At 67.0% G+C, this 56733-nt stretch carries 56 protein-coding genes and 2 pseudogenes (2 of these 58 only partly in view); 26 read left to right on the forward strand and 32 right to left on the reverse strand.

Features of this window, described 5'->3' with window-relative positions; all coding sequences use genetic code 11:
* The 4 genes in view from AB0876_RS12600 to AB0876_RS12615 are tightly spaced (at most 10 nt apart) and all read right to left on the reverse strand, a layout consistent with a single transcriptional unit that may run on beyond the window.
* Positions 1-842, reverse strand: the 5' portion of a protein-coding gene (locus AB0876_RS12600) for an ABC transporter permease (RefSeq protein WP_491839009.1). 19 nt of this gene lie to the left of the window's left edge; the window shows 842 of its 861 coding nt (coding positions 1-842); its start codon is at positions 840-842; its stop codon lies off the left edge, out of view.
* The gene (locus AB0876_RS12605) at positions 839-2269 is read right to left on the reverse strand and encodes an ABC transporter substrate-binding protein (protein WP_526042123.1); all 1431 of its coding nucleotides are present in this window, start codon (positions 2267-2269) and stop codon (positions 839-841) included. The genes AB0876_RS12600 and AB0876_RS12605 overlap by 4 nt, the downstream gene beginning before the upstream one ends.
* A 10-nt stretch (positions 2270-2279) precedes the next feature.
* Positions 2280-2507 carry a 4Fe-4S dicluster domain-containing protein gene (locus tag AB0876_RS12610; protein ID WP_003880761.1) on the reverse strand — a complete coding sequence of 76 codons (228 nt, stop codon included), beginning with the start codon at positions 2505-2507 and terminating at the stop codon, positions 2280-2282.
* Positions 2504-3262, reverse strand: coding sequence for a GntR family transcriptional regulator (locus AB0876_RS12615; RefSeq protein WP_526042124.1), 759 nt, complete (start codon positions 3260-3262; stop codon positions 2504-2506). Before AB0876_RS12615 ends, AB0876_RS12610 begins: the two co-directional genes overlap by 4 nt.
* A gap of 277 nt (positions 3263-3539) precedes the next feature.
* On the opposite strand from AB0876_RS12615, the gene AB0876_RS12620 reads away from it, so the two are divergent.
* A complete protein-coding gene (locus AB0876_RS12620) occupies positions 3540-5015 on the forward strand; it encodes an HNH endonuclease signature motif containing protein (RefSeq protein WP_526042125.1) in 1476 nt (491 codons plus the stop codon).
* On the opposite strand, the gene AB0876_RS12625 is transcribed toward AB0876_RS12620, so the two are convergent.
* The 4 genes from AB0876_RS12625 to AB0876_RS12640 all read right to left on the reverse strand — a co-directional run bounded on the left by AB0876_RS12625 (position 5012) and on the right by AB0876_RS12640 (position 9522).
* A complete protein-coding gene (locus AB0876_RS12625; RefSeq protein WP_526042126.1) occupies positions 5012-7267 on the reverse strand; it encodes a molybdopterin-dependent oxidoreductase in 2256 nt (751 codons plus the stop codon). The two genes, AB0876_RS12620 and AB0876_RS12625, sit on opposite strands and share 4 nt — an antisense overlap.
* A 90-nt stretch (positions 7268-7357) precedes the next feature.
* On the reverse strand, positions 7358-7846 hold the full coding sequence (gene nusB, locus AB0876_RS12630) for a transcription antitermination factor NusB (RefSeq protein ID WP_491839005.1): 489 nt from the start codon (positions 7844-7846) through the stop codon (positions 7358-7360).
* Between the two features lie 2 nt (positions 7847-7848).
* The gene (gene efp, locus AB0876_RS12635) at positions 7849-8412 is read right to left on the reverse strand and encodes an elongation factor P (RefSeq protein ID WP_029107488.1); all 564 of its coding nucleotides are present in this window, start codon (positions 8410-8412) and stop codon (positions 7849-7851) included.
* Positions 8413-8436: 24 nt separating this feature from the next.
* On the reverse strand, positions 8437-9522 hold the full coding sequence (locus tag AB0876_RS12640; protein ID WP_526042127.1) for a M24 family metallopeptidase: 1086 nt from the start codon (positions 9520-9522) through the stop codon (positions 8437-8439).
* A gap of 33 nt (positions 9523-9555) precedes the next feature.
* Between AB0876_RS12640 and AB0876_RS12645 the strand changes: the two genes are divergently transcribed.
* Positions 9556-10125: a B-4DMT family transporter gene (locus tag AB0876_RS12645; protein WP_491839003.1), complete on the forward strand. Its 570-nt coding sequence runs from the start codon at positions 9556-9558 to the stop codon at positions 10123-10125.
* 56 nt (positions 10126-10181) lie between these two features.
* Here the strand turns inward: AB0876_RS12645 and aroB are convergent, their stop codons facing one another.
* The 10 genes and pseudogenes from aroB to AB0876_RS12695 all read right to left on the reverse strand — a co-directional run bounded on the left by aroB (position 10182) and on the right by AB0876_RS12695 (position 19872).
* Positions 10182-11261: a 3-dehydroquinate synthase gene (gene aroB, locus AB0876_RS12650; RefSeq protein ID WP_491839002.1), complete on the reverse strand. Its 1080-nt coding sequence runs from the start codon at positions 11259-11261 to the stop codon at positions 10182-10184.
* Between the two features lie 217 nt (positions 11262-11478).
* Positions 11479-11985: pseudogene (locus tag AB0876_RS12655) on the reverse strand (shikimate kinase); the annotation flags it as partial.
* On the reverse strand, positions 11985-13184 hold the full coding sequence (aroC, locus tag AB0876_RS12660) for a chorismate synthase (RefSeq protein ID WP_491839354.1): 1200 nt from the start codon (positions 13182-13184) through the stop codon (positions 11985-11987). The gene aroC and the pseudogene AB0876_RS12655, both read right to left, overlap by 1 nt.
* Before the next feature lie 61 nt (positions 13185-13245).
* A complete protein-coding gene (locus tag AB0876_RS12665) occupies positions 13246-13608 on the reverse strand; it encodes a hypothetical protein (protein ID WP_491839000.1) in 363 nt (120 codons plus the stop codon).
* Between the two features lie 81 nt (positions 13609-13689).
* Positions 13690-14115 carry a prepilin peptidase gene (locus AB0876_RS12670; protein ID WP_491838999.1) on the reverse strand — a complete coding sequence of 142 codons (426 nt, stop codon included), beginning with the start codon at positions 14113-14115 and terminating at the stop codon, positions 13690-13692.
* Positions 14116-14124: 9 nt separating this feature from the next.
* Positions 14125-14934, reverse strand: a complete 810-nt coding sequence (locus AB0876_RS12675) for a shikimate dehydrogenase (protein WP_491838998.1) — start codon at positions 14932-14934, stop codon at positions 14125-14127.
* Complete coding sequence (locus AB0876_RS12680) at positions 14924-16168, reverse strand: endolytic transglycosylase MltG (protein ID WP_526042128.1); 1245 nt, start codon at positions 16166-16168, stop codon at positions 14924-14926. Before AB0876_RS12680 ends, AB0876_RS12675 begins: the two co-directional genes overlap by 11 nt.
* Positions 16161-16679, reverse strand: coding sequence for a Holliday junction resolvase RuvX (gene ruvX, locus AB0876_RS12685; RefSeq protein WP_491838996.1), 519 nt, complete (start codon positions 16677-16679; stop codon positions 16161-16163). Before ruvX ends, AB0876_RS12680 begins: the two co-directional genes overlap by 8 nt.
* Before the next feature lie 4 nt (positions 16680-16683).
* Positions 16684-19374, reverse strand: a complete 2691-nt coding sequence (alaS, locus tag AB0876_RS12690; protein WP_526042129.1) for an alanine--tRNA ligase — start codon at positions 19372-19374, stop codon at positions 16684-16686.
* A gap of 108 nt (positions 19375-19482) precedes the next feature.
* Positions 19483-19872, reverse strand: coding sequence for a secondary thiamine-phosphate synthase enzyme YjbQ (locus AB0876_RS12695; RefSeq protein WP_526042342.1), 390 nt, complete (start codon positions 19870-19872; stop codon positions 19483-19485).
* Between the two features lie 127 nt (positions 19873-19999).
* Here AB0876_RS12695 and AB0876_RS12700 point away from each other — a divergent pair, with 127 nt between their 5' ends.
* Complete coding sequence (locus AB0876_RS12700; RefSeq protein ID WP_491838993.1) at positions 20000-20620, forward strand: antibiotic biosynthesis monooxygenase; 621 nt, start codon at positions 20000-20002, stop codon at positions 20618-20620.
* Between the two features lie 89 nt (positions 20621-20709).
* Positions 20710-21018, forward strand: coding sequence for a GlsB/YeaQ/YmgE family stress response membrane protein (locus tag AB0876_RS12705; protein ID WP_491838992.1), 309 nt, complete (start codon positions 20710-20712; stop codon positions 21016-21018).
* A gap of 71 nt (positions 21019-21089) precedes the next feature.
* Here the strand turns inward: AB0876_RS12705 and AB0876_RS12710 are convergent, their stop codons facing one another.
* The gene (locus AB0876_RS12710; RefSeq protein ID WP_491838991.1) at positions 21090-22421 is read right to left on the reverse strand and encodes a replication-associated recombination protein A; all 1332 of its coding nucleotides are present in this window, start codon (positions 22419-22421) and stop codon (positions 21090-21092) included.
* A 30-nt stretch (positions 22422-22451) separates the two neighbouring features.
* Positions 22452-23285 (reverse strand): DUF3097 family protein, encoded by an 834-nt coding sequence (locus AB0876_RS12715; protein ID WP_526042130.1) that lies wholly within the window; start codon positions 23283-23285, stop codon positions 22452-22454.
* A 57-nt stretch (positions 23286-23342) separates the two neighbouring features.
* Here AB0876_RS12715 and AB0876_RS12720 point away from each other — a divergent pair, with 57 nt between their 5' ends.
* On the forward strand, positions 23343-24659 hold the full coding sequence (locus AB0876_RS12720) for a serine hydrolase domain-containing protein (protein WP_526042131.1): 1317 nt from the start codon (positions 23343-23345) through the stop codon (positions 24657-24659).
* On the opposite strand, the gene AB0876_RS12725 is transcribed toward AB0876_RS12720, so the two are convergent.
* From AB0876_RS12725 to AB0876_RS12735, 3 genes are read right to left on the reverse strand one after another with little or no spacing between them, the layout of a single operon-like run.
* Entirely contained in the window at positions 24646-25671 is a 1026-nt protein-coding gene (locus AB0876_RS12725; protein ID WP_491838988.1) for a zinc-binding metallopeptidase family protein, read from the reverse strand. The genes AB0876_RS12720 and AB0876_RS12725 overlap by 14 nt on opposite strands.
* Positions 25664-26593, reverse strand: coding sequence for a transglutaminase family protein (locus tag AB0876_RS12730; protein WP_491838987.1), 930 nt, complete (start codon positions 26591-26593; stop codon positions 25664-25666). Before AB0876_RS12730 ends, AB0876_RS12725 begins: the two co-directional genes overlap by 8 nt.
* Complete coding sequence (locus AB0876_RS12735) at positions 26590-29301, reverse strand: circularly permuted type 2 ATP-grasp protein (RefSeq protein ID WP_526042132.1); 2712 nt, start codon at positions 29299-29301, stop codon at positions 26590-26592. The genes AB0876_RS12730 and AB0876_RS12735 overlap by 4 nt, the downstream gene beginning before the upstream one ends.
* 136 nt (positions 29302-29437) lie before the next feature.
* On the opposite strand from AB0876_RS12735, the gene AB0876_RS12740 reads away from it, so the two are divergent.
* On the forward strand, positions 29438-30142 hold the full coding sequence (locus AB0876_RS12740) for a GAP family protein (RefSeq protein WP_491838985.1): 705 nt from the start codon (positions 29438-29440) through the stop codon (positions 30140-30142).
* A gap of 13 nt (positions 30143-30155) precedes the next feature.
* Here AB0876_RS12740 and AB0876_RS12745 read toward each other — a convergent pair whose 3' ends face one another.
* From AB0876_RS12745 to AB0876_RS12755, 3 genes are read right to left on the reverse strand one after another with little or no spacing between them, the layout of a single operon-like run.
* Positions 30156-31067 carry a DUF389 domain-containing protein gene (locus AB0876_RS12745; RefSeq protein ID WP_491838984.1) on the reverse strand — a complete coding sequence of 304 codons (912 nt, stop codon included), beginning with the start codon at positions 31065-31067 and terminating at the stop codon, positions 30156-30158.
* 18 nt (positions 31068-31085) lie between these two features.
* Positions 31086-32441, reverse strand: a complete 1356-nt coding sequence (locus AB0876_RS12750; RefSeq protein ID WP_526042133.1) for a DUF4253 domain-containing protein — start codon at positions 32439-32441, stop codon at positions 31086-31088.
* The gene (locus tag AB0876_RS12755; protein ID WP_276029082.1) at positions 32438-32926 is read right to left on the reverse strand and encodes a winged helix-turn-helix transcriptional regulator; all 489 of its coding nucleotides are present in this window, start codon (positions 32924-32926) and stop codon (positions 32438-32440) included. Before AB0876_RS12755 ends, AB0876_RS12750 begins: the two co-directional genes overlap by 4 nt.
* 81 nt (positions 32927-33007) lie before the next feature.
* Between AB0876_RS12755 and AB0876_RS12760 the strand changes: the two genes are divergently transcribed.
* The gene (locus AB0876_RS12760; protein WP_526042343.1) at positions 33008-34207 is read left to right on the forward strand and encodes a thiolase family protein; all 1200 of its coding nucleotides are present in this window, start codon (positions 33008-33010) and stop codon (positions 34205-34207) included.
* A gap of 65 nt (positions 34208-34272) precedes the next feature.
* Here AB0876_RS12760 and AB0876_RS12765 read toward each other — a convergent pair whose 3' ends face one another.
* Positions 34273-34734 carry a nitroreductase family deazaflavin-dependent oxidoreductase gene (locus AB0876_RS12765; protein WP_526042134.1) on the reverse strand — a complete coding sequence of 154 codons (462 nt, stop codon included), beginning with the start codon at positions 34732-34734 and terminating at the stop codon, positions 34273-34275.
* The gene (gene aspS, locus AB0876_RS12770) at positions 34731-36506 is read right to left on the reverse strand and encodes an aspartate--tRNA ligase (protein ID WP_491838980.1); all 1776 of its coding nucleotides are present in this window, start codon (positions 36504-36506) and stop codon (positions 34731-34733) included. The genes AB0876_RS12765 and aspS overlap by 4 nt, the downstream gene beginning before the upstream one ends.
* A gap of 85 nt (positions 36507-36591) precedes the next feature.
* Here aspS and AB0876_RS12775 point away from each other — a divergent pair, with 85 nt between their 5' ends.
* Positions 36592-37488, forward strand: coding sequence for an oxidoreductase (locus AB0876_RS12775; protein WP_526042135.1), 897 nt, complete (start codon positions 36592-36594; stop codon positions 37486-37488).
* A gap of 36 nt (positions 37489-37524) precedes the next feature.
* Complete coding sequence (locus AB0876_RS12780) at positions 37525-38028, forward strand: SRPBCC family protein (protein ID WP_491838978.1); 504 nt, start codon at positions 37525-37527, stop codon at positions 38026-38028.
* Positions 38029-38032: 4 nt separating this feature from the next.
* Here AB0876_RS12780 and AB0876_RS12785 read toward each other — a convergent pair whose 3' ends face one another.
* A complete protein-coding gene (locus AB0876_RS12785) occupies positions 38033-39508 on the reverse strand; it encodes a carboxylesterase/lipase family protein (RefSeq protein WP_491838977.1) in 1476 nt (491 codons plus the stop codon).
* A gap of 74 nt (positions 39509-39582) precedes the next feature.
* Here AB0876_RS12785 and ypfJ point away from each other — a divergent pair, with 74 nt between their 5' ends.
* The 8 genes from ypfJ (at position 39583) to AB0876_RS12825 (ending at position 47089) form a co-directional block, all read left to right on the forward strand.
* Positions 39583-40476 carry a KPN_02809 family neutral zinc metallopeptidase gene (ypfJ, locus tag AB0876_RS12790; protein ID WP_491838976.1) on the forward strand — a complete coding sequence of 298 codons (894 nt, stop codon included), beginning with the start codon at positions 39583-39585 and terminating at the stop codon, positions 40474-40476.
* Entirely contained in the window at positions 40469-42103 is a 1635-nt protein-coding gene (locus AB0876_RS12795) for a DUF885 domain-containing protein (RefSeq protein WP_491838975.1), read from the forward strand. Before ypfJ ends, AB0876_RS12795 begins: the two co-directional genes overlap by 8 nt.
* A gap of 20 nt (positions 42104-42123) precedes the next feature.
* A complete protein-coding gene (locus AB0876_RS12800) occupies positions 42124-42648 on the forward strand; it encodes a DinB family protein (RefSeq protein WP_526042136.1) in 525 nt (174 codons plus the stop codon).
* An 83-nt stretch (positions 42649-42731) separates the two neighbouring features.
* On the forward strand, positions 42732-43613 hold the full coding sequence (locus tag AB0876_RS12805; RefSeq protein WP_491839352.1) for an RNA polymerase sigma-70 factor: 882 nt from the start codon (positions 42732-42734) through the stop codon (positions 43611-43613).
* A complete protein-coding gene (locus AB0876_RS12810; RefSeq protein ID WP_526042137.1) occupies positions 43613-44059 on the forward strand; it encodes an SRPBCC family protein in 447 nt (148 codons plus the stop codon). Before AB0876_RS12805 ends, AB0876_RS12810 begins: the two co-directional genes overlap by 1 nt.
* A 32-nt stretch (positions 44060-44091) precedes the next feature.
* Positions 44092-44682, forward strand: coding sequence for a TetR/AcrR family transcriptional regulator (locus AB0876_RS12815; RefSeq protein ID WP_526042138.1), 591 nt, complete (start codon positions 44092-44094; stop codon positions 44680-44682).
* Positions 44679-46238: a flavin-containing monooxygenase gene (locus AB0876_RS12820; RefSeq protein ID WP_526042139.1), complete on the forward strand. Its 1560-nt coding sequence runs from the start codon at positions 44679-44681 to the stop codon at positions 46236-46238. The genes AB0876_RS12815 and AB0876_RS12820 overlap by 4 nt, the downstream gene beginning before the upstream one ends.
* Positions 46235-47089 carry a mycofactocin-coupled SDR family oxidoreductase gene (locus AB0876_RS12825; protein WP_526042140.1) on the forward strand — a complete coding sequence of 285 codons (855 nt, stop codon included), beginning with the start codon at positions 46235-46237 and terminating at the stop codon, positions 47087-47089. Before AB0876_RS12820 ends, AB0876_RS12825 begins: the two co-directional genes overlap by 4 nt.
* A gap of 15 nt (positions 47090-47104) precedes the next feature.
* On the opposite strand, the gene AB0876_RS12830 is transcribed toward AB0876_RS12825, so the two are convergent.
* Together AB0876_RS12830 and AB0876_RS12835 are read right to left on the reverse strand one after the other, a co-directional pair.
* On the reverse strand, positions 47105-48004 hold the full coding sequence (locus tag AB0876_RS12830; RefSeq protein WP_526042141.1) for an acyl-CoA thioesterase: 900 nt from the start codon (positions 48002-48004) through the stop codon (positions 47105-47107).
* A 13-nt stretch (positions 48005-48017) separates the two neighbouring features.
* On the reverse strand, positions 48018-48851 hold the full coding sequence (locus AB0876_RS12835; protein WP_526042142.1) for an LLM class flavin-dependent oxidoreductase: 834 nt from the start codon (positions 48849-48851) through the stop codon (positions 48018-48020).
* Positions 48852-48927: 76 nt separating this feature from the next.
* On the opposite strand from AB0876_RS12835, the gene AB0876_RS12840 reads away from it, so the two are divergent.
* The 7 genes and pseudogenes from AB0876_RS12840 to AB0876_RS12870 all read left to right on the forward strand — a co-directional run bounded on the left by AB0876_RS12840 (position 48928) and on the right by AB0876_RS12870 (position 54205).
* Entirely contained in the window at positions 48928-49566 is a 639-nt protein-coding gene (locus AB0876_RS12840) for a TetR/AcrR family transcriptional regulator (RefSeq protein ID WP_491838967.1), read from the forward strand.
* Positions 49567-49678: 112 nt separating this feature from the next.
* On the forward strand, positions 49679-50908 hold the full coding sequence (locus AB0876_RS12845; RefSeq protein ID WP_491838966.1) for an amidohydrolase family protein: 1230 nt from the start codon (positions 49679-49681) through the stop codon (positions 50906-50908).
* A gap of 37 nt (positions 50909-50945) precedes the next feature.
* The gene (locus AB0876_RS12850; RefSeq protein WP_526042143.1) at positions 50946-52106 is read left to right on the forward strand and encodes an acyl-CoA dehydrogenase family protein; all 1161 of its coding nucleotides are present in this window, start codon (positions 50946-50948) and stop codon (positions 52104-52106) included.
* Entirely contained in the window at positions 52103-53377 is a 1275-nt protein-coding gene (locus tag AB0876_RS12855) for an acyl-CoA dehydrogenase family protein (protein ID WP_491838964.1), read from the forward strand. The genes AB0876_RS12850 and AB0876_RS12855 overlap by 4 nt, the downstream gene beginning before the upstream one ends.
* A gap of 79 nt (positions 53378-53456) precedes the next feature.
* On the forward strand, positions 53457-53891 hold the full coding sequence (locus tag AB0876_RS12860) for an SRPBCC family protein (protein ID WP_526042144.1): 435 nt from the start codon (positions 53457-53459) through the stop codon (positions 53889-53891).
* Positions 53892-53922: 31 nt separating this feature from the next.
* Positions 53923-54021: pseudogene (locus AB0876_RS12865) on the forward strand (haloalkane dehalogenase); the annotation flags it as partial.
* Between the two features lie 40 nt (positions 54022-54061).
* Positions 54062-54205, forward strand: a complete 144-nt coding sequence (locus AB0876_RS12870) for a hypothetical protein (protein WP_526042145.1) — start codon at positions 54062-54064, stop codon at positions 54203-54205.
* Here AB0876_RS12870 and AB0876_RS12875 read toward each other — a convergent pair.
* On the reverse strand, positions 54202-55212 hold the full coding sequence (locus tag AB0876_RS12875) for an Rv2578c family radical SAM protein (RefSeq protein ID WP_526042146.1): 1011 nt from the start codon (positions 55210-55212) through the stop codon (positions 54202-54204). The two genes, AB0876_RS12870 and AB0876_RS12875, sit on opposite strands and share 4 nt — an antisense overlap.
* A 265-nt stretch (positions 55213-55477) precedes the next feature.
* Between AB0876_RS12875 and sigJ the strand changes: the two genes are divergently transcribed.
* Positions 55478-56344 (forward strand): RNA polymerase sigma factor SigJ, encoded by an 867-nt coding sequence (sigJ, locus tag AB0876_RS12880; protein ID WP_526042147.1) that lies wholly within the window; start codon positions 55478-55480, stop codon positions 56342-56344.
* A 68-nt stretch (positions 56345-56412) separates the two neighbouring features.
* Positions 56413-56733: the 5' portion of an NADP-dependent oxidoreductase gene (locus AB0876_RS12885; RefSeq protein ID WP_526042148.1), read on the forward strand. 600 nt of this gene lie beyond the right edge of the window; the window shows 321 of its 921 coding nt (coding positions 1-321); the start codon lies at positions 56413-56415; its stop codon lies beyond the right edge, outside the window.

Raw genomic sequence — 56733 nt, forward strand, 5'->3', positions numbered from 1 at the left:
CCGCGTGGCAGCCAACGGGTGGCCCGACGGCCGATCAGCTCGACCGCCGCGGCGGTCAGGAAGCCGAGCACACCGATCGTGATGATGCCGACGAACACGTCGGGGTAGTTCAGCACCGTGTACGCCTGCCAGGTGCGGTAACCCACACCGAGGCGGCCCGAGATCATCTCGGCCGAGATGACACAGATCCAGGCCACGCCCATACCGACCGAGAGCCCGCCGAACAGTCCCGGCAGGATGCCGGGCAGCACCACCTGGCGGAGCACGTCGAGCCGACCACCACCCAGCGTGCGGACCGAGTCCTCCCAGATGGTCGGAAGCGCACGCACCGCATGCCGGACGCTGACCATGATCGGGAAGTAGGCCGCCAGGAACGTGATGAACACGATCCCCGCCTCATCGCTGGGAAACAACAGGATGGCCACCGGCACAATGGCAATCGCCGGGATCGGCCGGGCCAGTTCCGTGAGCGGACCGAAGATGTCGGCGAACAGGGCGGTGCGCCCCAGCAGGATTCCTGTGATCACCCCGATCACCGCGGCGATTCCGAATCCGGTGAGGATCCGGATCAGCGACTGGCCGAGGTCCAGCCAGTACTCCGGGGTGCCGAGCCGGTTCACCAGGGCCGCAGTGATTTCGGTGACCGTGGGCAGCGTGTCGAACCGCAGCCCGAACCGCACGTCGTTGGCTGTCAACAGCTGCCACAGCACGATGGCCCCCACCACCGACGTCAGGCGGATCAGACGATGCCGCCAGACTGACGGCGGGCGGCGGGTGCTACGGGCTTCCGGCGCGACCGGCGGGTCGCTGACTGCGGCCGGCGCGGCATCGGTGGTGGTCACACCGCACCTGCCAGCGCTTGCCGGTAATCGACGATCGCCGCGCCGGGATGCGCTGCGGCATAACGTTCGGCGCCTGCCTGGGTACCGAAGGGCAGGTAGCCTTCGGCGCCCGACTCCGGCAGGCGCACCCACACCGCCTTGTCGGCGAACCACCGCGTACCCAGTTCGGCGTCGGCGATGTAGGCGGCGCGGACCTTCTTGCCCTCGCCCTCTGCCTGTCGGATCGCCTTGAGCAGGCAGACCGGCGTCGCGGCCGCCGTAGTGGCATCAGACCCGTCGAGCCACAGTTCGCCCGCGGTGGCGGGATTGTCGACAGCGGTCTGGCACACCGGATCGGTGCCGCTCAACGCCGAGGGGTTGACGTTCGACCCCAGCGCCTTGTCGTAGTCCTGACCACGCGTCGCGAACGCCGCCCGCAACGGTGCATCCTGCACGAAACCGGTGACGTCGAGGTCGGCGAAGTTGTCGATCGACTTCAGGTAGGGCACATCGCCTTTGAGTGCGTCGACCAGCGACGGCTTGAGCGTGGTGTCGAACGAGGTTCCGCCCGGCCCGTTGTACAGGTAGACGACCTCCTGCGGCAGCCCACTGCCCTCGGCGACGAGGCGGGCCGCCTCCAAAGGCTTGCTGTTGAGGAAGTCGGTGGCATCCAGTTGTGCCTGCAGGAACGCGTCGAGCACCTCCGGGTGGTCGGCCGCATACGCCCGGCGCACCACCACTCCGTGCAAGGTCGGGTAGTTCAGCTCGGCTCCGTCGTAGAGCAGTTTGGCCTTGCCCTGCTGGACCAACAGCCCGGGCCAGGCGACGAACTGTGAGAGTGCCTGAACCTGACCTGATTCCAGCGAGGAGGCGCCGACCTGAGGCTGCTGGTTGAGCACCTCCACACCGGTCTTGGCGTCGACGCCGGCCTTGCCGAGGGCCTGCACCAACATGCCGTGGCCCGCCGATCCGACGCTGGCCGAGACCTTCTTGCCGGCCAGATCGGTCAACGACTTCGCCGGTGAATCCGGCGCCACCACAACCATGTTCAGCGCACCTTTCGGGTTGTACCCGGTGACCGAGACGATCTCGGTCTTGGCGCGTTCGTTGGCCTGCGTCTTGGACCCGTTGATGAGCATCGGGTAGTCACCCATGGACCCGATGTCGATCTTCTCGGCGACCATCTGCGCGGTGATCGGTGCTCCGGTGTCGTAGTCCTGCCACGTCACGTTGTACTTGGTGCCGGTGCGGGTGGTGATGTCGGCCAACCGACGCTCCAGGTATCCCTGGGCGCGCAACAACGTTCCGGCGGTCACCGTGTTGATGGTCTTGGACTGGTAGCCGACGACGACGTCGACGGTATCGGCCGACTTCGTCGCCGAGTCCAGGGAGCAACCGGCGGTCACGAGCGTGAGGCCGGCAGTGAGGGCGATCAGGGCTGTTTTCACATCGGGTCCTCTAGCGGATGAGATAGGGCATGTTGACGGTGACGGCGCCGGTGGGACAGCGAGCCGCGCAGGGCCCGCAGTACCAGCACTCGTCGACGTGCATGAAGGCCTTGCCGTTCTCGGGATTGATGGCCAGCGAATCCAGCGGACACACGTCGACGCACAATGTGCAGCCCTCGATACACAGGGATTCGTCGATGGTCACCGGGACATCGGCGCGCTGATTGACCAGTGTCATGCGTCTCTCCTAACAAGGTTGCCTCGCATGGTGATTCGGTCACCACGCATCCTGATGTACTCCAGGTCGACGGGTGTCCCGTCATCCAGACTGGTCAGCCGTTCCGACATCAACAGGGCCGATCCGGCGGGCACCTGCAACATCGCGGCCGTGTGTGCGTCAGCCGAAACCGCTTCCAGGGCAAGGCTTGCCCCGCCCAGACGGCGCCCGCTGACTCGTTCGATGAGCGCGAAGATATCGTTGCTCTCCAGCGGATGGTCGATCACCTGCTCACCGATCTCGGGATCCAGGTAGGTCAGATCCAGCGACACCGGAAGGTCGGCGAGATAGCGCAGGCGCTCGATGAAGACGACCTGGGCACCGGGTTCGAGCGCCAGCTTGCGGGCCACTGCAGGCGGGGCCGACAGCCGCTGAACGGCCCTCACTTCGTTGCGAACGTCGCCGTAGTCCTTGAACGTTTCCTTCAGTCCTACCAACGCGTCGAGGCCGTGATCGTATTTTCTGGCCGCCACATGCGTGCCGACCTTGGTGCCCCGGTCGATCAGGCCCTCGTTCTTGAGGACGGTAAGGGCTTCACGAATGGTGTTGCGGGAAACGAAGAACTCGGCAGCCAGTTCCGCCTCGGACGGCAGCGCCCGGTCGTAGGTGCCTTCGTAGATCTGGTGGCGCAGAACGTCGGCCACCTGGCGGGCCTGATCGGCGCGCGCACGGCGACTCGGCAGCGATACGGGATGGACTTCGGGCTGCGACGACACGCACTCACGGTAAGCGGCGATTCAGGGGTGTCGCAGTGCGGCGAATCTGCCGTTTGCGCAGGTTAACTGATTGCGCCGCCAGCCGACGTCCGGTACCTGGCGAAACCGCCGTCGCGGCTCGCATTGCGCCACCTCGACCGCGAGGAGAATTTACAAATCGCGATGATTGAAACGTCGTTTGGGTCCGCTGGGCCTGTCTGAAAAAACTTTGGTCACTTTGGCCCCGTCCGCCCCAAACAGCGGTTTCTTGTCGGTCACTCGAACTAGTGTTCGAATCATGAAGGTCGGGTTGGCGCAGAACCGGGGCGCGGTACAGACCGCGCTGGCCGACCACCTGGCCGCGACCACGACGCTTGTCGATGTTGATTTCACTGGGTTCGACACTGCGGAGTTACTGGCTATCCAGTCCGAGCGCGAGCGGCAGGCTCGCGCGCAGGCGACGGTCGATCACCGCATCCAGTCGGCGCTGATGGCCCTGACCGGTCCACGGGAGATCGGTGGAAAGTCATGGACTGACGTCCTTGCCACCCGGATGCGGATCAGTCGCAAGGAAGCGTCACGCAGAGTGGCCGCGGCCGCCGACCTCGGGCCGCGATATGGCCTCACCGGCGAGGTGCTGGAGCCGATGCTGCCCGCATGCGCGGAGGCGCTGCGGTCAGGGTCGATCAACACCGAACACGTCACGATCATCAGCCATACGGTGGTGGAAGCGGAAAAGTACGTCGGCCCAGCCGAACTCGCCCAGATCGAGTCGGACCTGGTGGCCACGGCGACCCGTGACACTCCCGAAACCCTGAAGGCCGCTGCCGACAAACTGCTGTATCTGCTCAACCAGGACGGCGATAGTCCCGACGTCGCAGCCCACCTGCGTGGGCTGCGCATCGGCAAACAGGACGCCGACGGGTTGGTTCACGTCCAGGGTTGGCTGGACCCCGAGACCGCTGCCTACCTGACCACGGTCACCGGCGTTTGGGGCGCACCCGGCATCAACAACCCCAATGACCCTGAGCCACTCCACAACCCGTCACCCAACCCGCTCGACATTCCCGACGCCCCTGACGGCGAAGCCGCTGACGTTGAGGCCGGGCCCGAGACGACGGCTACCGAGGCCTCGCCAGCACAGCAACAGGCACAGCAGGAAGCAGCCGACCGCGACACCCGCACCCAGGCTCAACGCAACCACGACGCACTCAAAGTGGCGCTGCGGGAACTACTGATGTCCAAACGACTCGGCCGGCACGGCGGACTGCCGGTCACTGTGGTGGTCTCCACGACCCTGGCTGAACTGGAGGCCGGCGCCGGAATCGCCGTCACCGGTGCGGGCATCCGGATGCCGATGAAAGACCTCCTCCGATTGGCATCGCACAGCTTTCACTACCTCACCGTCTACGAACACCACACCGCAGAGCCCCTGTACATGGCCCGCACGAAACGGTTGGCCACCAAAGCCCAACGGCTTCTGCTCTACAACCGTGACCGCGGATGCACCCGCCCGGGTTGCACCGCACCGACAGACTACTGCGAGGCACACCACGCCGAAGCCGACTGGCAACACGGCGGACGCACCGACGCCCCTGCCCTCGCCCTGACCTGCGGCCCTGACAACCGTCTGGTCGGGCTCGGCTGGACCACCAGCGTCGATCCAGAAACCGGTCGCATCCGCTGGCATCCCCCGCCCCTGATGGACACGGGGCAAGACACCCTCAACCACCACTTCCACCCCGAGGAACTACTGGTTCCTCCGGAGCCCTAGCCGTGAGCCAGCGTCCGGCTGACGGTGACCGGGATGCCGTTGAGCGCGCCGTTTCCGGACGGCTCGTCGATGAAGTCCGCCAGCGACAGGATGTTGGTGTTCACCCCGGGTGCGGCATTGGCGACACCGAGTCGGGTGCCGGGCTGGCCATGGCCCCAGCCGTGCGGCATGGACACCACACCGGGCTTGATCGCATCGGTCACTTCGACGGGCACCACGATCTTGCCTGCGGTCGACGCCACTTCTGCGGCATCGCCGTCGGCGATACCGCGCTCGGCGGCGTCGCGGCTGTGCATCAGCAGGGTGCAGCGGTCTCGGCCTTTCATCAGCGAGCCGACGTTGTGCAGCCAGGAATTGTTGGAGCGCAGATGGCGCCGGCTGACCAGCACCAGATCATCGGAGGCGCGATCCAGTCGCTCGGCCAGCCGCGGCAGGTCGTCGAGCAGGTATTGCGGCGCGATCCGGATCTTCTTGTCGGAGGTGCCGAGTACCTCGGGCACCCGGGGCACCATCGGGCCGAAGTTGATTCCGTCCGGATGAGCCTTGAGCTTCGCCAAAGTCAGGCCGTCCGGGTTCTCGCCGTACCGATCTCCGAACGCGGCGGTTCGCAGCGTCAAATCGAGCATGCGTTCCGGCCCGCCGTGGTCGTAGTGCTTGCGGATCTCGGCGCCGTCGAGCCCCTGGGTGAAGCACAGGTAGTCGAACCAACCGTCGTCGAGCGCGGCGACGTCGACGTCCTCGGCCGCAGTGCCGGTGCACAACCCGGTCAGCCGGATCAGGATCTCCCATTCCTCGGGGGCATCTGGGTCTTCGCGATGGAACACCGGCGGCGAGTAGCGCGCGAAGCTGTTGATCGCCGCGCCCAGCAGCAGATCGGCGGAATGGGGCTGCTCCAGTGCCGAGGCACCGGGCAGGATCACATCGGCGTGTTTGGTGGTCTCGTTGAGCCACAGATCCACCGAGATCATCGCGTCGAGCTGCGGCAGCGCCTCGTCGAGTTTGTCGCCGCCCGGAGTGGACAGCACCGGGTTGCCGGCCACCGTGATCAGCGCCTTGAGTTGCCCCTCACCGGGGGTGACGATCTCTTCGAGCATGCACGACACCGGGACCTGGCCCATCACCTCTTTGGCCCCGCGCACGCGGGTGCGGTAGCGGCCGAAGTTCGGCGCCCCGTCCTCCAGGCCCGGGATCGGCTGGCTGGTGACGGTCCAGGCGGTCGGGGTGGCGAACATGGAGCCGCCGGGGGTATCGAAGTGGCCGGTGACGATGTTGACCACATCCACCAGCCAGCTGGCCAGGCTGCCGAACTCCTGATTGCAGGTACCGATCCGGCCGTAGACCACCGCGCGCGGTGTGCCGGCCAGTTCCCGGGCCAGACCGCGAATCCGCTCTGCATCGATACCCGTTGCGGCAGAGACTCTTTCGGGTGACCATGCGGCCACCACCTGTTGCAGCGTCGATACCCCGTCGAGGTGACGCTCCAGGTCGCCGAGGTTGACCAGGCCTTCGTCGAACACGGTGTGGACGATTCCGAGCAGCAGTGCCGCATCGGTGCCGGGCGTGATCGGCAGCCACTCATCGGCCTTGGCGGCAGTGGCGGTGCGCACCGGGTCGATGACGATCACCTTGCCGCGCTTGCGAATACCGCCGATGATGCCCATCACGTCAGGCGCGGCCAGCAACGATCCCTGTGACGCCGCGGGGTTGGCGCCCATGACCACCAGCAGATCGGTGCGCTGGATGTCCGGGGTCGGGAATGCCCACCAGCTGCCGTACATCAGATGCGACGACAGATTCTTCGGCCACTGGTCGATGGTCCCGGGCGAGTAGGTGATCGGCATCCCGGACAGGCCCAGCAGGACCGCCGAGTAGCGCGACAGCGAGAACGAGTGCGCCAGTGGGTTGCCGGTGTAGGCGGCGACCGCGCCGATGCCGTACTTCTCGATCACGGGCGCGAGCAGTTCGGTGCAGCGGCGGAACGCGGTGTCCCAGTCGACCTCGTGCCATTCGCCGTCGACCTTGATCATGGGCCGGCGGATCCGGTCAGGGTCGTCGTGCAGCGCGGCCAGCGACGCGCCTTTCGGGCAGATGTGCCCCGCGCTCCACTGGTCGGCCTTGTTGGGCCGAACGCTCGCCACCTTGCCGTCGGCGACCTGAATCTCCAAGCCGCACATCGCCTCACACAGCGGGCAGGCGTGGAGATGCAGGCCGTCCTCGCCGATATCCGCGATACTTCTCGGCTCGTGTCCCATCAGCGGCCTCCGATGTTGTTACGTGTGACCACACACGTAACAACATCGTGGCACCGAACGACACCGGTATCCCGTTGTTCGGGACAGGTACTATTGGTCGGGGCGATCCTGAGCCGCGCCCTGCACGGCCGCGGCGGCAGCCCGGATCTGCGGGGTCACCAGCATCACCTGGCCCAGAACACCGTTGACGAAGCCAGGTGACTCATCGGTGGACAGCTCTTTGGCGAGCTCGACGGCTTCGTCGACGGCCACCGGCTCGGGAACGTCCTCGGCGTGCAGCAGCTCCCAGACGGCCACCCGCAGGATGGCCCGGTCCACGGCGGGCAGTCGCTCCAACGTCCATCCCTGCAGGTGCGCCGAGATGAGATCGTCGATGTGCGCGGAGTGCTCGGTGACGCCGCGCGCCACCGACACCGTGTAGGGGTTGAGCGGGGTGACGTCGGGCTGGTCCTCGGCCAGCGCGGCACGGCCGTCGGCCACCGCCTCCGGCGTCAGACCGCGGGCCTCGGCCTCGAACAACAGGTCGACGGCGCGCTTGCGGGCCTGGTGACGGCCCCGGTCGCCACGGCGATCAGGCATGCTCAGCCATTCACGCGGCCGAGGTAGCTGCCGTCGCGGGTATCGACCTTCAGCTTGTCGCCGGTGTTGATGAACAGCGGAACCTGGATCTCGGCACCGGTCTCCATGGTGGCGGGCTTGGTGCCTGCGCTCGAGCGGTCACCCTGCAGGCCCGGCTCGGTGTGGGACACCTCGAGCTCGACCGACACCGGAAGTTCCAGGTACAGCGGAACACCATCGTGGAAGGCGATCTGCACGGGCAGGCTCTCCAGCAGGAAGTCGGCCAACCGGCCGACGAGCGCCTCGGACAGCGGATGCTGGTTGAAGTCTTCGGAATCCATGAAGACGAAGTCGCTGCCGTCGCGGTACAGGTAGGTGGCGTCGCGCCGGTCCACGGTGGCCGTCTCCACCTTGACGCCGGCGTTGTACGTCTTGTCGACGACCTTGCCGGACACCACGTTCTTCAGCTTCGTCCGCACGAAGGCCGGGCCCTTGCCCGGCTTGACGTGCTGGAATTCGACGATCTGCCACAGCTGTCCGTCGATCTGCAGGACGAGCCCGTTCTTGAAGTCGGCAGTCGATGCCATGAGGGTGTAGCTCCTAAGCTTTTGTCACAAAATGGCCAGTTCCTTGGGGAACCGGGTAAGCAGGTCGGGTGCCGACTCTCCGACGACCAGGGTGTCCTCGATCCGGACACCGCCGCGATCGGGCAAGTAGACACCAGGCTCAACGGTGACCGCAGAGCCAGCAAGCAGTGTACCGGCGGCAGCGGCATTGATTCCGGGCGCTTCGTGGATCTGCAGTCCGACGCCGTGCCCGAGTCCGTGCCCGAAGTTGTCGCCGTAGCCGGCATCGGCGATGACCTGGCGTGATGCCGCATCCACCGAGCTCAGCGAAACCCCAGGAGCAAGTGCCTCGCGGCCGGCCCGCTGCGCGGTGGCCACCAGCTCATAGATGTCGCGCTGCCAGTCCGCGGCCGGGCCCAGGACGAACGTGCGCGTCATATCGGAGTGGTAGCCGGCGACGAGCGCACCGAAATCGATCTTCACGAAGTCGCCCGCAGCCAGCACCGCATCCGTGGGACGGTGGTGCGGGATGGCGGAATTCACGCCCGCCGCCACGATCGTCTCGAACGACGGGCCATCGGCGCCGTGATCGAGCATCAGGGCCTCCAGCTCATTGCGCACCTCGCGCTCGGTGCGGCCGGGACGCAGGCCACCACACTCCAGTAGGTCCATCAGCGCCGCGTCGGCGGCCTCGCAGGCCAACCGCAGCATCGCAATCTCGCCGGCGTCCTTGACCTCACGCAGCGCCTCCACGGTGCCCGCCGCGCGGATCCACTCGACCGTGCCGCCGGCCGCCTTCTTCAGGGCCGCGTAAGCATCCACCGTCACCACATGGCTCTCGAAACCCAGCCGCAGGGCGCCGGCGCGGGCGGCGCGCCCGGCCAGGTGCGACCCACACGCCCGCTCGATGACCACCTCGGCGTCCGGTGACTGCTGCGCGGCCTGCGTGCGGTAGCGGCCATCGGTGGCCAGCACCGGCACGACATCCTCGGCGAGGATCAGCAGGGCCGCGTTCGAACCGGTGAATCCGGACAGATAACGCACGTTGACCAGGTCAGTTACCAACATCGCGTCCAGACCCGAATCGGCCAGTCGACGCCGCAGCCGGTCCCTGCGCTGGGAAATAGTCACGGTCTGTGACGCTACTCGCTACAGTGTGCCCCCATGAGCAAGTGGTTACTGCGCGGAGTGGTGTTCGCAACAGCGATGGTCATCGTGCGCTTACTGCAAGGAGCACTGATCAACGCCTCGCCGGGTAATGCCACCTGGTGGAGCCTCGCGCTGGTCACGGTGTTCGGAATCGGAGTGCTGATCTGGGGCCTTCTCGACGGCCAGAGTGATGCCCGCGCCAATCCGGATCCGGACCGTCGCGCCGACATGGCGATGACCTGGCTGATCGCCGGCCTGTTCGCCGGCGTCGTCAGCGGCGCCGTGGCGTGGTTCATCGGGCTCTTCTACAAGAGCCTCTACACCGACGCGCTGCTCAACGAGGTGACCACGTTCGCAGCGTTCACCGCCCTGCTGACGTTCCTGCTCGGCGTGGCAGGTGTGACGGTGGGCCGCTGGCTGGTTGACCGCAAGGCGCCGCCGCAGCCCCGCCAGCGTCACCACGGTCTGGCCGCAGACGACCGCGCGGACACCGATGTGTTCGCCGCCGTGAGCGCCAACGGCGCCGCCGAGAGCACCGACGACACCACCCAGGCCATCGAGTACCCCGAGCAGCCCAAGCAGTAGCCGGTCCGCTGCCCGCAAGGGCAGAACGAGAATTCAGTCGCGAGTGGCGCGGGCGATCAGGCCCGCGCCACTTCTGCGTATGCGGCCGCCAACAGTGACGGATCCGGGCCTTCCAGCCGGCCCGGCTTGGCCAGCCCGTCGAGCACGACGAACCGCAGCACTCCCGAGCGGTTCTTCTTGTCGCCCGCCATGTAGTCCATCAGCTGGGGCAGGGCGTCGCCGTCGTAGCTGACGGGCAACCCGAGTGCGGTCAGCACCGAGCGGTGCCGCTCGGCGGTCTTGTCGTCGAGACGGCCGGCCAACCGGCCCAATTCGGCCGCGAACACCAAACCCACCGACACGGCGGCACCGTGACGCCACTTGTACCGCTCACGACGCTCGATGGCGTGTGCAAGGGTGTGGCCGTAGTTGAGGATCTCGCGCAACTGCGATTCGCGTTCGTCCGCAGCAACCACCTCGGCCTTGACCGTGATGGCCCGACGGATCAGTTCGGGCAGGACGGTGCCGGCTGGATCCAGCGCTGCTTCCGGATCGGCCTCGATCAGATCGAGGATCACCGGGTCGGCGATGAAACCGGCCTTCACGATCTCTGCCATTCCGGCGATGATCTCGTTGCGCGGCAAGGTTTCCAGCGTCGCGAGGTCCACCAGGACCGCCGCCGGCTGGTGGAACGCGCCGACGAGGTTCTTGCCGGCGTCGGTGTTGATCCCGGTCTTGCCGCCCACCGCCGCGTCGACCATGCCGAGCAGCGTGGTGGGCACGTGCACGATGTCGACACCGCGCAGCCAGGTGGCCGCAGCAAAGCCCGCGACGTCAGTGGCCGCTCCCCCGCCGAGGCTGACGACGGCGTCCTTACGACCAATACCGATGCGCCCCAGCACTTCCCAGATGTAGCCTACGACCGGCAGCTCCTTGCCCGCCTCGGCATCCGGAATCTCGATGCGGTGCGCATCAATTCCCTTGTCTGCCAAGTGTTGCCGGACAGCTTCGGCGGTCTGGGTCAACACCGGCTGATGCAGGATCGCCACCTTGTGACGGCCCTCGAGCGTGTTTCCCAACTCGCCGAGCAGACCGGTTCCGATGATGACCGGGTAGGGCCGGTCCACCAGTACCTCGACGATTACCGGGTCAGTCATCATGTCGCTCCGCGTTGCGAGCGGCCAGGGCCGCGGGGGTGGGTATGGCTGCAGATTCAGTATTGGAAGAAGTGGCCGGAGGCTTGCCGCCGGTGGCCTCGGAACCGGACGAGGACTGTGCGGATGCCGCACCACGCCGCCACGGCGGACGACGCCTGCGCCGCTTCGCGGTCCGTGCCGAGGGCTGGGACTGCTTCTCGGGCTGTTTCTGGACCGGCGGGTTTTCCAGGCGCGTGACGATGGTGCGCACCACCGCCCCTGGGTTGCGCCGGTTGGTGTTGATCCGCATGGTCGCGACCCGACGGTAGAGCGGCACCCGCTCGGACATCAGGGCGCGGTACTTCTCGGCCCGGTCGGGGCCGGCCAGCAGCGGGCGGACGGTGGAACCACCGGTTCGACGTACCCCCTCCGCGGCGCTGATCTCCAGGTACACGACGGTGTGCCCGGCCAGGGCCGCTCGCACTCCCGAGGTGGTCACCGCGCCGCCGCCCAGGGACAGCACACCATCGTGGGTGGCCAGCGCCGAGCGGATGACCTCTTCCTCGATCCGGCGGAACTCTGCCTCGCCGTCGGTGGCGAAGATGTCGGCGATGGTGCGGCCGGTGGTCTCCTCGATTGCGGCGTCGGTGTCGAGCATCGTGAGGTTCAGCGCCTTGGCCAGCCGGCGGCCGATGGTCGACTTGCCCGAACCTGGCAGGCCGATCAGTACCGCCTTCGGGGCCATCAGCCCAGGGCCTGCGCCGCCGGCTCGCGCTCGGCGACGGCCCGCAGGTAGGCGTCGATGTTGGCGCGGGTCTCGGTCAACGAGTCCCCACCGAACTTCTCCAGCACGGCGCGGGCCACCACAAGCGCGACCATCGTCTCCACCACCACACCGGCGGCCGGCACCGCGCACACGTCGGAACGCTGGTGAATGGCGACGGCCTCTTCACCGGTGGCCATGTCGACGGTGGCCAGTGCCCGCGGGACGGTCGAGATCGGCTTCATCGCTGCGCGTACCCGCAGCGCCTGGCCGTTGGTCATGCCGCCTTCCAGGCCTCCGGCCCGGTTGGTCGAGCGCAAGACCCCGTCGGGGCCGGGGTACATCTCGTCGTGGGCGACGCTGCCTCGCCGGCGCGCAGTCTCGAAGCCGTCGCCGATCTCGACGCCCTTGATCGCCTGGATGCCCATGACTGCGGCGGCCAGTTGACTGTCGAGTCGGTTGTCACCACTGGTGAACGAGCCCAACCCGATCGGCAGACCCGAAACGACGACCTCGACGACGCCGCCGAGGGTGTCGCCGTCCTTCTTGGCGTCCTCGATCTCGGCGATCATCGCGGCCTCGGCGTCCTTGTCGAAGGCTCTGACCGGGCTGTCGTCGATCGCGTCCAGGTCGGAGAACTGCGGCGGCGGTCCGTCGTAGGGCTGTGACGCGCCGATCGAGATGACGTGCGAGACGACTTCCACGCCGAGCGCGGCCCGCAGGAACGCGCGAGCGACGGTGCCTGCCGCCACGCGCGCCGCGGTCTCGCGGGCGCTGGCGCGCTCCAGCACGGGGCGGGCATCCTCGAAGCCGTACTTGAGCATGCCTGCGTAGTCGGCATGGCCCGGTCGCGGACGGGTCAGCGGGGCATTGCGCGCCACGTCGAGTTCAGCGGGATCGACCGGGTCCGGAGACATCACGGTCTCCCATTTGGGCCATTCGGTGTTGCCGATCTCGATGGCGATCGGCCCGCCCAGGGTGGTGCCGTGACGCACCCCGGCCAGCATGGTGACCTGATCCTGTTCGAACTTCATCCGGGCGCCCCGGCCATAGCCGAGGCGACGGCGCTTGAGCTGCGCCCCGATCTCCTCGGAGGTGATGGGCACGCCGGCAACCATCCCTTCGAGCATGGCCACCAGGGCGCGGCCGTGGGATTCACCAGCTGTGGTCCATCGCAACACGGCTGTCATTCTCCCACGTCGGGGTTTGCCTGCTGAAATCCGTGGTCACTCGTGACGCGACCTACCGCTGTTGCGGCTGCTGTGATCCGTTTTGGTGCTGGCCGTACTGGTGCCACCACTGCGCGTAGGCCTGCGCCTGTTCGACTTCCTTGCGCAGCGTGGACCGCGCACCTGCGTTGCTCAGCAACGACAGCCAGTTCATGAAGAGGATCGACAGGAAGCTCCACCAACCCAGGACGAGATTGTGCCGCTGGGCGCTGGTCAACGCGGCCTCGCACCGTTCGGCGGTTCCGGTCACCACACGGGTCTGGTTGAACCACAAGACCAGCAGACCGGTGTGCCGAGTCGTCTCCACTCGGAACACCGGAACCGCGGGCGGCGGCGGATACTGCGGCGCGGCCTGCTGCCAGTGTGGTTGTGACATGCGACCCCCCGGGACGACTGATTACCGGTGATGAGCGTAACTACGGATTTCGCCGGTCATTCGCACCAATTCGGCCGCCGGCTACGCCAGCACCAGGGCGACCGCGACGGCACTCGCCGTGCACATCGACGGTCCGTGCGGCACGGTCCGTTTACCGCGTACGGCCGCACCGAGGGCCAGGACCGAGGTGAGCAGAGGTGCAGCCAGCGCGGCGAGCAGCCACACATCGATACCGAACGCACCGGTCAGCGCGCCCAGTCCGATCGCGAGTTTGACGTCTCCCCCGCCCAGCGACCGGGGCGTCACCAAATGCGCGACCAGGTACAGCACAGACAACGCCAACGCCCCGGTCAGCGCGGCACCACCGCGCCCGGCCGCTGCCGCCACAATCAGGATCAGCACCGCGCCCGGCAGCGTCAGCCAGTTCGGCAGCCGGCGTTCGGCAATGTCGTAGCCACTGAGCGCCAGCAGCCAGGAACCCGCGATGACGGTTACCCCCACCCCCATCCACCGAGGCTAAGGCGCCGACAATGCGTCTCTCATCACCTCTTTGGGAGCGGGCATCCCGGTGAACTGTTCCACCTGGGCGAAGGCCTGGTTCAGCAGCATCTGCAGCCCGTTGATCGCCTCGCCACCCGCGGCGGCGACGGCCTTGGCCAGTGGCGTCGGCCACGGATCGTAGATCGCATCGAGTAGGCGCGGCACCCGAGCCAGCGTGTCCGCGTAGACCGCGGCCGCGTCGGCCGGGATGGTGCTGACTGCCGAGTCCGCGCCGGCCACTGCATCGGTCAGAGCCGCACTGCCAATGTCGCACCAACTGCTGTGCGCCCCACAGCGACCGGCCAGATCCACCAGCCTCGAGGCCTTGGTCTCGTCGCGCGCCACGATGGTGATCTGCTGCACGCCGAGTTCGGCCAGGGCGACCACTGCGGCCGGGGCAGTGCCACCGGAGCCGATGACCAACGCCGAATCGCCGGCCGTGCCGAGCGCTCCGGTGACCCCGTCGACATCGGTGTTGTCGGCGCGCCAGCCACCGGTCGGCGTCCGGACCAGGGTGTTGGCCGATCCCACCAGCTGGGCGCGGTCGGTGCGTTGATCGGCGAATTCCAGGGCGGCGAACTTGCCGGGCATGGTGACCGACAGCCCGACCCATTCCGGGCCGAGCGCGCCGACGAGGCCCGGCAGTTGTTCGGCGGTGCACTCGACGCGCTCGTAGGACCACGACGACAACCCCAGCGCCCGGTAGGCGGCCAGGTGCAGCTGCGGCGAGCGCGAATGGGTGATCGGCGAGCCGAGTACTGCAGCTTTCCGGGCGCTACCTGGCACTGTCGAGGACACCGTTGTGCTGCGCCTGTTCGATGTTGGCCAGGTGCTCGTCGTAGTCACGGGTGAAGAGCGTCGTGCCCTGCAGGTCGATGGTCACGAAGTACAACCAGTCCCCTGCCGCCGGATGCTCGGCCGCGGCCAGGGCGTCAGTGCCCGGCGAACAGATCGGGGTCTGCGGAAGCCCTTGACTCATATAGGTATTCCACGGTGTGGTCTTGGCCCGGTCGTCATCGGTGGTCGCCACTTCCTGGCGGTCCAGCGGGTAGTTCACGGTCGAGTCGAACTCCAGCTTGCGGTGTTCGGCCAGCCGGTTGTAGATCACCCGGGCAACCTTGTCGAAGTCCTGCGGCTTGGCTTCGCGTTGCACCAGGGATCCGACGGTGAGGATCTGATACGGCGACATCTGCATCGCCGCAGCGGTGTCGAGCAGTCCGCTCTGGGTGTAGACCGTCGCGCTGCCGCCGATCAGGGTGGAGAGGATGTCCTGCGGCGTCCCCGCGGGGTCGACATTCCAGGTGCCGGGTGCGATCAGCCCCTCCAGCCGCCGGTGATCGTTGGGCATCGCCGCGACCGGAGCCACCGCCCATTCGGGTACCGCCAAGGCGGCCGCCGGTGCCGATTGCGCAGCTGCCCGAAGCTCATCGACCGGCACACACCGCTTCTCGCCGTCGAGTTCGACGCAGGAGGCCTGGGAGATCAGAGTAAAAATGCCTTCGGTGACGGCCTTGGTCTTGACATCGGCGGTGTCGTCGAGCTGGCGCCCCTCCGGGATGGTCAGTTTGCCCACCCGGCTCTCCGGATCGGCCAGGCGTTCAACGGCATTGGCCGCCGGGATCTCGGTGCGCAGCTTGTAGAAGCCGGGTTGAATGGCGGAGATCGCCTCATTCTTGTGGGCTGCCTCGACGAACGCCTTGACCGTGGCGACCACTTTCTTGTCCTGCAGGGTCTTGGCGATGGCTGTCGTGGAATCGCCGTCGTGGACCTGGATGACGACATCGGCGACACCGTCGCCCGCATAGTCGCCGGAGCTGCCGGACATGCCGTGCCACAGCTTGGACCCCAGGAACACCGCACCGATCACCACCATGATGAGCACGGCGAGTGAGAAGCCTCTGGTGGTGCGTCGCTTCCGGTCCTTGCGGGCTTTGCGGGCCCGCTCGGCCTTGCTCAGCCCGCGGCGCGGTGGTCCGACCACCTCGGGCTTGGCCTTGTCGGCACCCCACTTCTCAGCCATCCATGCCCTCTCCGCGCGCAGCCAGAGCCGCACGCCGCTGATCCAGCCAGGTCTGCAGAATGCCAACCGCAGCGGCCTGGTCGATCATCGCTTTCTGTCCCTTTGCCCGAACCCCCGCTTCGCGCAACGACCGTTGCGCCGACACAGTAGTGAGCCGCTCGTCAGCCAACCGCACCGGTATCGGAGCGATCCGGCGAGCCAGCAGATCCGCGAGTTCGATGGCGTCGACGGCTGAACTGCCGGCCCGGTCGGCGAGCGTGCGCGGCAGCCCGACGACGACCTCGACGGCCTCGTACTCGCCGATCAGCGCCACCAGTCTGCGCAGATGCTTGCCCGACCGGTCCCGCTTGTCCCGCTGAACGGTCTCGACCGGGGTCGCCAGTATCCCGTCGGGATCGCAACTGGCCACACCGATCCGCACGGTGCCGACGTCGACGCCGATGCGCCGGCCACGTCCGGGGTCATCGTCCCCTGGGCGGTCCGGTAGCCGGTCGTCGACCGTGTCGGACACGACGCTAGCCCCGGCCGATCTCGGCGCGCAGCGCGGCCAATGCCGCGTCGATACCCGCCGCCCCCTTACCGGAACCTTGTGCCATGTCCGCCTTGCCGCCCCCGCGGCCGTTGACCGCAGCGCCGAACTGCTTCACGAGTTCGTTGGCGCGCAGGCCGAGATCCTGAGCAGCCGGGTTGACCGCCACCACGAACGGCACCGCGTCGTCCTCGCCCTCGGCGATCAGCGCAACCACGCCCGGGTCCGAGCCGAGCTTGCCCTTGATGTCACCGACCAGGCTGCGCAGGTCACCGGCCGACATGCCGCCGGCCATGCGTTGTGCCACCACCCGGACCTTGCCGATGGTCTCGGCGCCCGCGGCGGCATTGGCCGCCGCGGCCCTGGCGTTGGCCAACCGGGCCTTGTCGAGTTCCTTCTCGGCGGCCTTGAGACGTTCCACCAGGTTCGCGACGCGGGCCGGCACCTCGTCGGAGGGCACCTTGAGCGACGAGGCCAGTCCGGCCATCAGGGCGCGTTCCTTGGCCAGGTGGCGGAAGGACTCCAGCCCGACGTACGCCTCGACCCGGCGTACACCCGAGCCGACCGACGATTCACCGAGGATGGTCACCGGTCCGATCTGGGCCGAGTTGTGTACGTGCGTACCACCGCAGAGTTCCAGCGAGAACGGACCGCCGATCTCGACCACCCGGACCTGGTCCGGGTAGTTCTCGCCGAACATCGCCATCGCGCCCATCGCCTTGGCCTTGTCGAGCGCGGTGACGAAGGTATTCACCTGGAAGTCGGCCTCGACGGCCTCGTTCGTGACTTCCTCGATCTGCGACCGCTGATCGTCGGTGAGCGCACCCTGCCAGTTGAAGTCGAACCGCAGGTAGCCGGGCCGGTTCAGCGAACCGGCCTGAACGGCGGTGGGGCCCAACACCTGTCGCAGCGCCGCGTGCACCATGTGAGTGCCGGAGTGTCCCTGCGTGGCACCGCGACGCCACTTCGGATCAACTGCGGCGGTGACGGTGTCACCCTCGACGAACTCTCCGGACTCCACGTTGATCCGGTGCGCCCACAGGGTTTTGGCGATCTTCTGCACGTCCGTGACGGCGGCCTTCGCAGCGCCCGAGGCGCCCGTGCCGGTGATCGCACCCTCGTCGGCGATCTGGCCGCCGGCCTCGGCATAGAACGGGGTGCGGTCCAGGATGAGTTCGACGCGCTCGGCGTCGACGTCCTCGTGCGTCACCACCGGCACCCGCTTGCCGTCCACGAAGATGCCGAGAATTCGTGCCTCGGTGGACAATTCGTCGAATCCGGTGAACTCGGTGGGCCCGGTGTCGACCAGCTCGCGGTAGGCGGAGAGATCGGTGTGGGCCTGTTTGCGCGCGGCGGCGTCGGCCTTGGCGCGCAGACGCTGCTCGGCCATCAACGACCGGAAGCCCTGCTCGTCGACGGACAGGCCTGCCTCGGCGGCCATCTCGAGGGTGAGGTCGATCGGGAAGCCGTAGGTGTCGTGCAAGGTGAATGCGTCGGTGCCGGAGAGCACCGACGCTCCCGACTTCTTGGTCGCCGCGGCGGCGTCGTCGAACAGTCGCGAGCCCGCGGCCAGGGTGCGGTTGAACGCCGTCTCCTCTGCCACCGCGATGCGGTTGATCCGCTCGAAGTCGGTGACCAGTTCCGGGTAGGACGGGCCCATCTCGTCGCGCACGGTCGTCATGAGCCGGCTCATGATCGGCTCCTCGACGCCGAGCAGCTTGGCGGCACGGATGATGCGGCGTAGCAACCTTCGCAGCACGTAGCCACGACCCTCGTTGCCGGGGCTGACACCGTCGCCGATGATGATTGCCGCGGTGCGGCTGTGATCACCGATGATGCGGTACCGGACGTCGTCCTCGTGACTGCCCGCGCCGTAACCGCGCGGGGCGATCCCGGCGACCAGATCGATCACCGGACGCACCAGGTCCGTCTCGTAGACGTTGTCCACGCCCTGCAACAGGCAGGCGATGCGCTCGACGCCCATACCGGTGTCGATGTTCTTGCGCGGCAGCGGCCCGAGGATCTCGAAGTCGTCCTTCGAGGTGCCCTCGCCGCGCTCGTTCTGCATGAACACGAGATTCCAGATCTCGATGTAGCGGTCCTCGTTGGCCTCCGGCCCGCCCTCGATGCCGTATTCGGGCCCGCGGTCGTAGTAGATCTCCGAACACGGTCCGCACGGCCCCGGGATGCCCATCGACCAGTAGTTGTCGGCCATGCCGCGGCGCTGGATGCGCTCGAGCGGCAGCCCGGCGACTTCCTGCCACAGTTGGATCGCCTCGTCGTCGTCCAGATAGACCGTTGCCCACAGCTTTTCCGGGTCGAACCCGTAGCCGCCCTCGCTGACCGGGTTGGTCAGCAGGGTCCAGGCCAGCTCGATGGCGCCCTTCTTGAAGTAGTCGCCGAACGAGAAGTTGCCGGCCATCTGGAAGAACGTGTTGTGCCGGGTGGTGATGCCCACCTCGTCGATGTCCGGGGTCCGGATGCACTTCTGCACGCTGGTGGCGCGGTCCCACGGCGGGGTGCGGGCACCGAGGAAGTAGGGCACGAACTGCACCATGCCGGCGTTGACGAACAGCAGGTTGGGGTCGTCGAGGATCACCGAGGCACTGGGCACCTCCGTGTGGCCTGCCTTCACGAAATGATCGAGGAAGCGCTTCCTGATCTCGTGTGTCTGCACGTTGCTCGTGTCCTCGTGTTCGTGGGTGGCTGGGGTTGCGCAGGCAACTACCAGTTAGACCGCTTTACATTACCGTTCTGCGCGTTCACCCCGAAAAGGCGACGAACGTCACGCCCCCAGGAAGCTCAGCCGCACCTGGCGTTGCGGGTTGTCGCGGTTCAGATCGACCAGCACCACGCTCTGCCAGGTTCCCAGCAGCGGGCGGCCTGCCTGGACCGGCAGCGTCACCGACGGTGACACCAGCGCAGGCAGGACATGATCTGCGCCGTGGCCGAACGAGCCGTGGCTGTGCCGGTAGCGGTCATCGCGCGGCAACAACCGTTCCAGGGTATCCAGCAGGTCGTCATCCGAGCCGGCACCTGTCTCGATGACGGCCACCCCCGCGGTTGCGTGCGGCACGAACACATTGCACAGGCCGTCACGGTGCGCACCGCAGAACTGCCGTACCGCGTCGGTGAGGTCGACGATGCGACGCCGCGAGGTGTCCACGTCGATCACGTCGGTGTCCATCTGCCCAGCCTACGAGGCAACCGCCGGCCCATTGCCACCTGCGACGCAGCGGAGGATGGTGGTAGTGGAACCGGTGGCGCCACCGGGGCGCCGCCCTGGCAGGAAGGGGTGGATCGTGTTCGCACGTTCAACCACGATCGCGGCGCGCACCAAGGCGATCGACGCCGGCATCACCCATATCCGCGACGAGGTGATGCCGGCCCTCGACGATGTCGACGGCTGCGTCGGCCTGTCCCTGATGGTGGACCGGGAATCAGGCCAGTGTGTCCTCACGACGGCGTGGCGGTCCGAAGAGGCCATGCATGCCAGCGCCGCCGCGGTAGCGCCGATGCGCCATCGGGTGGTGGAGACGTTCGCCGGCACCGCCACGGTCGACGAATGGGAGATTGCGGTGGTTCACCGCGAGCAGTACTCCGGGCCGGGCGCCTGTGTGCGGGCGACATGGCTGCGAACCCGCCCCGAACTGTTCGACCGGGCGGTGGACTTCTACCGGAGCTCGGTGTTGCCTGCGATGGAAGACCTCGAGGGCTTCTGCAGCGCCAGTCTCATGCTTGACCGCGGCTCGGGCCGGGCAGTGTCCTCGGCCACCTTCGACAGTGCCGACGCGATGGACCACAACCGCGATCAGGCCAGGGCGTTGCGCACGGCCCGGCTGCGCGACCTCAGCGCCGATCAGATCGATGTCGGCGAGTTCGAACTCGTGCTGGCTCACCTTCGGGTACCCGAGATGGCCTGACCGAGAACGCGTCCAGAATTGACGGCACCGTTTGGGCGGTGATCACCCGGGGTATCTCCCCTCCAGCCCAACACAGCTCTGGAGGAGAAATGACCATCACCGGCATCATCAGCGCGATCTTGATCGGCATTGTCGTCGGCCTGATCGGCCGGCTGATCGTCCCCGGCAGACAACCCATCGGCATTCTGCTGACGATCCTGGTCGGCATCGTGTCGGCGTTCATCGGCAGCGCCATCGCCCGTGCACTCGGCATCCCGACGATGACCAACGGCATCGACTGGCTCGAATTGCTCGTCCAGGTCATCGTGGCCACCATCGGCGTGGCACTGGTATCCGCGTTCGTGGGACGCAGAAGGACCGGCATCCTGGGAACGCGACGGTCCGGCCTGCTGCGCTGACCGTCCAGCCCGCACCACGGTCCCGGTTGAATGTTCAACCGGGACCGTGGTTTTCGGTTGCCCCAGCGGTGTCAGCGTCTGCGGCGGATGATGGCCCGCAGCCTGTCCACCCGGGTGACCAGCTCGCGTTCGAAACCACGCCCGGTCGGCTGGTAATAGTCCGTCCCCACCAGCTCGTCGGGTGGATACTGTTGCGGCACAACACCGTCGGGATGATCGTGGGCGTATTTGTAGCCCACGGCGTTGCCGAGTTTCTGCGCCCCCGAGTAGTGGCCGTCCCGCAGATGCGGGGGCACCAACCCGGCCTTGCCGGCCCGGATGTCGTTCATCGCCGCCCCGAGCGCCGTGGTGACGGCGTTGGACTTGGGCGCGGTGGCCAGGTGCACCGTGGCATGCGCCAGCGTCAGCTGCGCCTCGGGCATGCCGATCAGTTGCACGGTCTGGGCCGCGGCGACGGCGGTCTGCAAGGCGGTCGGGTCGGCCATCCCGATGTCCTCGCTGGCGAGGATCATCAGCCGGCGTGCCACGAAGCGTGGATCCTCCCCCGCCACCAGCATCCGGGCCAGGTAGTGCAACGCCGCGTCGACGTCGGATCCGCGCACCGATTTGATGAAGGCACTGACGACGTCGTAGTGCTGATCCCCGTCGCGGTCGTACCGCACCGCAGCCTTGTCCAACGACTGCTCGATGGTCTCGACGGTCACCCGCTCCCCCGGCTCGGCGGCCACTTCCAGCGCGGTCAGCGCGCGCCGCGCATCACCGGCGGAGAGCTGCACCATGAGGTCGACTGCCTCATCGGTGACCTCGACCGCACCATTCAGACCCCGCGGGTCGGTGATCGCGCGGCGCAGCACGATCTCGACATCCTGCGGGGTCAGCGGTTGCAACTGCAGGATCAGTGACCGCGACAACAGTGGCGCCACCACCGAGAACGACGGGTTCTCCGTGGTGGCCGCCACCAACAGCACGACCCGGTTCTCCACGGCCGCCAGCAGCGCGTCCTGCTGGGTCTTGGAGAAGCGGTGCACCTCGTCGATGAACAGCACGGTCTGTTCGCCGTGGACGGCCGCGCGCCGGGCAACGTCGATCACGGCGCGGACCTCTTTGACCCCGGCGCTGAGCGCCGAGAGTGCCTCGAACCGGCGGCCGGTGGCCTGCGAGATCAGCGAGGCCAGGGTGGTCTTGCCGGTGCCCGGCGGGCCGTAGAGGATGACCGACGCCGCGCCCGACCCCTCCACCAGCCGGCGCAATGGCGATCCGGCCTGCAACAGGTGCGATTGGCCGACGACCTCGTCGAGGCCGGCCGGGCGCATCCGCACCGCAAGCGGAGCCGAGGCAGGGGCCGGCACACCCGGGCCCGCGGGTGCGGGCTCACCGGGCACGTCGAACAAACTGTCGGACACGCCTTCTGCTTACCACGCCGACGCGACGGGCTACGCCGGCGCGGTCACGAAATCGATGAGTTCCTCGACCCGGCCGATCAGTGCGGGCTCCAGGTCGTTCCAGTCGCGCACCTGCCCGCGGATCCGCTGCCAGGCCCGGGCGATGTCGGCCTGGTCCCGGTGTGGCCAGCCCAGCGCCTCGCAGATGCCGTGCTTCCACTCCACACTGCGCGGGATCGTCGGCCAGGCCTTCATCCCGAGCCGGGCCGGTTTGACGGACTGCCAGATGTCGACGAACGGATGCCCGACCACCAGGGTGTGCTCACCGCCGGGACCTCTCCGCACCGCCTCGGCGATGCGCGCCTCCTTGGACCCGGCGACCAGGTGATCGACCAGCACGCCCAGCCGCCGGCCCGGCCCGGGCGCGAACTCCGCCACGATGTCGGTCAGGTCATCGACGCCGCCCAGATACTCGACGACGACGCCCTCGATGCGCAGATCGGCTCCCCACACCTGCTCGACGAGCTCGGCATCGTGCCGGCCTTCCACGTAGATGCGGCTGGCCAGCGCGACGCGGGCCTTGGCGTTCGGCACCGCCACCGAGCCCGACGCCGTACGAGCGGGTGCGGTGGTCCGCTTGGGCACCACAAGGCTCACCGGCTTGCCGTCGATCAGGAAGCCCGGGCCCATCGGAAACGTCCGCACCTTGCCCCTGCGGTCCTCGAGCTCCACCCGACCGCCCTCGATCCGCACGACAGCACCGACGTAACCACTCTGGGCGTCCTCGACGACCAGTCCCTTCTCCGCGGGCTGCTCGGTCGATCGAGTCAGCTTCGGGGTGTGCGGGTTTCGGGACAGGATGTCGGAACCGTAGCGATCAGTCACGCGGCGATCCTAGAAACGTCCGCGGCGACAGCGGGGTTGCGACATACCATCGTGATCGTGCTGTTAACTCGCACGCTCGCTGCGGCATCGGCGCTGATGTTGATGGCTTCGGCGAGCGCGTGCAGTCCGCGAACCGAACCCGACTGCGGGGTCGCGGGAATGACGGTGTGCCCCAAGCCGAGCGATCATGATCTGCCGAACGTCGCGGGCATGCTGACCTGGAATCAATCGGAACGGGTGGTCGGGTTCCGCAACGACTACCGGGCCTACCCCGGTGACCTGTTCCGCCACGGCGACCCGTTCCCGCTGCCCATGGCCGATCGCCGACTGACCGACGCGTCCTACACGATCGGCGGCGTCACCCACGATCTCGACGACTACCTGAACCGGCAGAGTGTCACCGGGATGCTGGTGCTCAAGGACGGCAAGATCGCCTATGAGCACTACGGCGCCGGAAACGCCCCTTCCACGCTGTGGACCTCGCGGTCGGTCGGCAAGTCCGTGGTGTCCACGCTCGTGGGTATCGCGGTGAAAGAAGGCAAGATCGCGTCCCTCGACGAACCCGTGACCAAGTACGAGCCCGATTTCGTCGGCACCGCATTCGACGGCGTCACCGTGCGCCAGCTCATCACGCACACTTCGGGGGTCGCGTGGAACGAGGACTACACGGACCCGAATTCGGATTTCGCCAAACTCACGGCGTGCGAGGCGGCCGACGACACCTACCGGTGCGTGTACTCACTGGTCCACGGGCTCGAACGGAAACCCGGCGTCACACCGGGCGAGGTCTGGTCGTACACCACGGGCGGCGCCTGGTTGCTCGGTGACCTGCTGGAGAAGGCCACCGGCACCAATCTCGCCACGTATCTGCAGGACAAGATCTGGAAACCATTCGGCATGGCCGATGACGGGGTCTGGCATTCCTACGAGCTCGGGCGTCATGACATGGGCGGACACGGGTTCAACGCCACGTTGACCGACTGGGGACGCTTGGGTCTGTTCGTGATGCGTGACGGTGAACTGCGCGACGGCACGCGGACGCTGCCCGACGGTTGGGTGCGCGACGCACGGACCTGGACGACGGCGCGCGGGTCGGTGACGCCGAGTCATCCTGAGGGCACGTACGGGTACCAGTGGTGGAACAACAGCATCGCGGCCGATGCGGGTGACGTGCGGCCGCCCCGAACTCCCGGCATGGACGAAAATCTCTGGGCACTCGGCATATTCGGACAGGTGATCATGGTCGATCAACGGCAGAACCTCGTGATCGTGCAATGGTCGACCTGGCCGCAGGCCGAACCCGCGTTCAATACCCTGCCGCTGGAGACGTCGCTGATGTTCGGCGCGATCGCAGCCGAACTCAACCGGCCGTGACCTCGTCGATGACGGTGTGAACGAACCGCATCTTCTCCAGGACGGCGGGTGCCAGCACGAACGGGTACAGATCGTCATGGCCCATCGACCGGTTCACCATGTTCAGTGACCACGCCAGCGGCAGCCACATCTCGATGATGGTGTCGAACGCGGCCGGGCCCAACAGACGCCGGCCGAAGATACCGCCGGCCGGAGCGAAACCGAAAGCCGCTGCGGTGTCAAGGGTGTCGCGGATGTGCAGATAGTGGGCGAAGGTTTCGGCCCAGTCCTCGGCAGGGTGCATCGTCGCGTAGGACGACACGAAGTCGTCCTCCCAGCCTGACGGCGGCCCGTCCTCGTAGTGCCGGTCCAAGGCGGCCTGATAGTCGGTGTCCGGGTCTCCGAACAGTTCGGCGAATCGCGCAGCGTAGTCGGGCGACGGCGCCACCAGGCGGTAGAAGTAGTAGTGCCCGATCTCGTGGCGGAAATGGCCGAGCAGCGTCCGGTACGGCTCGTCCATGGCGATCCGCAACTGCTCGCGGTGCACATCGTCGCCCTCGGCCAGGTCCAGGGTGATGACGCCGTTGTGGTGGCCGGTGAACACCTTCTCGAATTCACTGGAGAGCAGGTCGAAGGCCAATCCGAATTCAGGATCCTCGTCGCGGCCGACGATCGGCAGCTTCAGTTCGTGCAGTTCGGCGATCAGCCGACGCTTGGCCTGCTCGGCCTCGGCGAATGACGCCATGGCTGCGGTATCGGCATCTGCGGGACGGGTCCTGGTCAGCCTGCACGACGCACACAACGGATCCTCGCCGATCCGTACCAGCCAATTACATTCGGCCAGATGCAGATTCGCGCACAGCCGGTACTGCTTCTCGTCGACGGCGCCGGCGTGACCGCCCTGTTCGGTATCGGTGATCACCAGCAGCGCCATGTCACCGAGCGAGAAACCGAGTGCACTGCGGCATGACAGGCACAGCGAGTTCTCGAACGCCAGACGCTGGCCGCAGTTCGGACAGTTGAAATCACGCATGCAGCAACCGCTCTCGATCCGGCGGGAACGGCGCCACGTCTACCGACACCTCGATCACGCTGCTGAGGGAATCCGTGTAGATGATGCCGCGGAGCGGGGGGATGTCGGCGTAGTCGCGGCCGAATCCGGTCACGATGTAACGCTCGTCGACCATCTGGTCGTTGGTGGGATCCATTCCCAGCCAGACGTTCTGCGGCGTCCACACCGACGCCCAGGCGTGGGTGGCGTCCACTCCGATCATGCGTTCCTTGCCGGGCGGCGGATCGGTGGCCAGGTAACCCGAGACATAGCTGGCGGCCAGGCCGTTGGCCCGCAGGCAGGCGATGGCCAGACGGGCGAAGTCCTGGCAGACGCCCTCACGAGCCTCCAGCACCTCGGCCACCTGGGTGGACACCGTCGTCGAACCCGACCGGTAGGTGAAGTCGGAGTAGATCCGTGACGTCAGTTCACGAAGCACCTCGATCAACGGTCGTCCGGGCACGAAACTGGGCGCGGCGTACTCCCGCACCGCGTCGGTGATCTCCGGCGGTGAGAGGTCCAGGGTGAACTCCGCGGCCAGCGCCCCATCACCGCCGACCGGGCGGGCCAGCTCCCACGGCGCCCCGGCAGACGCACCTGAATAATGTTCGGGCGCAAACGGGTCCACCTCCACCACGGATTCACCGGTGATACTCAAGGTGCGGTGGCGTTCGGTCACGTGAAAAAACGAGCTGACATTGCCGTAGGCGTCGCGGCTGGTGGAACTGTCCGCCGCCGCCGGCTCGATCGTCAGGTGGTGGGACAGGCAGCGCTGCCAAGGCAGATCACGTGGCGTGAGGAAACCGCGTCCGTAGGAACTGGTGACATCGTCGGAATAGCGATACACGGTGCGGTGGATGATCTCGTAACAGCGGGTTCCCGCCGCGCCGGCAGGTCCGGTCATGGCATCACCCGCCGCTCGTCGGGCCCCCACAGCGGTTGCATCCCACCGGGAACCGACAGGTGCGCCGCGGTGATGACAGCCGAGAGATCGCGCAGGCCGGCGTGCACTCCGTCGAGTAGACCGGCCAGTTCCGCTCGGGTGCCGTCCTCGCTGACCTCCTCGAGGTCTGCCGGGTCCAGGCGGCGCAGTCGGGTGGCAAGTTCGTCGATCAGTCGTTCCGGGCGCGACGACCCCGACGCTCCGGGCAGTGGCCTGAGGTCGGATCGGATGCGTTCCAACTGGTAGATCAACGACCTGGGATTCTCGGCGTCGAACAACAGCAGTTCAGCGATCGCGGCGACGCTGATCAGCCCGGGATTCCGCCGCCGATAGATCACCGACGATTCACAGACCACCAGGGCCGACTCGGCCACGGCGCGTTCGGCTGCCGCACTGCGCACCGCCGTCAAGGTGGCGCGCAGCAGCGCGGTCAGCGCCAGCCCGCGCTCGATGCGCTTGCCGAGATCCATCACCGTCCAGCCGACGTCCTGCACCATCGATTCCGCGGCCACCCCGGACAACGCCAACATCCCGGCCAGGGTCTGGCTGTGCGCGGTGGCGAGGTATCCCTCTGCGACATTGGGCGACTGGGGCGGAACGGCCGACGGCCGCAGCACCGCGCGTTCGACACCGGCCAGCACCATCCAGGTGTCGTTGGACATCTGGTCGCGTACCGCCCGGGCGGCCAACCCGAGCCGTTCCACCGACTGGGCGAGCGATCCCGACCGATGCCGGTCCGCGGTGGCCGACCACACCGTGGTCGGGGCGATCGCGATCATCTCGTGGGCATCGGCGGCGTCACCGGTGTCGGTTCCCGTGATCGACCCGACCGCAGCGAGCAGCACCGGAACACACTGGCTTTCATCGAGATCCAGTCGATAGCGGTACTCGTGGTAGCGCTCCCGGGTGACGGTGAGCAGCCGGGCCATGCCCTCCGCTCGTTCGGCATACCGGCCCATCCAGAACAGGTCGGCGAGCACACGGGGCGAGCTGACCGCCCCGGTCGGACTGGGCACGGCAATCGCGGAGACCAGCTCGACCGAGACCGGCGGGATGCGCTCGGCCGTGACGCGCTGCGGTGCATTCACCCAAACATCCTTGGCAGCAAGGGTGTTCATCCGGTAGGCGGCGTTCCCGGGAGCGACCACGTAGCCCAGCCCACCGATCATCGGCGCATATCCGCCACGCTGGGCCACGGTGAACAACCGCATTCCGACATTTCCTGCCGACAACCCCTTGGACCGGTAATTGGTTGGCGCGGTGGAGAACTGGGGCAGATCCTGCCCCACCCACCGAGTCGGGTCGGCTTCGATGCGGGTGGCCAGCTCGGCGCGCTCCGCGGCCGCAAGCGTCGGCCCGACAATCGTGGCACCGCCGCTCACCGGCCGGATCAGCAACGACGACAGCTTGGTGAGCAGATGGGAGCGCTCGATGTCGATACCGCCCCAGTACATCGGAGCCGTCGCCAACTGTGGCTTCTCGTCGAGCAACAGCTCGGCCAGCTGCGGCAGAAACCGTGCCAGGCCGGGACTTTCGAGAATTCCGCTGCCCAGGGTATTGACCACCGTCACCGAACCGCGACGCAACGCCTCGACCAGCCCCACCACGCCGAGCCGGGAATCGGGACGAAGATCCAGCGGATCCACATATTCGGCGTCGACTCGGCGCAACACCACGTCGACACGTTTGAGCGTGCCCAGCGACCGCATCCACACCGTGCCGTCGCGGACCACCAGATCGGCACTCTCCACCAGCGGGAAGCCGAGCACCCCAGCCAGGTAGGCCTGGTCGAAGGCGGTCTCGGAATGGATCCCGGGACTGAGCACCACGACCACGGGCTCTTCCGCAGCTTCGGGGGCCGCGTCGAGCAGCGCCAGGCGCAACGCCTGCGCCCACGGCGAGGTGGGGCGCGGACCTACCCGCTCGTAGAGGTCGGGGGCAGCGTGCGCGACGACGCGGCGATCCGCCAGGGCGTAGCCGGCGCCTGAGGGCGCCTGTGTCCAGTCCGCATTCACCATGAAGGCGCCGTCGTCGCCGCGGCTGACGTCGCAGCCGTGGAGGAACAGCTGATGGCGTCCGGGCACCACGATGCCGCGCGCGGCCCGCACATATCCGGGATGGGCGAACAACAACGGCGCCGGCAGCACCCCACTGGTGATCGAGCGGCGGGCGCCGTACAGATCGGTCAATACCGCATCGAGTAGCCGGGACCGCTGCACCAGACCTGATTCCAGGCAGTCCCAGTCCGGCGCCGAGAGCACCAGGGGCAGGGCGTCGAGATGCCAGGGGCCCGGCACCGCGGTGCCGTCGTCATCGGTGACCACCTCCCCCAGGTGATCCATCTGGATGTAGGTGATGCCGTCGTTGTCGACAAGGCCGCGCACCGTGGCACGCAGCCGGTCCAGGCCGTCACGGCCACGCTCGCCGACGCCTGCGGCCAACTCGCGCCAGGCCGGGCGGACATTGCCCGAGGCGTCGATCAACTCGTCGTAGCCGGCACCGACGCCGTCGTCGCGCACCTCGAACAACGCACGCTGGGCCCGGGAACGTCGGTAGGCGGCCAGCACACCGTCGACGTCCATCCCGTCGGCGGCGCCACTCGCACCGGTGTCCAGGGCAACACCGGTGGCCTGAGCGGACTCCGGTGAGCCGTTCGCGCGAAGAACCATCAGTGAAGAACGGTACGCACCCTCCGATGATCCGGGCTTGCTTGGCGCACCGAGGCGCCCAGATGCGGCCGGATTTGCCCGGCGCTGGTTGAATTCAGCGGTGAGGTAACCGAGCGAAGGGATGTGGCCGCCGGCGATGTGGAGCACCGTGCTGGTGATGGCCGTCGTGGCGGCAGTCGATCCGCTCAGAATCGGGGTCGTGGCCTTCATGCTGTCCCGGTCACGGCCGGTGCGGTTGCTGCTCCCGTTCTTCGTGTTCGCCTTCACCGCCAACGTCGCGGTGGGCGCCGCGGTGGTGTTCGTGTTCAAGAACGTCGCCGGCGACGGTGGGAGCAGCATGCCCCCGGGCCTGGAGATCGGCATCGGTGTCGTGGCGCTGGCTATCGGCGTCCTGTCCCTCACGGGCGTGCTCGAACGCCTGGTCACGAGGGTGCGCACGCGCGGGACAGCCCCCGCCGCAGCCTCGGCGGACTCGGTGCCGGGTCTGTCGAAACTGCCGGACGGGATGCAGGCCGCGCTGCGGGGCGAGGCGCCGTGGGCCGCCGGACTGCTGGGCCTGATCAACGGTTTCCCCACCCCGTACTACCTGGCCGCGATGGCTGCCGCCCTGACCTCGGGCGCCGCGGTGACCGAGCAGATGGCCGCGATGGTCGTGTTCAATCTGGTCGGTTTCCTCGCGGCGATCATCCCGATCATCAGTTTCTGGGTGGCTCCGGCCGCCACGAGGTCCGGCGTCGAGCGGATCTATGAGTGGATGGGAATTCACCATCGGCTGGTGGTGGCCGTGATCGCCGGCGCGGTCGGCGTGTACTTCCTGGCCACGGGCATCAGCCACCTGTGACGACGCGGTCCCGTCAGCGGGTCGCGAATCTGCGGTAGATCGCCAGCATCACGACGCCCGCCATGGTGATGCCCACCAGGTTCACGCCCAACTGCAGTACCGACCGGGCCGCGATGTCCCATTCCCCGACCGTCGCGGCGACCACCGCGAAACCGGCGGCAGGAACCGTCGTCACCGATATGAAGACACCCACCAGCGCCGCGGATTTCGCCGACACGAGCGACAACATCCCGGCCGCGCCGGCGAGCAGGGCCACCACCAACGAGAACGGGCCCACCTGGAAGATGAAGTCCACCTGCTGCAGGTCACGGAAGCTGGTCAACGACACCCATCCCAGGGCTTCGAAACCCAAGGTGGCAAGGGCGGTAACGGTCATCGCGAAGGGGAAGCCGATCAACAGCGCCGCACCCGCGCGACGGGCCAGCGACATCCGCCGCTGCACCAGCGCGACTGCGAGTGCCGCCAGAGGCCCGAACTCGGGCCCGACAACCATGGCACCGACCACGGTGACCGCGGAGTCGGTGATGACGCCGATCGCGGCGAGCAGGCACGCGATGCACAGGAACATAAGGTACGTCGCATTGAGGCTGGACTCCTCGCGGGTACGCGACACCAGCTCGTCCCAGATCACCGCATCGGCGCCGTCGCCCTCGGTGGCATCCTCGGCATGAAAGGCCGACGCGGACAGGACGGTGTCGAGAGGCTCGAGGGTGATGGCCCCCAAGTGCGGCACATCAAGGGATTTCAGCCGCTCCACGACATCGTTGGCTGCTTCCCGGACCAGAATGGCCGTGATCTCGTCACCGGCCGGATCCCTCGCATCCCCGGCGTGCACCACCACATTCGTGACGCCGGCTTCCCGGTCGAGGACGTTCAGGATCGGCTGACGCAGATCGGTGGGCGCGATGACGCGTAAGTGCAGCACGGGCCGAGAGTAGCGCTCTCAATCCCACCAGAAGACCCACAGCGGATGCGCCAGCATGCGCGCCAGCGCATCGAGCGAACCGGCCTCGGTGTTGACTGTGTCGTCGCAATACAGATAAGCCTCCAGGGCGACGGTGAGCGCCTCTTGCCGGCTGCGCGGTGGCTGATTGGCCACCAACACCAGGAACTCGGCATCGAGGGCCAACAACTCGGTCCCGTAGTGGGCGGACCAGCGGCGCAGGATCGCCGCGTGTTCGGCACCGAGGACGTCCGAATTGATCGCGCCCGACCACTGCAGCAGTCCGGGAACCAGCCAATCCGCGGGGGTGGGAATCAACGCCAGTCGGGTGTACTTCCCGCGAGAGTCGAAGTCGGCGAACTGCTGCCGCCAGTCCCCCGGGTCGCCGGCATCGAAACCGGACGGATAACGCGGGATGTCGTACTCGGCGGTGCGGATTTCGAACTCGCGTTCCAGCCATCGAGCGCCGTCGAGTTCAGCTGCCAATACCGGTGTTTCGTCGGCCACACCGTCCATCCCGATCCGATGCCAGGCCATGTCGGTGAGCAGCACGGGCCACAATCCCGTCACCGGAAACCGCGTGCGAACGGCAAGCCACGCCTCCGTGGCAGGAACACCCGCCGGCACCGGGACCGTCCACATCGGTGCCCGGTGGGCCAGCAGGTCGTCGTGGCGTTTCAGTTCGCCCAGCACGACCCCGGCCGCAGCAAGAGCAGCGCCGGGATCCCGTGGTGGGGCTACCGCCGGCGGTGGCGCGGTCACCGGATCTGGCGCGAACGGCGGCGCCTCCAGCTCCGGCACCTCCGGCACGGGTGCCGGCGTGGGCAGGAACGGAGGATCGCCGGCAGCTGAGGGCGCCGCCGTAGGCCGACCGGTCAGCAACTGCGCGAGTCCGATCAGGTCCGCGGCCACGGCAGTGACGGTGACTCCCTGGCCGCCGTCCTGGACCGCCCATACCGGGTTGGCACCCGGCCCCTGCTTCAGAAACGCCACCCCGTAGACCGGCACCACCCCGGGTTCCTGGGCGAATTTGGCACTGGCCAGCTTCAGCGCGGCGTCGCCACCCGGGTTGTCGCCCCAGGCGGGGTGCCACAGCCCACCCTCGCGTACGGCATGCAGCAACTCACGCACCGGCCGGCCGATGTGCGCCCGAAGGGTCACGTCGTCGGCGTTGCGCCAGTCGGGCCAGCCGTCCCCCACCGGCAGCCCGGCGGACAGGAAGTCGCGGTGATCATCGTTGAGCCACAGGGAGAATCGCGATTCGAGCGTATTCAGTTCGGCCGCGGTGAGCCCCGGCTCGATACGCCACTGACCGTGTTCGGCCAGGATCTCGACCGCACGTGCGCCTACGGTCACGACGTGGGACGTTCGAAGCGCACGACGAGTTCGTCGGCCGGCACCGGGTGCCCTTCGTCGCAGCGGATCTCGACGCCGGCCAGTGCTCCGCATCCGTCGTGTGCGAGGCGCAGGCCCGTGTCACCGAGATGCTTGCGGCCCCACTCGAACATCGCCCACACCACCGGCATGAAGTCGGTTCCGGAGTCGGTGAGCACATACTCGTCGCGTTCCCGCTGACCCGGCTCCCGATACGGCCGCTTCGCCAGTAGTCCGGCGGCCACGAGGTCGGACAACCGCGCCGATGTCGCGGCCTTGGTGATCCCGACCCGGCGGGCAAAATCGTCGAACCTGGTGGTGCCGTAGAAGGCCTCGCGCATGATCAACATCGCCGACTTGGTGCCCGCGAACGCCATCGTCCGCTCGATCGGGCAGTGCCCCACCGCCGACCAGGCGTCACGGTCGGCCAGCTTGCCCTGCAGCATTCCCACGGAATCAAACCCCATCCCTGAGTTGTTCTAACTATACCCAGGTGCTATATCTGGGTACTCATCACAATACTCAGCGTGGAGCATCAGGAGGCCAAGATGACCGGATATGCAGACCGGGACGCAGTCATCGTCGGAGCGGTCCGGACCCCGATCGGCAAAGGCAAAGCCAACGGCGCACTGCACGGCGTGCTGCCTGCGGACCTGCTGGCGCACAGCCTGCGTGAGCTGATCACCCGCACCGGCGTCGACCCGGTACTGGTCGACGACGTGATCGCCGGCGCAGTCACGCAGGTGGGCGACCAGGCGGTGAACATCGCGCGCAACGCACTACTGGGCGCAGGCTTCCCCGAAACCGTTCCGGGGACCACGGTCGACCGCCAGTGCGGCAGCAGCCAGCAGGCGATCAGCTTCGCCGCCCAGGGGGTGCTCGCCGGCGCCTACGACATCGTGATCGCCGCAGGCGTGGAGTCCATGTCGCGGGTACCGATGGGCAGTTCGGTACTGCCGGGCAGCGATCCGTTCGGCCTGGACTTTGCGAAGCGCTACTCCGAAGGCCTTGTACCGCAAGGGATCAGTGCCGAGCTCATCGCTGCCAAATGGGGATTCTCCCGCGCTCAGCTCGACGAGTTCTCGGCAGGCAGCCACGAAAAGGCCGCCCGAGCTACCAAGGACGGACTGTTCGAGGCCGAACTCGCCCCGGTCGCCGGGCTGAGCACCGACGAGATCATCCGGCCGGGAACGACCGTGGAGACCTTGTCCGGTCTGAAGCCCGCGTTCTACAACGAGGCCTACGCCGCGCGCTTCCCCCAGATCAACTGGGAGATCACCCCGGGTAACTCGTCACCACTGTCGGACGGCAGCGCCGCGGTGATGATCACCAGCGGTGCCACGGCCCGGAAGCTCGGACTCAAGCCGCTGGCTCGTATCCACACCACGACCGTGGTGGGATCGGACCCGCTGTACATGTTGACCGGTGTCATCCCCGCCACCGAAAAGGTCTTGGCGCGTGCGGGTTTGACGCTCGCGGACATCGATCTGTTCGAGGTCAACGAGGCGTTCGCTCCGGTGGTGCTGGCCTGGGCTGCGGAACTGGGTGGGGCCACAGGCTTCGATCTGCTCTCCAAGACAAACGTCAACGGCGGGGCCATCGCGATCGGACACCCGCTCGGTGCAAGCGGAGCCCGCATCATGACCACCCTGGTCAACGCGCTCGAACAGCGCGGCGGCCGGTACGGCCTGCAAACGATGTGTGAGGGCGGCGGTATGGCGAACGCCACGATCCTCGAGCGGCTGTAGCCCGTTTGTCACGCTGGAGTGGCACTCGGCTTCCACTGCCACTCCAGCGTGACAGTTGCGCACACTTACGCGCGGACCAGCTCGAAAAGCGGGATGGCCCGGGCAGTTTTCGACTGGTACTCGGCGAACACCGGGGCGCGCTCGATGATCTTGGGGTAGGCGGCGTCGCGCTCGTCGGCGGGCAACTCCCGCGAGACGACGTCGTAGGCCTCGGAGCCGACTTCGATCCGGGCCTGCGGGTTCGCCCGCAGGTTGTGCACCCACGCGGGGTCCTTGGGCCCACCGGCGTAGGAACCGACGATCAGCATCGCGCCGTCGATGTCCAGATAGGCCAGCGGCGACAGCCGGGGCTGACCGGATTTGGCTCCGGTGGTATGCAACAGCAGCAGCGTGCCACCCTCGAAGGGCCCGCCTACCTTGCCACCATTGGCCCGGAATTCCTCGACGACGTTGCGGTTGAAGTTGTCGAGGGCCGCCACGTCGGCGACGAGTTCGGTCTTGTCGAAATCAGGATCGATATCGCTCATGCCTTCTTGAGCTCCTCGGGCTTGGCGTCTATTCCCGATTCCTTACGCTGCTGCGGGGTGATCGGCGCCGGGGCGTCGGTCAGCGGGTCGACGCCGCCGCCGGACTTGGGGAACGCGATCACCTCACGGATCGAGTCGACCCCGGCCAGCAGCGCGGTGATGCGGTCCCAGCCGAACGCCAGACCACCGTGCGGCGGTGCGCCAAAGGCGAAGGCGTCCAACAGGAATCCGAACTTGTCCTGAGCCTCGGCATGGTCGATGCCCATCATCGCGAACACCCGCTCCTGGATGTCGCGTCGGTGGATACGGATCGAGCCGCCACCGATCTCGTTGCCGTTGCAGACGATGTCGTAGGCATCGGACAGCGCGCTGCCGGGATCGGTGTCGAAGGTGTCCTCCGATTCGACCTTCGGCGCGGTGAATGCGTGGTGCACGGCCGTCCAGGCACCCGAGCCAACGGCCACGTCGCCCGAGGCGGTCGCCACGTCGGCAGGCTCGAACATCGGGAAGTCCACCACCCAGGTGAACGCCCAGGCTGCCGGGTCGATCAGGTCCAGGCGCTTGGCGATCTCGATGCGGGTGGCGCCCAACAGCGCGCGCGCCGTGCGGGCCGGGCCCGCCGCGAAGAACACGCAGTCACCGGGCTTGGCACCGACGTGGGCGGCCAGACCGTCGCGCTCGGCGTCGGTGAGGTTCTTGGCCACGGGACCGCCCAGCGTGCCGTCCTCGCCCACGAGTACATAGGCCAGGCCCTTGTGGCCGCGCTGCTTGGCGAACTCCTGCCAGCCGTCGAGGGTGCGACGCGGCTGTGACGCTCCGCCCTCCATCACGACCGCGCCCACATACGGGGCCTGGAACACCCGGAACGGGGTGTCCTTGAAGTACTCGGTGCACTCGATGAGTTCGACGCCGAACCGCAGGTCCGGCTTGTCGGAGCCGAACCGACGCATCGCCTCGTCGTAGCTGATCCGCGGCAATGGCAGCGGCAGTTCGTAGCCGATGGTCGACCAGACCGCCCGCAGGACCTGCTCGGCGATTCCCATCACATCGTCGGCGTCGACGAAGCTGAGCTCCATGTCCAGCTGGGTGAACTCCGGCTGGCGGTCCGCGCGGAAGTCCTCGTCACGGTAGCAGCGCGCGATCTGGTAGTAGCGCTCCATGCCCGCGACCATGAGCAGCTGCTTGAACAGCTGCGGGCTCTGCGGCAGCGCGTAGAACGAGCCGGGTTGCAACCGCGCGGGCACCAGGAAGTCGCGCGCGCCCTCCGGAGTGGAGCGCGTCAGGGTCGGGGTCTCGATCTCGACGAAGTCATGCTCGGCCAGCACGTTGCGAGCGGCCGCGTTCACCTTGGAGCGCAACCGGATTGCGTTACCCGGGCCCTCACGGCGCAGATCCAGGTAGCGGTACTTGAGCCTGGCTTCCTCGCCCGCGGTCTCGTCGAGCTGGAACGGCAGCGGGGCGCTCTCCCCCAGCACTGTCAGCGACGTCGCGTTGACCTCGATCTGCCCGGTGGCGATCTCGGGGTTCTCGTTGCCCTCCGGACGTACCTCGACGACGCCGGTGACGGCGATGCAGAACTCGGCGCGCAACCGGTGGGCGGCGGCGAGCACGTCGCCCTCGCGGAACACCACCTGCGACACGCCGGATGCGTCGCGCAGATCGATGAAGATGACGCCGCCGTGGTCACGGCGGCGCGCCACCCAACCCGCCAGTGTCACGGTCTGACCGGCATCGGTGGCCCGCAACGAACCGGCGGCATGACTGCGCAGCACGAAAACTCCTGAGTGTTGAGTCGAGAAAGACTGGTGGTGACGACTGACCAGTCTAGAGAGTGGCCTGCGACGGTAACTTGGCGACATGACCTCCCCCATCGCAGTTATCGGACCGGGGGCCATCGGGTCCACCGTCGCCGCCCTGCTGCATGCCGCGGGCCGGCCGGTCCTGCTGTGCGGCCGGACCCCGCGCGACGGCATCGAAGTCCGGCCCGACGATGGGGACCCCATCCGGGTACCTGGGCCGGTGCACACCGATCCCGACAGTGTGGAGGGCCCACTGGACGTGGTCTTTCTTGCCGTCAAGGACACCCAGAACGCCCAGGCTGCAGCGTGGCTGGACCGGCTGTGCGACGAGAAGACCGTGGTGTGCGCGCTGCAGAACGGCGTGGAACAGGTCGAGCGCGTGAGCGGGATCAGCCGGCACACCGACAAGTCCCACGTGGTGCCCGCGGCGGTGTGGATCTCCTCGGAGACACAATCCGGCGGTTGGGTGCGGTTGCGCAGCGAGGCCCGGTTGGTGCTGCCCGACACTCCGGCGGCCGAGGTCGTCGCCGAGGCAGTGCGCGACACCGCGATCACCGTCGAACACGATCCCGATTTCCGCAGCGCTGCCTGGCGCAAGCTGCTGGTCAATGCCGTGGTGGGGTTCATGGTGCTGGCCGACCGGCGGGCGGGCATGTTCCGCCGGGACGACGTGGCCGCGCTGGCGCGGCGCTATCTGACCGAATGCCTGGCCGTGGCCCGGGCCGACGGCGCCGGCCTGGGTGACGAGGTCGTCGACGAGATCGTCTCCATGTTGGCCGCCGCGCCCGAGGACCTGACCACCTCGATGCTGACCGACCACCAGGCCGGCCGACCGCTGGAGTGGGATGTCCGCAACGGCGTCATCGTCCGCAAGGCGGCCGCGCACGGCCTGCCCACCCCGATCAGTGACGTGGTGGTCCCGCTGCTGGCGGCGGCCGGCGACGGGCCGGGCTGACCCGCCAGTAGACACTCTCCCCTAGGGTGTCTACCCATGGCCCGGACCTACCAGTGCGAACGCGTCGAGTTGGACTTCATCGACCGTGCGCCGTTCCGCTTCGTCAGCACCGTCGACCTCGCCATCACTCCCGAGCAACTGTTCGAGGTGCTCAGCGACGCGTCCTCATGGCCGCACTGGGCCACCGTGATCACCAATGTGGAATGGACCAGCCCAGAACCCCGCGGCGTCGGCACCACCCGCACCGTCACGATGCGCGGGCACATCACCGGAGATGAGGAATTCCTGGCCTGGGAACCCTTCTCCCACATGGCTTTCCGGTTCAACACCAGCACCTCGAACGCGATCTCGGCCTTCGCCGAGGACTACCGCGTGGTGGAGACGGCCGACGGCTGCCACCTGACCTGGGTGATGGCCATGAAGCCCAGCGGCCTGGCCGGCCGGCTCGGGATGACCATGGGCCAGCCGGTGATGGCGTGGCTGTTCCAGCGCTTCCTGCACAACCTCCGCCGGTATACCGACGAGCGCTACGGCAAGTAGGCCGCTAACCGAGCCCGTCCCACACCTGGCGTCGCACCGCGTCGGGATCGGCCACGGTCTCGTCACGCGTGGACCGGATCACCCGGGTCAACCGGCGGTCGGTGTCGTACTCCGGCCAGTCGGCGACCTCGGCCCGGGCGAAGTCCAGCCAGGTACGTTGCATCCGCCGACCGACCGACGGCTGCACCCGGCGACCCAGCGGGTGCAGCTTGCGACCCAGATATGACCCGTAGCTGTGCTGGATGTGCACGATCTCGCTGCCGTGGGTGGCGCCAAGTCCCAGCACCTTGAGCGTCCACGTGGTGTGGTCGAACCGGTATACGTGAGTCGGCGCGTGTGCACTGTAGGCATCGGCGAACGCCCAGGTCGGTGCACCGAACATGACGTCGGAGCCAAATGCGATCAGCGCCCGGCGGCGCGGAAAACCGGGATACGCGGCCAGCACCCGATCGCGGTCGTCCGGGCCGTGGCGCCGCAGATAGTCCTCGACCCCTGCCAGCGTGGTCGGCAGCATCGGCGGCTTACCCCAGGCGAACATCGACGCCTCGTGGCTGTTGGTGCCGATGATCAACGGCACCGCGGACACCGCACCCGCGCGCGCCGCCTCGGTCGGATGCAACGGCAGTAGATCGACACCGTGGGTCAGCCCGTAGGCCAACGTCGGTGTCTGCTGGGCACTCTCGAGCTGCAGTTGCCCCGCGGCCCGGCGCAGTTGCCGCTGTGGCAGCACTTTGAGCTGCTCGGCCCCCACTCCGAGCAGTTGCATGAAGCGGCGCGACTGACGGGCCCGGTCTTCCCGGTCGGCGATCAGCGGTAACGCCGGACTCTGCGCGATCGCCCGGTCGAACAACCCGTCGGCCACCGGGCTGGCCAGCAGCGCCAACACCGATGTGGCACCGGCCGATTCACCGAACACCGTCACCTGCCGGGGATCGCCACCGAATGCGGCGATGTTGTCGCGCACCCATTGCAGTGCGGCGATCTGGTCCCTCAGGCACAGATTGTCGTCGAATCCCTCACCGAGGTCACCGAGTTCGAATCCGCCGAACACGCCGAGCCGATAGGTCACGTTGACGACCACCACGTTGCCGTTCTCGGCCAGCCGCGAGCCGTTGTACAGCTGCAACTGGCCCGCGCCGTAGACAAAGGCGCCGCCGGGGATCCACACCATCACCGGCAACGAGCCGCCCGTGTCCGGGGACCAGACGGTGACGGTCAGGCAAGCCTCGTCACGCACCTTGGGGTCGTCGCGACCGCCCCCGACGAACGAACGGCCTTGTGGCGGCAACGGGCCGTGCTCCACGGCGTCACGCACTCCGGTCCAGGGCACCACCGGCCGAGGTGCCAGGAAACGCAGTGCGCCGATGGGCTGCTGGGCGTACTCGACACCTCGCCACACGCTGACCCCGCCTTCACGGGTACCGCGTAGCCGCCCCAGCGAGGTGTGGGCAATGGTCGAATGTTCCGCAACGACGGACACGTCTGAATCGTAGTGTGAAAAGCTTAACGGGCTGTTGAGCACGCACCTACCGGCGAATGCGATGGAGTGACGGGATGACCTTCAACGAGGGTATGCAGATCGACACGAGCACCACCTCCAGTTCCGGCGGTGGCCGCGGCCCCGGCCGTGGCATCGCGATCGGTGGAGGTCTCGGTGGTCTGTTGATCGTTGTGCTCGCGATGTTCCTGGGTGTCGACCCGGGCACCGTGATGCCACAACAGCAGCAGCCGATAGACACCAGCAGCGCCGGGGGTGAGGGGTTCGACCTCAGCCAGTGCAAGACCGGCGCCGACGCCAACAGCAAGGTCGAATGCCGGGTGGTCGCCACCGGCAACTCCGTCGACGGCGTGTGGTCCCAGCTGCTGAAGGGATACACCCGTCCGCACGTCCGACTGTTCAAGGGGCAGGTCCAGACCGGGTGCGGTCCGGCCACCAGTGACGTCGGCCCGTTCTACTGCCCCGTCGACAAGACGGCGTACTTCGACACCGACTTCTTCCAGGTGCTCGTCGATCAGTTCGGTTCCAGCGGAGGGCCCCTCGCACAGGAGTACGTCGTCGCCCACGAGTTCGGCCACCACGTGCAGGACCTGCTGGGCGTTCTCGGTCGGGCCCAGCGGGACCCCGAGGGCGCCACCGGTGCGGGCGTGCGCACCGAACTGCAGGCCGACTGCTACGCCGGCGTCTGGGCGCATTACGCGTCGATCACCCGGCAGGAGGGCACCGATGTGCCGTTCCTGCAGCCACTGAGCGACAAGGACATCACCGACGCCCTGTCCGCGGCCTCCTCCGTCGGCGACGACCGCATCCAGAAGCAGGCCACCGGCCGGGTCAACCCCGAAGCGTGGACCCACGGTTCTTCCGAGCAGCGACAGAAGTGGTTCACCATCGGCTACCAGACCGGCGATCCGAACAAGTGCGACACCTTCGCCGCGAACAACCTTGGCTAGGGCCGCCACAGCCGTCGACGCGGTAGCCGAGCGCTACCTCGATACCTATGCGCAGCTTGATCCGTGCGCCGCAACGGAACTGGGCATCACCGGTCACGACGATGAGATGACCGACTACTCCCCGCAGGGAGTGGCAGCCCGCGCCGAAGCTGCCCGCGCAACGCTGCGGGAACTCGACGGGCTGGAGCCCGCCGATGATGTCGACGTGGTCACCGTGGCCGCGCTGCGCGAGCGCCTCGGCGCGGCCGTCGACGTGCACGACGCCGGCCTGGACCTCGGTGAACTCAACGTCATCGCCTCGCCGCTGCAGACCATGCGCGACGTGTTCGACCTGATGGCCACCGACACCGAGGACGACTGGGCGCTGATCGCTGCGAGGTTGGCGAAGGTGCCCGATCGTGCTGCCGGCTACGCGGACGCCCTTCGTGCCGCGACCCGCAGCAGTCACGGCCCGGCCCTTCGCCAGGTCACCCGAGGGGTCACCCAGGCCCGGCAGATCGCCCAGTTGTTCGCCGAGATGGCCACCGGCGCGGTACCGGAGAACCGGCGATTACAGGGGCAGCTACGGCAGCTCACCGAAGCCGCGGCCGACGCCTACCGGCGGCTGGGCGACGTGCTGCGGGAGGACATCGCGCCGCATGCGCGCCAGTCCGATGCCTGCGGGCGCGACACCTACCGGCTGATGTCACGGCAGTTCCTGGGTACTGCCGTCGACCTCGACGAGGCCTACGAATGGGGCTTGGGCCTGCTCGATGCCGTTGTGGCCGAACAGGAATCGATCGCCCAGCAGCTCTACCCCGGGGCCACCGTGGCCGAGACGCTGCGCCGGTTGGACGACGAACCGCGCTACGTCATCGCCGGCACCGATGCGCTGCAGGCCTGGATGCAGGATCTGTCCGACCGCGCGGTCCAGTCGCTGGCCGGCACCCACTTCGACATCGACGGGCCGCTTCGCACACTCGAGTGCCGGATCGCCCCGACCCAGACCGGCGGCATCTACTACACCGGGCCGTCGGAGGACTGGTCGCGGCCAGGACGCATGTGGTGGTCGGTTCCACCGGGCGTCGAGCGGTTCCACACCTGGCAGGAAACCACCACGGTGTTCCATGAAGGTGTTCCCGGCCATCATCTGCAGATCGGCCGCGCGGTGGCGCTGGCCGATCGGCTCAACCGGTGGCGCCGGCTTGGCTGCTGGGTGTCGGGCCACGGTGAGGGCTGGGCGTTGTACGCCGAGCGGTTGATGGCCGAGCTGGGCTGGCTCGACGATGCCGGCGACCGTATGGGAATGCTTGATGCACAACGGTTCCGAGCGGCTCGGGTGGTGCTCGACATCGGCGTGCACTGCGGCCTCACCGCTCCCGACGGTGAGGTGTGGGATGCCGAGCGGGCCTGGAATTTCCTGACCTCGCATTCGGCCATGGCCGAGGAGAACCTGCGCTTCGAGCTCGACCGCTACCTCGGCTGGCCGGGCCAGGCTCCGTCGTACGCCATCGGGCAACGGATCTGGCACGAACTCCGCGACGAGGCCTTGCGCCGGGGATCATCTCTGCGGGAATTCCACAGCCGCGCACTCGATCTGGGCGGGCTGCCGCTCGACGTCCTCAGATCGGCGTTGTCAGCCGGCTGACCGGCGACAACACTGGTGGCATGGAAGCCCTGGAGCCCGACACCAAGGACTGGACCTGGGTGCTGTCTCGCGTCTGCACGGAGTGCGGGTTCGACCCGGCATCGGTCCAACCCAGCGAGGTCGCCGCCATGATCCGCGATGATGCCGCACTGTGGGTGCCCCGACTGCACGGCACCGGGGTCGCTGTGCGGGTCCGTCCGGACCGCTGGTCGATCCTGGAATACGGCTGCCACATCCGCGACGTGCACCGGGTCTTCGAGCACCGAGTGCAGTTGATGTTGACCGAGCAGGATCCTCAGTTTCCGAACTGGGATCAGGACGCCACCGCGATCGCCGACGATTATGGGTCGCAGGATCCGGGGAACGTCGCGACCGAGCTGTTCGAAGCGGCCGGGGTGGTCGCCGACACCTATGACCGCGTGCCGGCCGACGCCTGGTCGCGCCGCGGGTTGCGCAGCAATGGCAGCGAGTTCACCATCGCGACGATCGCGATCTATCACCTGCACGACATCGTCCACCACGCACACGACGTCGCCGGGATGTGATGTGGTTCACAGCCAAAGGCTGTCACGGTTCGGAGCCCCAGCGGTGTCTGAGAGTGTGACGACCAACGGCACAGGGGGATCATCTGAACGCCACCGAGGTATTCGCGGGGTACCGCCCGCTGCTCTTCACACTGGCCTACGAGATTCTGGGTAGCGCCGCAGACGCCGAAGATGTGGTGCAGGAAAGCTACCTGCGCTGGATCACGGCAGGCGACGTGACACATCCGCACGCATATCTCGTACAGGTCGTGACACGGCAGGCCCTCAATGCGCTGCGCACCAGCAAGCGCCGACGCGAGGACTACGTCGGCAATTGGCTACCCGAGCCGATCCAGACCGAGCCCGACGTGGGCGAGGACGCCGTCCTCGCCGAGTCCGTATCCATGGCAATGCTGCTTGTCCTGGAGACGCTCAGCCCCGACGAACGCGTGGTGTTCGTCTTGCACGAGGTGTTCGGCTACACCTATCCCGAGATCGCGCCCGTGGTGGGAAAGTCCGACACTGCGGTGCGCCAAATCGCCCACCGCGCACGCGAACACGTACAGGCCCGCAGACGCCGCTTCACGCCGGACAATCAGCTGGCACGGACCACGGTCACCCGGTTCCTTCGGGCCGCGCACACCGGTGACATCGATGGCCTTGTCGCGGTGATGGCCCCCGACATCGTGGCGCTGTCCGACGGCGGCGGACAGGTATCGGCTGCCCGTCGTCCGGTGGTCGGGCCACAACGCGTCGCGCACTTCATGGCCGGGCTTGCCCAGGGCGCGATGGCCGAGTTCGACATCTCGTTCGGAAGTTACAACTCGATGCCCGCCGTGTCGTTCCTCCGGGACGGAGCGCTGGACTCGATCCTGCTCATCGAGCTGACCGACGGACTCATCACTGCGCTCTACGCGATGCGCAATCCCGACAAGCTCCGCGACACCGCCACCACCCGCAGCCTGACCAGACAGCAGGAGAACTGATGCAGACCGTCACCGTCGAACGTTTCATCGGAGCACCGCAGGATGAGGTGTTCGAGTTCATGAGCAACGCAGCCAATTTCACGCGTTCTCCGTTGGTACTTCGACAGCGGCTGGCCGAACCCGGCCGGCAGGCCCCATATGGACAAGGAGCGGTACGCATCCTGCTCTGGACGATCGGCTGGTTCCGGGAACGCATCACCGCGTACGACGCGCCGCACTCCTTCGACTACTCGGTCGAACGCAGCTTCCCACCCTCGGAGCACCGGCACGGACGGGTGAGCTTCACCGCGGTGGACGCCGGCACCCACGTCGTGTGGACCACGACGTTCCGGGTGAAGTTCCCACTCATCGGCGAAACGCTGACCCGTTGGGTCGGTCGACCGATGCTGACCAGGGTGTTCAACGACGTGCTGGATGCCGCCGCGACTGATCTGGCCAAACGCTGACCACATTGAACAGATCTCGTTAATCTGTTCAAATGCGCGATACGGACCGGGCGGTGTCACCCGCACTGCTCGCCGCGACCGCTGCGACGCTCAGGCTTTTGGGCCCAAGGCAATTCAGTCTCACCGCAGTCGCCGAACACGCGGGCGTCTCCCGCGGCACCGTCCACAACGCCTTCGGCAGCCGAGACAATGCGATCAAGATCGCGCTCGACCACCTGGCCGGCGCCTTCATAGAGACCATCGCCGCCGAGGCCGGCCGCCACGAAGGCTTGGCCGACCAGGTCGCCGCCGCGGCCGTTGTCATCTGCGCCCACCGGCAGAACTCCGAGTCGGTCCCGCAACGCGGCATCAACGAAAGCGTCGTGGTGCTGTTGCTGCGCAACACCGGCGACGATCTGATGCGACGTTCGATCGACCTGTGGAAACCGTTCGTCCGCGCGGCCCAGGAACGCGGAGAGGTCGGACCCGGCGTCGCCCCGGCACGGGCCGGCGAATGGATCGTGCGCCTGCTACTCAGCTTCGAACTGCTCCCGCCCATCGGGGTGAACCTCGACAGTCCGCGAGCGGTCAAACGATTCGTGTCCGACCACATCGTCGTCGGCCTCACCGGAAGGCAACAATGACCCAACCCGACTACGAAGTCGCCGTCATCGGCGCCGGGCCCGGCGGCATCGCCACCGCGCACCTGTTGCAACAGAAGGGTATCCACAACTTCGTCATCATCGAGCGGGGCGACGACTTCGGCGGAACCTGGCGCGACAACCACTACCCCGGACTCGCAGTCGACATCCCCACCCTGTGGTACCAGCTGTCGTTCGCCCCGAATCCGAACTGGAGCAGGTTCTTCGCACCCGGCCCGGAAATCCATCGTTACCTGCAGGACACGGCAGCGGACCTCGGGCTCTACCAGCACCTACGGCCCAACTGTGAGGTGATCCGCCAGCAGTGGGACGACGAACTCGGTCTGTGGCGACTGCAGATCCGCGACGAGGCACCCGTGACGGCGCGTTTCGTGGTCAGTTCGGTCGGCGGCTATGTCAATGCCAAGCACACCGTCGACATCGAGGGTGTGGACGACTTCACCGGAACGATCCTGCGTCCCAACGCCTGGGACGACAGCTACGACACCAAGGGCAAGCGCATCGCCGTGATCGGCACCGGTTCCTCAGGAGTCCAGATCACCGCCGCCCTGTCCGCGGAAGCCGCCAATCTCGATGTCTACCAACGCACCCCGGCCTGGGTGCTACCAAAAGTCGACTTCGACTTCTCTCCGTGGATGCGCCGACTGATGCGCTTGCCCGGCGTCGTTCCGGCGGTGAACACAGTCGGTCGGCTGGCGATGGACATCTTCATGGTGGCACCCATCGTCCACGTCTTCTCCCGACTGCCGGACAACTGGCTACGCCGCCTGATGCCGCTCTACGATGGCTGGTCCCGGCTGCTGTACCGGTTGCTGCTGCGTGCGGTCGTCGACGACGCGGCCACCCGCCGAAAACTGGTGCCACAGTACGGCATCCTGGCCAAACGGCCGGTGATCTCCAGTGCATTCCTGCCGGCACTGAACAACCCCAGCACCAACCTGATCACCACGCCGATCGACCGGATCACCGCGACCGGGATCCGCACCACCGACGGCGTCGATCATCCGGCCGACCTGCTGGTGCTGGCCACCGGCTACGAACTGTGGATCGACCCGGAAACCTACCGACCGGACACCATCCTGGGTCCCAACGGTTTCGACCTCGCCCAGTACTACCGCGCGCACGGTCTGCACACCTACGCCGGCACGGCCCACCCACGGCTGCCCAACCGCTGGGAGATCGTCGGCCCGCTCGGCTTCGTCGGATTCGCCTGGCTTGACTATGTCGAGACTGTCGCCGCACACGCCGTGCGGATCATCGACGAGACCCGGCACCGCGGTGCACAGGTCGCCACCGTCAGCCAGGACGCGTTCAACCTGTGGAACGAGCGGATGCGTCGCGACGGCCGGGTTGCCCACCTGTACTACACCGCGACATCGGGCCTGAACAGCTATTTCGTCAACTCCCAGTACGAGACTCCGTATTACCGGCCGCAGACGATCACCGGCTCCCGGCAGTTTGCCCGCCAGTCCCCCCTGTCCGACTACCAGTTCACCAATGTCCGCGTCACCGCACTACCCGAGGAGCAACCCGCATGACTTCCGACGAGCGCTTGCGCGAGGAGCCGACGGCCAACGCCCCACTCGCCGGGCGGGTCGCCTACGTCACGGGCGCCGCGCGCGGCCAGGGTCGCTCGCACTGCGTGCGACTGGCTCGAGCCGGAGCCGACATCGTCGCACTCGACGCCTGCGCACCCGTCGCCGCCCAGAACGGTTACGCCGCAGCCACCCCGGAGGATCTCGCCGAGACCGTGGCCCTCGTCGAGGGCGAGGGGCGCAAGGTCCTGGCCCGTGAGGTCGACGTGCGTGATGCCGAGGGCCAGAAGCGACTGGTGGCCGATGCGATCGAACAGTTCGGCAGGCTCGACGTCGTCGTGGCCAATGCCGGTGTGCTCAATTGGGGCCGGCTGTGGGAGATTCCGGCGCAGCAGTGGCAGGACGCCATCGACGTCAACCTCACCGGGGTGTTCAACACGGTCCAGGCGGTGGTGCCGGCGATGATCGAGGCGGGCAACGGCGGTTCGATCATCACGATCAGTTCTGCGGCCGGCATCAAGGCGGTACCCGGCTGTGCGCACTACTGCGCCAGCAAGTTCGGTGTCGTCGGGCTCACCAATTCACTGGCCATCGAGCTGGGCGAGTTCGGGATCCGGGCGAATTCGATCCACCCCTACGGCACCGACACCCCGATGGGTAACGACGTATCGATGTACAAGGTGCTGCAGGACCATCCGAACTACATCCACAGCTTCTCCCCCGGCGCGTTGCCCACGGATTCACTCATCGCGCCCGACGACATCTCGGACATCGTGCTGTGGCTGGCCAGCGATGCGTCGTCGTTGGTCACCGCCGCCCAGATCCCGGCAGACAAGGGGTATCTGAAGATCTGAGCGGCGGTGCCGGTCCTACAGCCGCGAGTGCTCGGAGATGCTGGTATCGGTGGTACGCAGCGGACGGATCAGCGCGTCCTGGCTGAACGAGGCGATGAGTTCGCCTTGCTCGGTGTGCACCGCGCCGCGCACATACGACATTCCCGCGCCGACCTGGGTGCTCTCGTGGCTGTAGAGCAGCCACCCGTCCCACCGGACCAGCTCGTGGAAACTCACCGTGACCGTCATCGGCGCGGTCGAGACCGTGAGGTGGGCCTGCGCGGTACCGATACCCTCGTGCGCCCGCATGGTGGTCGAAATGCCCAGGTGCCCCGTGAAATATGCGATCAGCGCCTTGGCCAGGTCATCGCGGGCCGGGACGGGGTCGTAGTGCAGCCAGGCGTACAGCTCGGGCGGGCCGACATCGTCGGGGCTGTTGACGTCGACGACGTCGACCAGACGCAGTTCGCGTCCGATCATCGGCATGTGAGAAAGGTTCGAGTCCGCCGGGCCGGCGACCTCGGGCCGCGGCAGATGATGGCGGATGACATCACCGGAGGGCACATCGGTGAACACCGTGATGGTGATGCAGCGCTTGCCGTTCTGTGACGCCGCGATCACCGCGGTGGCTGTCGACCGGCCTTCGCTGATCACATCGACGTCGAGCTCGACCGGTGGGCCCACCATCACGGCCCGGGCAAACACCGCATGTGCCGACCGAACCGACTTGTCCGGAAAGCGTTTCGCCGCCGCGACGATCGCGGCGCCCACGATCTGGGTGCCTTCGACCACCTGACGCTCGTCGACACCGGCGATGCCGGTCTGGACGGTGAAACGGTTCTCCCCCGCGGGTTCGGCATCGAACAGGTCCAGCAGCATCTGCAGCGTCCACTGCGTCGGTTCGACCTCTTGGGGTGCCTCGGATTCTGCGGTCATGACTTCCTCTCTTTCACGCGTTGATGACTGTCTCGGCGAACTCCGAAATGGTGTGGGGTGCGGCGAAATCGGCGAACCACACGTAGAAGCGTTCGACGCCCTGCGCGGACAGATCGGCGAAGTGGGCGGCGAGTTCGGCGGCGTCGCCGCACACCAGGCCGTCGCCGAGGTGCCCGAACAGCCGGGTGCTGCGTTCGGTCGCTGCCGTGCGATCGGCGCCGCGGCCGACGAAGCCGACCATCTGTTGCAGGGAGGCTCGTGCCGAGCCCACTGTCGGTAGCAACGCGGGCAGCCGATCGAGCTGATGCGACGGAATGTTCCACCAGTCGGCGTGGGTCCGTACCAGTTCCATCATGCGCTTGCCGGTTCCGCCCAGCACCAACGGAATTGGATGGGACGGACGCGGGGCCTGCCCACGCTCACCATCGCCCCAATACTGGTGCAGCAGGTCCAGATTCTCGCCCAGCCTGCGAACCCGTGCTGCCGCGTCACCGCTTTCGATGTCGAACCGCTCGAACTCCTGGGGCCAGGACCCGGATCCGAGACCGAGTTCGAAGCGCCCGCCACTGGCCTCTGACAGTGTCACGGCCTGCTTGGCCAACACCGACGGATGACGGAATGCATCGCACAACACCAGATGGCCGATCCGCAGCCGTTCGGTGCGCGCCGCCACCCAGGTCGCGACAGTCATTGCCTCCCAGATGTTTTGGTGAGTGGCACCGGGAGCTTCCAGATGGTCGATGAAGGCAATGCCGTCGAAGCCGCTGGCCTCGGCCACCTGGGCACGTTCGACGACGTCGTCGACAGCCAGCCGTACCTGGGGTAGGAACAGAAACCACTCGCTCAATCGCAACCTGCCTATTGCTTCTACAGAAACGGTAACGTCATTCTCGCAAGTGCAGCATGACGGAGGTGATGGCGCAATGGCTAGGCTGGCCGGACGACCGCCCGAAGGCGCGCGCGCCGAGGCACAGGCGGACCGGGCCCGCCGGTTCATGAAATCGGCGTTGGCGATCCTGGGCGAAACCGGACGCACCGACTTCACGGTGCTGGAGGTGGTGGAACGCTCCAAGACCTCGTTGCGATCCTTCTACCAGCATTTTTCCACTAAGGATGAGCTGCTGCTGGCCCTCATCGACAAGATCATGGCGGAGTCCACGCTGCGCTGGCGCGGCGACACCGACGGGCTGGCCGGCCCCGACGCACTCCGGTCGCTGATCGAGCGCATCACCGTCCCGGCGTCGTCGAGCACCCAGGACAGCATCAACCGCGGCCTGACCTTCTACAACGACCATCTCGCCGAGTCGCTGCCGCGTGAATATGCGCGGGTACTGGCCCCACTGCACGAGCTCATCGGCGACATCCTGCGGCGCGGAATGGATTCGGGGGCATTCCGGTCCGACATCGACGTTCAGAGCACCGCCGCCCTGATCATGCAGTCGGTCCTGGGCGCGATGCGGCTGCGTTCACTGGGAGTCGAACTCAACGGCGCGCCGATCGACGGTGAGCACATCTACGAGTTCTGTGTACGCGGCCTGCTGACCCCTCAGCACCCTGGCTGACCAGCAACTTTCCCATCCATTGAGCGATCGCCCGAATGGGCTCGTCGGCGTCGATGATCCCGTGGTAACGTCATTACCAGTTTCGGAAATCACACTCTTCCAGGAGGCGAACATGCCCTCACGCGAGCTTCCCTACCCGGTGTTCGACGCCGACAATCACTTCTACGAGCCCAAAGAGGCGCTCACCCAGTTCCTGCCCGACAATCGCAAGGGCGTCATCGACTACATCGATGTGCACGGCCGCACGAAGATCGTGGTGCGCAACCAGATCAGCGATTACATCCCCAACCCCACGTTCGAGGTGGTCGCGCGGCCGGGCGCCCAGGAGGAGTACTTCCGGCACGGCAGCGGCGGCAAGAGCTATCGCGAGGTGATGGGCAAGCCGATGAAGGCCATCCCCGCCTTCCGCAACCCCGAAGCGCGCCTTGAGGTCCTGGACAGCCTGGGCCTGGACTACACGATCATGTTCCCGACCCTTGCCAGCCTGGTCGAGGAGCGCCTCAAGGACGACCCCGACCTGATCCTCGACATCATTCACGCGCTGAACGAGTGGATGTACGAGACCTGGCAGTTCAACTACTCCGACCGCATCTTCTCGACGCCGGTCATCAACCTCGGCGTCGTCGACCGCGCCCTCGAAGAACTCGAGTGGTGCCTGGAACGCGGCGCCAAGACCGTGCTGGTCCGCCCGGCGCCGGTACCCGGTTACCGCGGTAGCCGCTCGATGGGCCTTCCGGAGTTCGACCCGTTTTGGGACGCCTGCGTGAAAGCGGGCATCCCGGTGTGCATGCACGCTTCGGACAGCGGGTACGCGCAGTACCTCAACGACTGGGAGCCGGCCGACGAGTTCCTCCCGTTCAAGCCGACGTCGTTCCGGATGGTGGCGATGGGCAAGCGTCCGATCGAGGACACCATGGCCGCGCTGGTCTGCCACGGCGCACTGACCCGCAATCCGGACCTGCGAATCCTGTCGGTGGAGAACGGCGCCTCGTGGGTGCCGTACCTGTTCTACCAATTCAAAGACGTCTACTCGAAGATGCCGCAGGAGTTCCCCGAGGATCCGATCGAGGCGTTCAAGCGCTGCGTGTACGTCGCCCCGTTCTGGGAGGACGACTTCAAGAAGATGGCCGACCTGTGCGGCATCGACCGCATCATCTTCGGATCCGACTGGCCGCACCCCGAGGGCCTGGCCGATCCGATCAACCTGGTCGATGATCTGGTTGCACACGGCCTCGACGACGAGGGCGTCCGAAAGGTCATGGGCGGCAACCTGGTCGACCTGTTCAAGGTCGAGAACAAGAAGGTATACCGACCCGATGTTCCCGCACTCGTACTGAACTGATCCAGTCCCTCCACACCTACGAAGCTGGGCCGACTACATGACAGATGTGGCAAATCCCGAACAGATGCTGTTCACCTCCACCGCACAGGCCTTCCTGGAGAAGGAGGTGCCGCTGAGCCGCGTGCGTGAACTCCATGCCGAGGGCATCGCCTTCGACACCGGATGGTGGGGGCGCGCAGCCGAATTGGGTTGGGCCAGCCTGCTGGTGCCCGAGGAACTGGGCGGCGGGAGTCCGTCCGGAGACGGTGTCGCCGACCTGGCGCTGCTTGCCGAGCAGGCCGGTCACACCGTGGCCCCCGGTCCGCTGCATCCGATCAGTATCGTGCTCGCCGGCCTCGTCGAATCACCGGACGGACACGAGGAACTCATCGAATCACTGGTTGCCGGCGAGACCGTGGCATCGTGGGCGGCCTACGAACCCAAGCGGCCGTTCGGAGCCCTTCAATCCGCCACCGGCGTCGGCACCACGGCCACCCGTACCGAGTCGGGCTACCGCATCGACGGTGTCAAGGACCGAGTCGAAGCCGGCGACCAGGCCGACACGGTTCTGGTGGTTGCCGCCTGCGACGGGCAGATCAGGCAGTTCCTGGTGCCGACCGACGCGGCCGGCGTGACTGTCAGCCCCCAGAAGTCGGTGGACCTGGTCAAGCGTTATGCCCGAGTGCAATTCGATGGCGTCGAGGTCGACGAGTCCGCCGTGGTGGGGACTGCCGAGGAGACCCCGGCCATCATCGAACGCCAGCGCCAGGTCGCCCTGGTGCTGCAGTGCGCCGAGATCGTCGGAATCCTCGACGCGGTACTGACGATGACCAACCAGTGGCTCACCGACCGGCACAGCTTCGGCCGTCCACTGGCGTCGTATCAGGCTCTCAAACATCGCGCCGCCGACATGAAGATGTGGTTCGAAGCAGCGCGCGCCACCACCACCGGAGCCGTGGCGGCCGTGGCCGAACGCTCCCCCGAAGCATCGAAGCTCGTCAGCGTCGCGAAAGCCTATGTGGCCGAACGCGCTCCCGTGATGCTGCAGGACTGCGTGCAGTTGCACGGCGGCATCGGGGTGACCTGGGAGCATGATCTGCACCTGTACCTGCGGCGGGTTGCGCTCTACCGGGCGCTCTACGGTTCACCCGAAGACCACCACCGTGCCGTGTACGCGTTGAGCCGCAAGACCCACGCAGCCGAGGAGATCGGGGCATGACCGACACCGTGAGCACCACAGCAACAACAGAGTCCGTCGAGCAGTTCGCGTTGCGCGCCCGGACCTGGCTGGCCGAGAACATGCCGCCCATCGATCCCGGCAACCCCCCGTTCGCAGTGCGGGCCGAAACCGAATCGTGGGAGCGGGCAAAGGAACTGCAGAAGCGCCTCTACGAAGGCGGCTTCGCCGGCATCTGCTTCCCGCGCGAGTACGGCGGCCTTGGGCTCGATTACGCATACCAGAACGCATTCAACGACGAATGCCGGAACTACGAGATGCCGTTGATCCTCAACACCCCGTCGTTCACCATCTGCGGCGCAACCATTCTCGACATGGGCAGCGAAGACCAGAAACGTGAGCGCATCTCGGCCGCAATCCGTGGCGATGAGGTCCTGTGTCAGCTGCTGTCCGAACCCAGTGGCGGGTCGGATCTCGCCGGCGTGATCACCCGAGCCGAGCTCAAGGGTGACACCTGGATCATCAACGGCGCCAAGACCTGGAGCACCAGCGCATTTGCCGCCGACTACGGGTTGATGCTGGCCCGCACCGACTGGACCGTGCCCAAACACGAGGGCCTGACCATGTTCCTGGTGCCGCTCAACGCGCCGGGTATCACGATGCGGCGCATCACCGAAGTGAACGGCAACGAAGAATTCTGTGAGGAGTTCTTCGACAATCTCGAGCTGCCGGCAGACGCCGTGGTCGGCGACGTCAACGACGGCTGGACCGTCGCCTCGCGTCAGCTGCACCACGAACGTCGCGCGGTCGGTGGCGGTTCCGAGTTCGCCAGTGGGACCGGGGCCGAGAACGCGAACGAGATGCCGCCGGACCACGTCGGGCTGGCCGAGGCCACCGGACAGGGCGACGACGCCCGGGTGCAGGACCTGGCGGGGCGCGCGCTCGTGCGGCGCATCGTCAAGAAGCAGCTCATCGATCACGTCGGCAAGGCGATCGGAAACGGCTCGCTGCCACCGAATGCGGGCACGTTGATCCGGCTGTTCCATGCCGAGACCACCGAACTCGAGGTGGACACCGCGCTGGCCATCGCCGGTACGGCCGGCGTCGTCGACGAGGGTTCTGACGATGCACCGGAGTTGGCCGGGCTGATGGAGATCGGAGTGCGCTACCTGTCCCGGCAGACCGGGTCGCTGGGCGGCGGCAGTTCGGAGATGGCGCGCAACGTCATCGGCGAGCGGATCCTCGGCTTCCCGCGCGAACTCGCGGCCGACCGCGGCGTGCCGTTCAACCAGGTCAAACGCAACAAGAGCTGAGTGCCCTTCGGCGCTGAGGGGCGGACGTACCGAAAGGTGCGCCGCGTACGGTGGGGACCAGACAACGCAGGGGGTCCCGATGCCGACCATTCACTTGGAACGAGTGATCGCAGCGCCGCCAGAGCAGGTCTTCGACTGGATGGCCGACCCCGCGGCACTGGCCACCGCACCGCTGGTACTCCGGTCGGGCTGGACAGCGGGATCGTCGGGACCCGCCGTGGGGGCCGTACGCGCGGTGACCGGAGCCGGCATGTGGTTCCGGGAAGAGATCACCGCCTACGACCGCCCGAACAGTTACTCGTATCTGATCATCGGGTCATTCCCACCGTTCGACCACGACGGCGGCACACTGAGTTTCACACCCCGCGACGGCGGGACGCATATCGACTGGACGACCAGCTACACCCACCCCGCCCGCGCCGGCGGTAAAGCGATGGAGGCCGTCAGCTCACGACTGCTGCCGTGGAACTTCCGCGCCATCCTCGCCAACTGTGCCAAGGCGCTGGAGCACTAGGCACAACGTCAACCAGATCAACGGCAGTCGTATGGCTTACATCGACGAGGGTGACGGCACCGCCGCGTCAGCCATCGTGTTCCAGCACGGCAACCCCACGTCGTCGTACCTGTGGCGCAACGTGATGCCGGGAGGTGTTTCAGGCCTTCCGCTCCCAACCCGGCGCTATCATGCGGGGCCGGGTCCGCGAGTTCGCCCGGACCTGGTCGAATCAGACCGAAGTAACTGTTGCCGGTACGCATTTCGTTCAGGAGGACAGCCCCGACGAGATCGGGACGGCGGTCGCCGACTTCGTGCGCGGCCTCGCCCGCTAGAAGAGTGCCGGTTGCATCGGCACTGCGGGTTCGCGCACGGCACCGACGCGGGCGGCGGGTGCCGGCCCCGTCAATCCGTGCCGGGCCACCAGGGGTTTCACCCGGGCACGAAGCATGTCGCGATAGTCCGGTGGCAGATAGGCGCCGCGCCGGTACAACCGTTGGTAATCGGCGAGCAGTTCCGGATGTTCGCGCTGCAACCAGGACATGAACCAGCCGCGTGTCGTCCCCCTCAGATGCAGACCGAACACGGTCACGCCGCTGGCCCCTGATGCGGCGATGCGACTGAGCAAAGCGTCGAGTTGGTCAGCCGAATCTGTGAGATACGGCAGCACCGGTGCGACCATCACATGGCACCGCAGCCCCGCGTCGCGTATCGCCGTGATCAGGCCCAGCCTCGCTTCGGGCGTAGGCGTTCCGGGTTCGACCGTGCGGTGCAGTTCCGCATCACCTACGGCCAGCGACACCGCGACGCTCACGTCGACGCGACGCGACGCCTCGGCGATCTGCGGCAGGTCGCGGCGAAGCAGCGTGCCCTTGGTCAGTATGGAGAACGGCGTTCCTGAATCAGACAGCGCTGCAATGATTCCCGGCATCAGGGCGTACCGGCCTTCGGCGCGCTGATACGGGTCGGTATTGGTACCGAGTGCAACCGTCTCGCGGGCCCAGGACCGGCGCCGCAACTCACGGGCCAGCACCTCGGCGACGTTGGTCTTCACCACCACCTGGGTGTCGAAGTCTGAGCCGCTGTCGAACTCGAGATACTCATGGGTGGGACGGGCGAAGCAGTACCGGCAGGCGTGGCTGCAGCCGCGGTAGCCGTTGACGGTGTACCGGAAAGGCAGCATCGATGCCGCGGGCACCTTGTTCAGCGCCGACTTGCACAGCACCTCATGAAACGTGATGCCCTCGAACTGCGGTGTACGCACGCTGCGGACGAAACCCAGCCGCTGCAGACCCGGCAGCGCACCGTCGTCAGCGTCCAGCGCCTGGTCGTCCCACCGCATACCAACATCGAACAATTGTTCGATATAAATGTCAAGGTAATTCCATGAGTGTCGATCCCGATGAGGACTGGGTGCGCCGATGCCGCGGTTTCGGGTACGGCATCGGCGCGCGCCGTGGGCGCTTGCCCAGTCCATCGCGCATCAGAATCGGAAGCGGAACCGTCCGATGCGCATTCCAATATCGAACAATAGTTCGAATGATGAGTCAAGCCCGATCTCAATCCCTGGGATCCCGGGCGACGTCGCATCTGCGAAGGTAGCGGGTATGTCTGATCAGCAGGACACGCTCACTGCCGAGTGGGAGACGCATCGACCCGCGGTCTTCGGTGTGGCGTACCGGTTGCTGGGCAGTGTCGCCGATGCCGAGGACGTGGCCCAGGAGGTGTGGCTACGGGCAACGGGCGCAGATCTGGCCGAGGTGAAGGATCTACGGGCATGGCTGGTCACGGTTTCCGCGCGGCTGTCATACGACATCCTCAAGAGTGCCCGGGCCCGCCGCGAAGCCTACGTCGGGCCGTGGCTTCCCGAGCCGCTGCTGACCGGGCCCGACGCGTCGGAGCCGGTCCTCGTCGACGAGTCGGTCAGCTCGGCGATGCTGCTGATCATGGACGAGCTGAGCCCGCCGGAGCGCGTGGCCTTCGTCCTGCACGACGTTTTCGGTATCGAGTTCGACCGGATCGCCGAAATGCTGGAGTTGTCCGCGGCTGCCGCCCGCCAGTCGGCTTCGCGGGCGCGGCGGCGGGTGGACAAGGCGAAACAGTCCGCGCCGCAGGCGTCGAACGCCGAACGCCGAAGGGTGCTGACAACCTTCCGCGCCGCCTACGAAGCCGGTGATATGGCGAGTCTGGTCCGGCTTCTGCATCCGGGTGCGGTCTATGTCACCGACGGCGGCGGCAAGGTCTCGGCGGCCCGCAAGCCCATTCGCGGCGGTGAGCGTATCGCCATGGTGATGGAGCGAGTAGGGCGGCAGTGGCGCCCCGACCGCATCGATTTCATCGAGGTCGGCGGCGAGCCCGCGCTGGTGTTCTATCAGCAGGACGGCGTGTACTCCGTCGACACGGTGCAGATCACGGACGGTTTGATCACCGCCTACCGCCGGGTCATCAACCCGGACAAACTCGCTCACGTCTGATCTGTCACATCTGGCGGTGCTATCTCGTCTCCCTGGTGAGAGTGGACAACGATCCGAAAGGACTCGTGATGCAAGCCATCACCGTTTCCGACCGTGACGGCGGTATCGCCGGAATGACCCTGGCGGACATACCGCACCCGCACACGGCCGAGAACGACGTCATCGTGCGGGTGCACGCCGCGGGCTTCACACCTGGAGAGCTCGACTGGCCGGCCACCTGGACCGATCGGGCCGGCCGCGACCGAACCCCCAGCGTGCCCGGACACGAGCTTTCGGGTGTCGTGGCCGAGTTGGGGTTCGGTACAACGGGTTTGACCGTCGGTCAGCGGGTGTTCGGGCTCGCCGACTGGACCCGCAACGGCACGCTCGCGGAATACGTTGCGGTAGAA

Origin of the sequence: Mycobacterium sp. NPDC049093 (genome assembly GCF_040704635.1) — a bacterium.
In the GTDB taxonomy this organism is placed as follows: Bacteria; Actinomycetota; Actinomycetes; order Mycobacteriales; family Mycobacteriaceae; genus Mycobacterium.

Coding starts and splice junctions, on each gene's coding strand:
- AB0876_RS12610 (WP_003880761.1), bottom strand. CDS start 2,507: ATGACACTGGTCAATCAGCGCGCCGATGTCCCGGTGACCATCGACGAA.
- AB0876_RS12620 (WP_526042125.1), top strand. CDS start 3,540: ATGAAGGTCGGGTTGGCGCAGAACCGGGGCGCGGTACAGACCGCGCTG.
- AB0876_RS12625 (WP_526042126.1), bottom strand. CDS start 7,267: ATGGGACACGAGCCGAGAAGTATCGCGGATATCGGCGAGGACGGCCTG.
- nusB (WP_491839005.1), bottom strand. CDS start 7,846: ATGCCTGATCGCCGTGGCGACCGGGGCCGTCACCAGGCCCGCAAGCGC.
- efp (WP_029107488.1), bottom strand. CDS start 8,412: ATGGCATCGACTGCCGACTTCAAGAACGGGCTCGTCCTGCAGATCGAC.
- AB0876_RS12645 (WP_491839003.1), top strand. CDS start 9,556: ATGAGCAAGTGGTTACTGCGCGGAGTGGTGTTCGCAACAGCGATGGTC.
- aroB (WP_491839002.1), bottom strand. CDS start 11,261: ATGACTGACCCGGTAATCGTCGAGGTACTGGTGGACCGGCCCTACCCG.
- AB0876_RS12665 (WP_491839000.1), bottom strand. CDS start 13,608: ATGTCACAACCACACTGGCAGCAGGCCGCGCCGCAGTATCCGCCGCCG.
- AB0876_RS12670 (WP_491838999.1), bottom strand. CDS start 14,115: ATGGGGGTGGGGGTAACCGTCATCGCGGGTTCCTGGCTGCTGGCGCTC.
- AB0876_RS12680 (WP_526042128.1), bottom strand. CDS start 16,168: ATGGCTGAGAAGTGGGGTGCCGACAAGGCCAAGCCCGAGGTGGTCGGA.
- AB0876_RS12705 (WP_491838992.1), top strand. CDS start 20,710: ATGACCATCACCGGCATCATCAGCGCGATCTTGATCGGCATTGTCGTC.
- AB0876_RS12725 (WP_491838988.1), bottom strand. CDS start 25,671: ATGCGTGATTTCAACTGTCCGAACTGCGGCCAGCGTCTGGCGTTCGAG.
- AB0876_RS12730 (WP_491838987.1), bottom strand. CDS start 26,593: ATGACCGGACCTGCCGGCGCGGCGGGAACCCGCTGTTACGAGATCATC.
- AB0876_RS12735 (WP_526042132.1), bottom strand. CDS start 29,301: ATGGTTCTTCGCGCGAACGGCTCACCGGAGTCCGCTCAGGCCACCGGT.
- AB0876_RS12740 (WP_491838985.1), top strand. CDS start 29,438: ATGTGGAGCACCGTGCTGGTGATGGCCGTCGTGGCGGCAGTCGATCCG.
- AB0876_RS12755 (WP_276029082.1), bottom strand. CDS start 32,926: ATGGGGTTTGATTCCGTGGGAATGCTGCAGGGCAAGCTGGCCGACCGT.
- AB0876_RS12760 (WP_526042343.1), top strand. CDS start 33,008: ATGACCGGATATGCAGACCGGGACGCAGTCATCGTCGGAGCGGTCCGG.
- AB0876_RS12765 (WP_526042134.1), bottom strand. CDS start 34,734: ATGAGCGATATCGATCCTGATTTCGACAAGACCGAACTCGTCGCCGAC.
- AB0876_RS12775 (WP_526042135.1), top strand. CDS start 36,592: ATGACCTCCCCCATCGCAGTTATCGGACCGGGGGCCATCGGGTCCACC.
- AB0876_RS12780 (WP_491838978.1), top strand. CDS start 37,525: ATGGCCCGGACCTACCAGTGCGAACGCGTCGAGTTGGACTTCATCGAC.
- ypfJ (WP_491838976.1), top strand. CDS start 39,583: ATGACCTTCAACGAGGGTATGCAGATCGACACGAGCACCACCTCCAGT.
- AB0876_RS12800 (WP_526042136.1), top strand. CDS start 42,124: ATGGAAGCCCTGGAGCCCGACACCAAGGACTGGACCTGGGTGCTGTCT.
- AB0876_RS12810 (WP_526042137.1), top strand. CDS start 43,613: ATGCAGACCGTCACCGTCGAACGTTTCATCGGAGCACCGCAGGATGAG.
- AB0876_RS12815 (WP_526042138.1), top strand. CDS start 44,092: ATGCGCGATACGGACCGGGCGGTGTCACCCGCACTGCTCGCCGCGACC.
- AB0876_RS12820 (WP_526042139.1), top strand. CDS start 44,679: ATGACCCAACCCGACTACGAAGTCGCCGTCATCGGCGCCGGGCCCGGC.
- AB0876_RS12825 (WP_526042140.1), top strand. CDS start 46,235: ATGACTTCCGACGAGCGCTTGCGCGAGGAGCCGACGGCCAACGCCCCA.
- AB0876_RS12830 (WP_526042141.1), bottom strand. CDS start 48,004: ATGACCGCAGAATCCGAGGCACCCCAAGAGGTCGAACCGACGCAGTGG.
- AB0876_RS12840 (WP_491838967.1), top strand. CDS start 48,928: ATGGCTAGGCTGGCCGGACGACCGCCCGAAGGCGCGCGCGCCGAGGCA.
- AB0876_RS12845 (WP_491838966.1), top strand. CDS start 49,679: ATGCCCTCACGCGAGCTTCCCTACCCGGTGTTCGACGCCGACAATCAC.
- AB0876_RS12850 (WP_526042143.1), top strand. CDS start 50,946: ATGACAGATGTGGCAAATCCCGAACAGATGCTGTTCACCTCCACCGCA.
- AB0876_RS12855 (WP_491838964.1), top strand. CDS start 52,103: ATGACCGACACCGTGAGCACCACAGCAACAACAGAGTCCGTCGAGCAG.
- AB0876_RS12860 (WP_526042144.1), top strand. CDS start 53,457: ATGCCGACCATTCACTTGGAACGAGTGATCGCAGCGCCGCCAGAGCAG.
- AB0876_RS12870 (WP_526042145.1), top strand. CDS start 54,062: ATGCGGGGCCGGGTCCGCGAGTTCGCCCGGACCTGGTCGAATCAGACC.
- AB0876_RS12875 (WP_526042146.1), bottom strand. CDS start 55,212: ATGCGGTGGGACGACCAGGCGCTGGACGCTGACGACGGTGCGCTGCCG.
- sigJ (WP_526042147.1), top strand. CDS start 55,478: ATGTCTGATCAGCAGGACACGCTCACTGCCGAGTGGGAGACGCATCGA.